Consider the following 57,671-nt stretch of genomic DNA (forward strand, 5'->3'; position numbering starts at 1 on the left):
GTTATCCCCGCAGCCTGTCAATAGCAGGGCAAGGGTCAAGGCCGCGGCGGCCGGAATCCAGGGTGTCTTGGCCATCATCTTCTCCCATCCATATGAGACCCGCAAAAGGGCTTATTCCAGCAGAGCCCGACGGACGCTGCAAGCCGCCGAATCCTGCGTCTCATGAAATGTTGGACAGCAGCGAGCGGAAACGCTCCTCATTCGTCTCGCTCCATGACGGTCAGCGGCAGCGGACACCCAAGCGACCAAGCCACGGCCCGCAGCAGTTCGGCTTCCTGAGGATGGACCCGACCGTCGTGTAAAACGCAACTCGCCATGGCGTCGAGCAACCTGACACGTTCGCCTTCGGTCAGCAGCAGGCAACGTTCAAGGGCCCTGTCGAGCTCCCCCGGCGTCGCCGGCCGGGAGACGAAATTCAGAGGCAGCTCCAGTGCATCGGCCGCCTGGGCGAAGGCTACCTCTGACAGCGCCGGCTCACGGTTTCCCGCCAGTGCCAGGCTCGACAGCAGGCAGACCACCGCCCCTTCGACCTGCGCCAGGTGCAGTCGCTGCCCGCGCTGCGGCGGGGATTCCCCCTCGCTGCCTGCCACGACCAGGCGATGCAGGGCCCACTGCAGCGCACCCGGACGGTGCTCGGCCGCCATCAGACGCTCGAGGCATTCGCGAAAACGGGCGTATTGGGCCACCGAGAGTTGGCGCAATACGGGCCAACAGAGCTCGATGAGTGCCAGCCGCTGACCCGCCTTCACCGCGTCAAGCGCATGAGCGAGCCGGTCGAGCTCCGTCAGCACTTCCGGTAAGGCGGCTTCGACCAAGACCTCGCGCTGGCGTCGGCGGCTGGCCGGCTCGGCCCCCATGAGGATGCCGTAGACCACGGCACGCGCGGCAAAGGGCTCGTGTGCGGCCTCGACCAGCAGGGGGTCGACGCCGGCCAGGGCTCGGCGAGCCTGCCGCAGGTCCTCGCCACGCGGCTCGCCGATCCGCTGTGACAACGCTCCGCTGACGGCGCGGGAGCCCTGACCGGCAAGCCTGGCAACCTGAGCCGGTGCCCTCATCTCATCGGCTTCGACGGCTCGGTCGCGCTCGGCGTCCGGTTCAGGCAGGCGGCCGTCCCAGTCGGGCTCGAGCCGGTGAATACGCGTCGTCAAGGGCGGATGGGTGGCGGTAAGCCCTCGCAGTCCGGACAGGCCGCGACTGAAGTAGAGGTGGCTGAACTCCTCGGCACGGGTTGCACGGAGTTCGGAGCCATGGGCATGCGCTGCTACGCGCTTGAGAGCCCCCGCCAATCCAGCCGGGTTGCGGGTGTACTGCACCGCACTGGCGTCGGCCAGGAACTCTCGCTGCCGGCTTACTGCCGCCTTGATCAGGTTGCCGCATAACGTGCCGACGAAGCCCACCACGATCAGTGCAAGGCCGGCGCCGAGCAGTACCGCGTGGCCGTTGCCCCGGCGTGAGCCACGCACCACGCGCCGTGTCGCCATCCCTCTCAGCAGCATGCGACCGACGAGACCGATCACCAGGATGCCGTACAGCAATGCGACGAGGCGCATATTGAGGCGCATGTCGCCGTGCAGGACATGGCTGAATTCATGGGCAATCACCCCCTGCAACTCGTCGCGCGTAAGCGTGCGTATGGCGCCACGGGTGACACCGATGGCCGCATCCCGGGGCGTATGACCCGCAGCGAAGGCGTTGATGCCGGGCTCATCGAGCAGGTAGACCGCCGGCACCGGCAGCCCCGAGGCAATGGCCATCTCCTCGACGATGTTGAGCAGCCGGCGTTCGTCGGCATCGCGCGTCGCGGCATTCAACGGCCTGCCGCCCAGCGCTTCGGCCACCGCCGCGCCGCCGGCCCGCAGCTGCAGGTGGCGAGACAGGCTACCTGCCCCGACCACCAACACCACCCCGAGGGCCACGCTGCCGAGCAGCAACGGATCGAGCGCCCGGGCCAACGGATCACCACCTGGCTGACCGCCATCGAGCAGCGCCATGGCAATCACCACCACCGCAACGGCCGCCGCGATCATGCCAATCACGGCCACGAGCAACAGCACGACCAGCCAAGCGGTCAGACGCCGCGCACGCGCCTGGGCACCGAAGAAATCCATGGCCCCGCGCCGTCAGAAGCGGACGTCGGGAGCCGCCTGGATCTCGGCGCTGTCGTCGAACTCCAGCAGCGCCGCGTCCTCGCGGTGGCCCAGCGGACCGGCCAGCAGCACCGGCGGAAAGCTCTGCCGGTAGGTGTTGTATTGCATGACCGCGTCGTTGTAGGCCTGGCGGGCGAAGGCGACGCGGTTCTCGGTACTGGTCAGTGTCTCGGAGAGCTGGCGCATGTTGTCGGAAGCCTTGAGGTCCGGGTAGGCCTCCATCACCACGTTGAGCCGCCCCAGGGCAGCGCCCAGCGCGCCCTCGGCCCCAGCCAGCTCGGCCATTGCACCGGGGTCGCCCGGTCGGGCGGCGGCCGACTCCAGTCCGCTCAGTGCCGCATTGCGTGCCTCGGTCACGGCGGTCAGGGTTTCGCGCTCATGAGCCATGTAGGCCCGGGCGGTTTCCACCAGGTTGGGAATCAGGTCGTAGCGGCGCTTGAGCTGCACCTCGATCTGGGCGAAAGCGTTCTGGTAGCGATTCTTCAGCGCCACCAGGCGGTTGTAAATGCTGACGGCGTAGATCACCAGCAACGCCACCACGATTAGCACGACGATCAATGTCACGTTCATTCGCTTTCTCCCGCCCCGTCCGAACCGAGCTTGATTTACATCAATGGCATGACTGCATTAGCGCCTGCTCAACGTCATGGGCCGATGTTATAGTGAGGCCGTCGCCCAAGCCAGCCAACGCCTGTGCTTACTGCGGCAGATCTTGCCCAACCGATCAATGCCAGGGAGTCGGTCTTGGTAGAGCAGTTCAAGGATTTTCTGCACGCATTGTCCCATGCCCTGCGTAACCTGCTACCGATCATCGTGGTCGTGGTCGCATTCCAGGCACTGCTGCTGCGCGAGTGGCCGGACGGAGGGCTGGGCATGGCCGGGGGCTTGTTGATCGTTGCCATCGGCGTGGCACTTTTTCTGCAAGGACTCGAGCTGAGCATCTTTCCTGTCGGCAAGCGGCTCGCCAACCAGTTCACTCGGCGCGGCTCCATGCCGCTGTTGATGTTGTTCGGCTTTGCCATCGGTTTCTCGGCAGTCGTGGCGGAACCGGCCCTGATCGCGGTAGCCGAACAGGCCGCCACCATCAGTGACGGCCGCATCGATGGCCTGACGTTGCGTCTGATCGTGGCAAGTTCGGTGGGCCTGGTCATGTCACTGGGCGTGTTTCGCGTCGTCTTGGGACATCCGCTGCACTGGTACATGATCGTCGGCTACGTACTGGTGGTGATGGTGACTTTCTTCGCCCCCGAAGAGATCGTCGGACTGGCCTATGATTCCGGCGGCGTGACCACCAATATCGTCACCGTGCCGCTGATCGCCGCGCTGGGCATCGGTCTGGCCTCGTCTATCCGCGGCCGCAATCCGCTGACCGACGGCTTCGGCCTGGTGGCGCTGGCTGTCATGGTGCCGATGATCAGTGTGCAGCTCTATGGCATTCTGGTCTATGCCGAACCCGAGACACTCCAGGCAGGCGCTGACCTGCTGATCGATGGTAGCGATGCCTCCCCGCCGCCGGGGCCCTTGGCCATGCTCCTTGATCTTTTCAGCATGTTGCGCGATGTGCTGCCCATCATTTTGGTGATCCTCTTTTTTCAATACGCCGTGCTACGTCGCCCTCTGGCCAGCCCGATGAGGGTTAGCGTGGGCTTCGCCCTGGTGATCGTGGGCCTCTACGCTTTCGTGGTCGGACTCAAGCTCGGTCTGTTTCCCATCGGGCGGAGCATGGCCGAACAACTGATCGAATATGACCGCTGGATATGGGTCTATCTGTTCGCTTTCTGCATCGGCTTCGCCACGACCATGGCCGAACCGGCATTGATCGCCATCGGCAACCAGGCCGAGGAAGCCGCCGCCGGCAAGCTTCAGGGCAACGTCATACGCCTGCTCGTAGCACTGGGTGTGGCCATCGGCATAACCATTGGGGTACACCGCATCATCAGCGGCGATTCCATCCACTATTACATTACCGGTGGTTATGCGCTGGTGATCGTCCTCACCGCCATGGCGCCCCGCTATATCGTGGCGCTGGCCTTCGACCTGGGTGGCGTGACCACCTCCGAGGTGACGGTGCCACTGGTCACCGCGCTGGGCATCGGGCTGGCCAGCCAGATCGAAGGACGTAACGTGTTGATCGACGGTTTCGGGCTAATCGCCTTCGCCTCGATCTTTCCTATCGTCACCGTAATGAGCTATGCCATTTTGGTAGAAAAACTGGCACAGCGGGGAGGCAAGACGAGATGAAGTTTTCGCTTTTGGTCGCCATCATCCCGGAGGATCTTGAGCAGGAGTGCATCGATGCCGCCACCGAAGCCGGAGCGGTCGGGATGACGCTGATGAGCGGACGCGGCATCGGCGGCGAGCGCAAGAAGACTTTCTTCGGGCTGACCTACGAGGGCAGCCAGAGCATCATGCTGATGACCTTGGAGAAGAGCCTCTCGCTCAAAGTACTCAAGGCGATACGCCAGGTGCTCAATCCCACTGGCGAGGAGTCGAGAGGGCTGGTCATGACGCTGCCGGTAGAACACCTCGGCGGTATCGACTTGGCACAGGTCAAACGCTTCGAAGAGCGCCTCAGGCAAGATGTCTGAACGAACGTGTTGCTGGAGATAAAAAAATGCTGGTCAAGGACATCATGAACCGTGACGTGGTGACGGTATCCCCCTTTGCTACGCTTCGCGATGCGCTCAGCCTGATGAAGCGCCATAACCTGAAAAGCCTGGTGGTGGAGCAGCAGGATCCCCATGACGCCTGGGGGCTGATCACCTACACCAATATTCTCAAGACCATCGTCGCCGAGAACGGAGACATCGACCTGATCAACGTCTATGACGTCTGTGCCAAACCCGCCATCGGTGTGGGGGAGTCCCTGGATGTACGCCATGTCGCCAGCCTGATGACCGACAGCGTGGTCAAGCGGGTACTGGTGCTGGATGACAATAAGTTGGTTGGCTTGGTCACCATGGATGATATCGTAGGCACCGTTCTCGACATGATCGAGTAAGCCGACCGGACAAGCCCATGCAAGACTTCTTCACCTGGCTGGGTCGTACCCTGGGCGAGATCATTCGCTTCGTGGTCGACCTGCTGCTCGTCTTCTTTCACAATCTGGGTGCCTCCGCCCGGGGCTTCTTCGACGGCCTGGCGAACGCACTGGGCATCCCGGCCACGATCGTCAGCCTGGTGGTACTGTTGCTCGGGCTGTGGCTGCTTTATCTCGCTCTGCGGGCACTGCTGCGCCGACGCCTGTTCGCCACGCTGATCTGGGCCATCCTGGGCGTCACCGTCCTGAGCTGGCTGATCTATTAAGCCCAGGCGTCCCGAACGAAAGCGCCGCCCGATGGGCGGCGCTTGTTTATCGACTTCAGTGCGACCCTTGGCTAGGCAAGAGCCTTTTCGACCACCTCGTAGACATTGGGCGAGAGCTTTTCGGCCCGGATGCGCTCGAGTTCGCCTTTCATCAACTGCTGGCGCGTTTCGTCGAAACGCTGCCAGCGGGTCAGCGGCGTGACCAGACGCGCGGCAATCTCGGGATTGAGCCGGTTGAGTTCGATCACCACATCGGCCAGCAGCCGGTAACCCTCGCCATCGGCACGATGGAAGTTGATGCGGTTCTGGTTGGCAAAGGTGCCGATCAGCGCACGCACCTTGTTGGGGTTCTTCAGCGAGAAGGCGGGATGTGCCATCAAATGCTTGACCCGCTCGAGGGCATCGGTCTGCGGCCGGGTGACCTGGATGGCGAACCACTGGTCCATTACCAAAGTGTCGTGGGCCCACTTCTCGCCGAAGGTGCGCAGGGCCGGAGTTGCCAGGTCGTCGCGGCTACTGTGAGTCAGCAGTGTCAGCGCATGGCGCACGTCCGTCATGTTGTGCTCGGCGGCAAACTGCTGGCGAGCGAGTTCGATGGCCTGCTCATCTTCGATGACCATCAGGTAGGAGAGCGCCACGTTCTTCAGGCTGCGCTGTGCAATCTGATCGGGCGCTGGCGCGTAGGGCGCATCGCTGCGGTTCTCCTCGTAGACGCGCAGAAAGTCGTCGCGCAGGGCCACGGCAAGCGATTGCTTGACGAAGTTGCGTGAGGCGTGGATCGCTTCGACGTCCACCAGCGGTTGCTGCTCGGCGATATAGGCTTCACTGGGCAGGGCCAGCATCTCGGCCAGCACGGCCTTGTCGTCGCTGCCACGCTCCAGCAGGGCCCGAAAGGCCTCGACCACGCGGGGGTCCATGACCTTCTCGACCCCATTGCGGTGAGCGGCGATCAGGTCGTCCAGCGCCAGCATGGCCAGTCGCTGCCCGGCGTCCCAGCGGTTGAAACCGTCGGAGTCATTGGCCAGCAGGAAGGCCAGGTCTTCGCGGCCGTAGGGGAAGCGCAGTTGCACTGGCGCCGAGAAACCGCGCAGCAGGGAGGGTACCGGGGCCTCAGGCACGTCGGTGAAGACGAAGGTCTGCTCTTCCTCTTGCAGATGTATCACACCATCGCTGCCGAGCGATTCCCCCTCCAGCGTGAGGGCGAGGTCACGTCCCGTCTTGGTGCCCACCAGGCCCATGCGAACAGGTATGTGAAGGGGCTGCTTCTCGTGCTGTCCGGGCGTGGCGGGAGTGCGCTGGCGCAGGGTCAGGTGGTACTCGGCGTTGGCGTAATCGTACTCGCCATAAGCGTCGATTTCGGGAGTGCCGGCCTGGGAGTACCACAACATGAACTGGGAGAGATCCTGTCCTGAAGCTTCGGCCATGCAGCCGACGAAATCCTCGATGGTCACCGCCTGGCCGTCGAAGCGCTCGAAATAGAGATCGCTGCCGCGGCGGAAGGCTTCCCAGCCCACCAGGTTGCGCAGCATACGGACCACTTCGGCACCCTTCTCGTAGATGGTCAGGGTGTAGAAGTTGCCGATTTCGATGTAATGATCGGGGCGCACCGGATGCGCGGTGGGCCCGGCGTCCTCGGCGAACTGCGTGGTGCGGAAGAAGGCCACGTCCTCGATGCGCTTGACCGGCGCGGAATTGACGTCCGCGGAGAAGCACTGGTCGCGAAAGACGGTAAAGCCCTCCTTCAGCGAGAGCTGGAACCAGTCGCGGCAGGTGACGCGGTTTCCCGACCAGTTGTGGAAGTATTCGTGGGCGACGATGCTCTCGACCCGCTGAAAGGCGGCATCGGTCGCGGTATGCGGATGGGTCAGTACCGCCGCGGAGTTGAAGATGTTGAGCCCCTTGTTCTCCATGGCGCCCATGTTGAAGTCGTTGACCGCCACGATCATGAACAGGTCGAGGTCGTACTCGCGTCCGTAGGTTTCCTCGTCCCAGCGCATGGCGCGCTTGAGTGACGCCATGGCGTGGTCGGTCTTGCCCAGGTTCTCTTCCTCGACCCAGATCTGCAGCGTGACCTCGCGTCCGCTCGCGGTAGTGAAGCGATCCTCGACCTTCTGCAGGTCACCCGCCACCAGGGCAAACAGGTAGCTGGGCTTGGGAAAGGGATCGTTCCAGGTGACGAAGTGCTTGCCACCGGGCAACTCGCCCTGTTCCACCGGGTTGCCATTGGAGAGGAGCACCGGCAGGCTCGCCTTGTCGCCGATCACGGTAGTGGAAAAGGTCGCCATGACGTCCGGACGGTCGGGATAGAAAGTGATGCGACGAAAGCCCTCGGCTTCGCACTGGGTGCAGTACATCCCATTGGAGAGATAAAGTCCTTCCAACGCCGTGTTCTCCTTGGGCGCTATCTCCACTTCCGTCTCCAGGCGAAACTGCATGGGGGGGCGATACACGGTCAGCCCGTTGTCGCCAACGGTGTACTCATCTTCGGCCAGGGGCTGGCCATCGATGGCGATGGACTTGAGAATCAGCTGCTCGCCGTCGAGCTCCAGCGGCGCTTCGGCCTCGCTCTCGGGGTGTCGCTTCATCTGCAGGCACGCCCGGACGCGGGTGGCCGTGGGGTCCAGCTCGAAGCTCAGCTCGGTATGCGTGGCACGATAGGCGGGGGGCCGATAATCGTGTCGATAGGTCGGCTTGGGTTCAGACATCGGGAACGCTCCTGTCCATGATCGATGGCCATTGTACGGTTGCCCGCTGCCGAACCTCAAAGGCGCAAGGACTCAGCGGCGCACGAGGCGCGCCGAGCCGCTGCCGACACGGCCGGGCTCGGGACGCGTCGCAATCCACACACCCAGCAACGCCAGGCCGGTCGTCAGCATCAGCTTGAGCCATACCAGGCTGAGCGCCATCAACAGCACCACGATTGAGAACGCCAGCATGATTCCCGCGATCCACTTGGCGTGTCGCGGTATGGCACGCTCCCCCTCCCAGGCCAGCACGGTGGGACCGAATCGTGGGTGTTCGCGTATCCAAAGGGCGAAACGCGGCGAGCCGCGTGAGGCGGCCCAGACAGCCAGGAGCATGAAGCAGGTCGTCGGCATCAGCGGTACGAAGACGCCGACCACGCCCAGCGAGAAACTGATCCAGGCCAGGCCGATATAGAAGGCGCGACGTAGCGAATGCATGCAGGAAACTCCCGTTCGGCGTCTTGTCCGCTGTCTTCTATTGAAGCCTATCTACCCTGGCACGGCCAATCGGCTAAGGCTATGGACCTGTTCGGAAAAAGAAAAAGCCCGCCCGAAGGCGAGCCCGAAGGAACCCCACGCATTTACTGAATGGGAATTTCACGACGATTCTGCGTTACTTCGCCGCTGCGGGGCACCCGTATCTTGAGGATGCCGTGGCTGAAGGAAGCCTTGATCTCCTCGGGCCGAGCATCCACGGGCAAGTCCAGTACGCGGCGAAAGCTGCCGTAAGAGCGCTCGATGCGCTGATATCGGTCTTCCCTGGCGCTGCTCTCCTGTCGCTTCTCGCCCTCGATGACGAGACGATCGTCGTCCAGCGAGAGCTTGATGTCCTTCTCCTCCACTCCGGGTACCTCGACGCTGATCACATACTCCTCATCCCGCTCGGCGATATCGAGCTGCGGTCTCAGTAGACTCGGCATATCACCGAGACGGCTCTGCAGGGAGGGCATGCCGAACTGACGCATGACGTTATCCATCCAGCGATCGAGTTCCTGGTGCATGCCCACCAGCGGCGAAAGCTCGCCTTGCCGAGGTTCCACGGGCGCCGGCGCATCGGCGTCGGTGCGTTCGCTCTTGAACCAGTTCCAGGGAGAGAACTTCTGCAGATTCATACGCCACCTCCTGTTTAAGACAAACACAATGTGACGCATCGGGCAGGCCTTATCGGCTCTGCTCCTGCATGAGGAAAACTGGTGGCGCCTCGTCGGTTTTCAAGGGTTCAAGGTGCCACTGCACTTGCCTAGCCCCACCCGACCCCTACCGGGTCGGCGGAGGAGTCAATCGCGGAAGTTATCGAATTGGAGAGCCAGGTCAGGACCGTCCTCGCCACGCAGCATGGCGATGACATCCTGAAGATCGTCACGCTTCTTTCCGGTGACGCGCACCTTGTCACCCTGGATCTGGGCCTGCACCTTGAGCTTGCTGTCCTTGATGCGCTTGACGATATCCTTGGCCTCCTTCTGCTCCAAGCCCTGCTTGAGCTTGACGTCCTGGCGGGCCCGCACGCCGGAGAGCTCGGGCTCCTGCACGTCCATGCACCGGGCATCGATGCCACGCGCGATGAGGCGATTGCGCAGGACGTCGAGCATCTGCTTGAGCTGGAAGTCGACTTCGGCCTCGAGCAGCACGGTGTCGTCGTTCAATTCGAAGCTGGCCTTGACCCCCTTGAAGTCGAAGCGGCTCTGGATCTCGCGGTTGGCCTGGTCCACGGCATTGCTGGCTTCGTGCTTGTCGTATTCGGAAACGATGTCGAAAGAAGGCATGGTTTGTCCCTGGTTGCCCTGTCGTGCAGGAAAGTCTATCAGCCTCCTGTGACCTATGCGCACCTCGACATCTATACCGAAGGCGCTTCCGCCGAGAGGGTGAGCGGTTTGCTCATCTGCCAACCGGCACAGCCATCTTCGTAATAGTCGTCCAGCCAGCGCTCCAGACGAAACCCCATGCGTCGATAGAGGCCCAGCGCAATGCGATTGTCCGCCCGGACTTCGAGGCTCATTGACTCGCACTCGCGAGAGGCGGCCAGGCGCTCCAGCGCCTCGAGCAGCTTTCGTCCCAGCCCGCTTCCCCGCGCCTCGGGATGCACGCAGAAAGAGTAAAGCCTCACGCGACGGCTACCACGACGAAACAACAAGGTACCGTATCCCAGCAGCCGATCCCCCTCGGCTTCGGCGAGCAGGCTCTCGGCATGAGCGCGATTCAGCAAGTGCCAGAGCTGCCGGCGGCTGAAACGATCGCCACTGAAAGCCACCTGTTCCAGGCGATATAGCGCGTCCAGGTCCTGGGAGCGGGCCTGGCGCAATGTGACGGTCATGAGAGTCTCCGGGGCGGCGGCAACGCCGTAGTACAATCGGCAATGGAAATCGATGGCCCGATGATGCGCTTGGGCCGATGGGATCATGAAATCATTTCACCAGTCGATGCGCTTGTCGACAGGAAGTTGCAACGGCATGCTGGCCGCAACTGATGGCATCATGCCACTCACCTCAACCGAACGGATCTCGCCCATGTGTCCTCTGCGAATCGTCGTCGACCGACAGGAAGACTGGCAGCCCTACTACCCTTCCGAAGATCTGATCAGTGCCGATGACTTTCTCGCTCTGGATCGACGCCATCGCGCCGCCGCCGATCAGGATCGTAGCACCCACGTCATCAACCTGTGCGGCGAACTCGACTATCTTGGCACCGGCTATTACGTTTCGCTGCTCGCCCAGGCCCGCGGCCAGCGCGTGCTGCCAAGCGTCGAAACCCTCAACGAGCTGTCGCGCAAGGCTCTGATCGACCTGCAACTCGACACGCTCGCACCGCTGCTCGACGAGCTGGCGCGCCAGGGACGCCTCGCCGGGGACAGCATGACCCTGCGAGTCCTGTTCGGTGAATGCCGCGAGCCCGCATTGGCCCGCCTCGCGCGCAAGCTATTCGAGCGTCTGCCCTGCCCGCTGCTCGAAGCGCGCCTGGTTCGGCGTCACGATCTCTGGCGCCTGGCCCGGCTCAAGCCGATTGCCCTACGCGACCTGAACAGCGATGAGCAGGATCTCTTCGCTTCCGCCCTCAACCGCCATTCGCGCAAGGTCTGGCGCACCCCCAAGGCGCGCCGTCGGTATCGCTTCGACCTGGCCATCCTCGTCGACCCCAAGGAGGCCATGCCACCCAGCAACACCAGTGCGCTGAAAGCCTTCATTCGCGCCGGCCGCAAGCTGGGCATCGACGTCTCGCTGATCACCCGGCGCGACGCCGGCAGGTTGGCCGAATTCGACGGCTTGTTCATTCGCGAGACGACAGCCCTGGATCACCATACCTACCGTATGGCCCGGCTTGCCGAGCACGAGGGGCTAGTCGTGATCGATGCACCGAAGGATATCTTGCGCTGCACCAACAAGGTCTATCTGCATGCGCTGCTGCGGGCACGGGGCGTGCCGGCACCGGAAGGCATCCTGCTCAAGCGTCGTGACCGACGGCCGCTTGCCGAAAGGGTCGCCGAGCTGAGCTTTCCCATGGTGCTGAAGATCCCCGACGGCTCCTTCTCTCGCGGGGTGGTCAAGATCGAGTCGCTGGAGCAGCTCGAACGCGAGGCCAAGCGGTTGTTCGACGATTCCGCCCTGCTACTGCTGCAGGAGTGGCTGCCGACCGAATACGACTGGCGCATAGGCGTGCTGGACGGACAAGTGCTGTTCGCCAGCCGTTACTACATGGCCCGCGGCCATTGGCAGATCTATGACCACTCGGGCACACGGGTAAAGAGCGGCGGGTTCACGACCCACGACCCGGCCGAAGTTCCGCCCGCCGTGGTCAAGGCGGCGCTGCAGGCCACGCGCCTCATCGGCAACGGTCTGTATGGCGTGGATATCAAGCAGGCTGGGGATCGCGTGGTGGTCATCGAGGTCAATGACAACCCCAACGTGGATGCGGGAATCGAGGACGCCGTGCTGGGTCGCATGCTCTATGAGCGGATCATGCGAGTGTTCATGTCCCGCATGGAGGCTCGTGTCTCGACCGGCGCCGCCGACAACTGGCGGCGTCGCTGATCTGCCACACGCGCCATTCACGCTTAAAAACATTTTTGATCAATATTTTACCGTTTCATCACCTATCCTTGTCGCTGTTAGGAGACAGCACAAAGCCTTGATCTGCAAGGCTCAGCCCGCTATTGGACTGAGATGTCTCCTATCGGCGACACAATAAAGCCAAGATGCCTCCTCAGTAGATCACCGTTACACGCCAACGTGTTGATTTTTCATCAAAATCATTTGTTGGCGCGGATGTTGCGTACCGAATGGCGCGCTAACTAAATAAACCGGCCCTAATCGCCATCAACGTCGGTCTCAACCGGCGGGATGGCGTTGCTTGGATGAACAGGGCCCCGAAAGCAAGGAGCGATGACGATCATGAAGATTACTATCTTCGGTTCTGGTTATGTGGGACTCGTCACGGGTGCCTGTCTGGCTGATGTCGGCCACCACGTCATGTGCGTGGATGTGGACGAAGACAAGGTGGCGCGCCTCAACGCGGGGGAAGTGCCGATCTACGAGCCCGGCCTGGAGGATTTGATCAGCAAGAACAAGGCAGCAGGACGCATTCAGTTCACGACTGATGCTGCCAAGGCGGTCGAGTTCGGTCTGCTCCAGTTCATCGCCGTTGGCACCCCTTCCGACGAGGATGGCAGCGCCGACCTCCAGTACGTGCTCAAGGTTGCCGAAACCATCGGTCAGCACATGCAGGACTACAAGATCGTCGTCGACAAGTCGACCGTGCCCGTCGGTACCGCCAGCAAGGTGGAGCGCACCGTGGCTGCCGAACTCGAGAAGCGCGGCGTTAACCTCGAATTCGATGTTTGCTCCAACCCGGAATTTCTCAAGGAAGGCGCCGCGATCGAAGACTTTTCCCGTGGTTCGCGAATCATCGTCGGTACCGATTCCGAGCGCGTCAAGAAGGCCATGCTGGAATGCTATGGTCCCTACAACCGTCAGCGCGACAAGATGATGTTCATGGGCGTGCGCAGCGCCGAGCTGACCAAGTACGCGGCCAATGCCATGCTGGCGACCAAGATCAGCTTCATCAACGAAGTCGCCAACCTCGCCGAACGTCTCGGCGCCGATGTCGAGGAAGTGCGCCACGGCATCGGTTCCGACCCCCGCATCGGCTACAGCTTCATCTATCCGGGCTGCGGCTATGGCGGCTCTTGCTTTCCCAAGGACGTCAAGGCCCTGGCCCACACCGCCGAAGAGATCGGTCATCCGGCCGAAATGATCAAGGCGGTGGAGCGCGTCAATGCCCGGCAGAAGAACAAACTGTTCGAGAAGCTTTGCCAGGCCTTCGATGGCCAGCTGGCCGGCAAGACCATCGCCCTGTGGGGACTGGCCTTCAAGCCCAACACCGACGACATGCGAGAGGCACCCAGCCGCGCGCTCATGGAAGCTCTGTGGGAAGCGGGCGCGCGAGTGCAGGCCTACGACCCGGAGGCGACCGACGAGTGCCGTCGCATCTACGGCGAGCGCGACGATCTGGTGCTCACCGAGAAGCGTGACGATGCCCTGGAAGGCGCTCACGCCCTGGTCATCTGCACCGAATGGAAGGCCTTCCGCACCGTCGATTTCGAAGAATTGCATGAAAAACTCGAGGAGCCGGTGCTGGTCGACGGCCGCAACCTCTTCCAACCCGATTCCGTCAAGGCTGCTGGGCTCGCCTATTACGGCATCGGCCGCGGCGACTCCGTGCGGCCCGTATTGGCCTGAGGAGTTCCGATGTCCGCTACTCCCCGCGACCCAACCACGGCCAGCCGGCTGACGGAGCTCATCACGTTCCTGTTCGGCCTGGCGCTGCTGATCGTCATCATCAGCGAGTTGCCGCCGGATGTCTTCTCGCCCGAGTCAAAGAGCTTCTTCTTCGTCATCGGCGGGATTGCCATCTGGCGCTACTCCTGGTGGGCCATCCAGGCAGTGCGCTCGCTGTGGTACAACCGCGTCGTCTTCCCGCGCATGCGCGACGAGGCCGATGCGGTCGGCGATATCGAGAAGGCGCCGGAGCTGTTCGTGCTGTGCACCTCCTTTCGCATCGAGGCCCAGGTCAACTTCCAGGTCTATGATGCGCTGATCCGGGAGGCGCGCGACTACGGCGTACCCACGACCATCTTCGCCTCCGTCTCGGATCGCACCGACGTGGATGTCATCACTCACGTCATGGACGATCACGGCTGGCCGCAGAACGTCGAAGTGCGCTACATGTTCCAGAAAGGGGACGGCAAGCGCTCGGCCATGGCCGAGGTGCTGCGGGCGATCTCCCGACGCCTGCCGGCGCCGGGTTCGCTGCTGATCTCGATGGATGGAGATATCCGTCTGGAGCCGGGCACGTTGTCCCGCTCGCTCTCCTTCTTTCTTTCCCAGGAGGATCTGGGGGCGCTGACGACCAACAACCGCGCGGAAGTGACCGGCAACGATGCCACTCGCGAGTGGTACGACCTGCGCTATGCACAGCGTCACTTGATGATGAGCTCGATGTCGCTTTCGCGCCGCCTGCTGGTGCTCACCGGCCGCTACAGCGTCTTTCGAGCCGACCTGGCCACCCAGCCCGACTTCATCGAGCTGATCGAGAGCGACCACGTCGACCATTGGCGCTTCGGCAACTTCAAGTTCCTGTCGGGCGACGACAAGTCTTCCTGGTACTGGCTACTAAAGAACGGCTGGCGCATGCTCTATATTCCCGATGTCTTCGTGACCGGGTTCGAGGAGCTTCCCGACCGACGCCGCTTCTTCGCCTCGACCACCGACCTGATGCGGCGCTGGTACGGCAACATGCTGCGCACCAGCAATCGCGCCATCGGCCTGGGGCCCCGCCCCATGGGGGTGTTCACCTGGTGGAGCCTGATCGATCAGCGCATCTCCATGTGGACGACGCTGGTAGGCCCCACGGTGGTGATCCTGGTGTCGCTGTTCATACGGCCCTCGTTCTTTTTCGCCTATGTGCTGTGGATTCTCTTCACGCGTAGTATTGCCACCTCGATCCTGGCATGGCAGCGCGGACGCTTCAGCCTGCTGTGGATTCCGCTGATCTACTACAACCAGGTCTGGGGAGCGATGCTGAAGACCTACGTCAGCTTTCGCTTCAATCGCCAGAAGTGGTCGCGACAGGGAATCTCAGCAGGCGAGCCGGACGATCCGGTCGCGGCGCGCAGGCAGCGACGCATGGGCCATGTGCTGCATGGCTTCGCCTACGGCGTTCTGCTCTTCGCCCTGATTCTCTCGACTGGCGTCATGACGCCCCCCGACCGGGCCACGCTGCATATCGCCCAGGACCGTTTATGGGAGCGCGGCCAGAATCCGGAGCGTCTCGATCGCTGGCTCGGCGCCAACCTCACCGACAAGACACGCGATTCGGTGCAGTTACCGCCAGGCCATTTTCGATTGAACGGCGATCTGCTCGAGACCCTGCAGCAGGACACCGTCGCGCTGGACAAGCGAATCCACGGTTCGGCCGGCGATACCCTGCTGGCCATTTCGCCGGACTTGGCAGAACGGCTGCAAGGGCCCGATGGCGAACCCGTTCGGAGTGCCGTGGAGTGCACCTTGGACGCCCACTGCCAGTTGGCCCTCGACGAAAAAAAACTGACCCTCGTCAATGTAAGACTCAGGGTCGAGCCCTCTGCCTCGAACGAGGTGGCAACGACTCATCCCTGACGCAAGGAGCGACCTAAGGATGGCAGACCAATTCTCAAACGATGACCCCAAACGGCATGAACCCACTCTGGGAGGAGACCGGTCAAGGACGCAAACCGGCGCTTCCCCAGACTCGGGAAATGCCGATCACGATAGCGTGCGCCTGACCCAAGGCGACCGGCTGCAGCACGAGCGTCGTGACGAACGGGGCTATATACGCGTTTCGCTGCCGTTTCGCGTCGATCTCGCCGATAGCGAAACCGAATTGAGCGGCAACGATGTCTCGCTGGGTGGCTTCTCCGCCCAGAGCAAGCGTGGCTTCGAACCTGGCGAGCGCATCTCCGCCTCCCTGTTGATGATGGCGGGGGCCACCGAACTGATCGTTCCGCTCCAGGCAGAATGCTTGCGTGCCACGCCCTCAGCCAGCGGTGAAGGGTATGACGTCAGCTTCGAAATCACCGAAATCGAGCCGCAGCATCGCGAGCTGCTGCGTCAGATCATTCGCAGCGCGCTGAGCGGCCGCTCGCCCAATGTCGAGGGGCTGCTGGGAGGGGAAGATCCCCAGACGCCGCGCAAACGGCAGGCAACCAAGCCCGTCCCGCCCGCACGGCCGCGAAAGCCCATGGGACGCTACATCCTGTTGTTCGTCGCCATCGGCCTGCTGGTGCTGGTAGGCGCCGCCACAGCCTATCGCAACTTCATGCTGATCGAGCCCAACTTCGCCGCCGTGACGGCACCGCGTATCGATGTCCGCGCCCCAAGCCCCGGCATCCTGGGTGAGCACGATCTCACGGCCGGGGACGAAGTCGAGCGCGACCAGCTGTTGACCAATGTCATCAACAGCGAACTGGAATCGGACCTGATCCTGGCCGAGGCGGCACTGGACTATAACAACCGCCTGCTAGAGAACCTGCGCGAGAGTATCGACGGTGGCATGCAGGAGGTCAGCCTGGCCAACTCGGCACAGCCGGCCAGCGGCGACACCATGACCTTCGAATCGGTCTCGCCGGAGATCGCCCAGGCCCGCATCGATCAGTTCGAGACGGTGCGCGACTACGAGAGCTCGCGTATCGCCGCGCTCGAGGCGCGCATGGCGAGTAATGACATCTACAGTCCCTGCGACTGCCTGGTGGCCTGGGCGCTAAGCAGCGCTGACGGGGTCTACATCAACGAGAGCGAGCGGATCATGACCCTGATCCGCACCGATGAAGACGACGTTCTGGTCGAGGCGCTGGTGCACATGAACGACATCAGCCGAATCGAACCCAACCAGCAAGCATACGTCACCCTGGCCAACGCCAACCAGCCGATCCGCGCCCGAGTACGCAACGTCGCCCTCGATGTCGAGCGTCAACCCCGTGCGGGCTTCCCCAGCTGGGTCCGGCAGCAGCAGAACGTGGCCAGCGTGCTGCTGGTCCCGGAGGAACCCCTGCCCGCAGACAGCGTGGGCCAGCCGGTAGATGTTCGCTTTACCGAAGCCCCGCTGCTGGGTGCCGCCTCGGAGCGAATCTGGCAAGGCGTGCGCTCCGTCATTCAGTTCGGCGACGACATCTATCGCGCCGCCGTGGAGGACAGCAACGCCGACATGGAGGACACCGATGAAACAACCGATGAAGGGTAAACATTGCCAGTCATGCCCCGGCCTGGGGCATGCAGGGCCGCTGCTGGGCGCGCTGCTGCTGCCGTTTCTGCCGTTTCTGCCGTTTGCCGCCGTTCATGCCGACGAGGCCGAGGATGCTCTCGTCAGTATTCCCCAGGAGGCATCCTGCTCCCAGCGTTACCCGCAGGCCGAATCGCCCCGTCCGAATACCACCGCCGGGGACAAGGAAGGCATACGCCAGGGTTTCCATACCAAGCGAGACTGGGGGACGGAGGAGAACGTCGATCTGCTCGGCAGTGAGGAGACCGGCGTTGGCGAACCCGGCCTGCGCGTACACTACCCGGCGGGTACGTCCTCACCCGGCGAGGAGCCCAAGGGGGGGGCCGGCTTCTACAGCGACCCCCCATCGCTACGTGGCGCCGAGCAAGCTTGCCTGAGCTATATGGTCCGTTTTCCCTCCGACTTCGATTTCGTGAAAGGAGGCAAGCTGCCGGGGCTCTATGGTGGCGAAGCTCCCTCCGGAGGCGAGGACGTCGACGGCGAGAGCGGCTTCTCGATGCGCCTGATGTGGCGCGAAGAGGGGGAAGGCGAGCTATACCCTTATGTGGTCGGCTTCGAAGGCGATTCGGTCGGCCGTGGCTTCTGGCGCTTCCCGCTCGGCCAATGGGTGACTATCGAGCAGGAGATCGTGCTCAACGACCCCGGTCAGGAAAATGGTATCGCTCGGCTCTGGGTCGACGGCAGGCCGGTGCTGGAACAGCAGAACATCGTCTATCGCACCACACCGGAGCTCACCATCGACGGCTTGATGTTCTCCACCTTCTTTGGCGGTACCGGCGAAGGCTGGCGCACGCCACGCGATCAGTACGTGGACTTCGCCGCCTTCCGATTCTACACCCCGCGAAATTGACCGCTTGCTTATAAGCACCCATGGAGCAACGCCGAACATGCCCCTCAGCTTAGTAAATGGATTTACCACAAGATTGCTGTGCGCGCTTCCCGTCGCCCTGATGGCGACGGGAAGCGCCAACGTATCGGGCAATTCCCATCTAAGCGACACGCTTACGAGAGAAGAGCGCTTGGCCCTCGATCTCTCGGAGTACCAAGTCAACGATACGAATGCCAGCTACTTCGATGTGGAAGCGCGCATGGCACTGTTGGAGGAAACGGACAACCCGATCCTGCTGCAGCTCAAGGATGAACTCACCCTTGGCCCTAGCTGTCAGCAACTTCTCAATCAAGAGCCGCTCACCACGCGCGGCGCCATTCCTGGCTACTATCCCAGCCCAGAAGCTTGGGAACTGGCGTCAGAACCCTTGTTCGCTTTCGAGGATAGTGTCTCGAATCTTGCCGGCGCTTTCGTCGCCAGTGGCGACGCTTTCTATGCCGACTGTCTGGTGCGGTATCTCCATCACTGGGCCGATGCCAAAGCAATCACCACCTTTATCTTCGACTCCAACGAGCCGCAGGCCTGGTTCGCCTCGGAGTCGATGCTGTTCGCCGCCGCCATGGCCTACTCCATCGTGCGCCCTTATGTCGATGGCTTGGAGGAGGAGCGCCAAGTGGTAGAGGAGTGGCTGCATGGGCTTGCCCTTCAGCACTCGGCCTTCCCCGGCGAACCGGAAGAGAGCTGCTGTAATAACCACTTCTATCGCCGCGCGCTCTACGCCAGCATGATCGGCGTCCTGGTCGAGGATGACGACCTGTTTCGCTTCGGGGTCAGTGCGGTTTATTCGGCCCTGCACGATTTGACTTCGGAAGGCGCCCTGCCCCTCGAGGTCAGCCGCGGTCGACGCGCCACGCACTATCAGAACTATGGCTTGAACTACCTCATCACCAATATGCAAATCATTCATCGTCAGGGTTATGACATTTTTGATCTGCATTACAACGGTAGCAACATCCATATGGCCGTCGATTTCCTTTTCCGGATTCTCGAAGATCCGGCGGCTCTGGGAGATTACGCCCCGCGCGAGCAATACACCGGGTTTCTACGCGACCCTCAGTACTTCACCTGGATGGATATCTACCTCAACCATTTCGACCATGAAGCGATGGATGACTTCGTGGCCCGAGTACGTCCCACCTACAACCGCAGTGCGGGCGGCTACATCACGCTCTACTTCATGGATCCCGAGGATCAGCAGCACGTCTACATGAACGAGCGGAGGCGCCAGACCGAAGCCTTCCGGGGCTTGGACGACTGAGAGGCCCAGAACCACAAACGACGGAGGGGAACACATGGAAAGGAAACACGATAGGACTCGACTCATCCCCTCGCCGCGGCTGGCCGCGGCGTTGACCTTGTCGGCTTGGCTTGCCGGTTGCGCGGTCACTTCGGAGCCGCCCGGCGGCGACCACGCGCGACCCATCCCCGAGCAGCACGAGGCCTGGTTTGCCGGCGGCCTGGAGGCAGACATCGACTCCGGGGACTGGAGCCGGATCAACCGAGCCCAGGACTTCATCGACGAGGGGCGCTACGACGACGCCATCGACTACCTGGAACCCCTGGTGGCTCGGGACGTGCCGCCCGCCTACTACGAAATGGCCAAGCTCTACGACCAGGGGCTCGGGGTCGAGGAGAACCCCAATGAGGCAGCACGTCTGTACGGGCGGGCCATCGAACGGCCCTCCTCCATACGCGGCCATGCCTCGCTCAACCTCGCCCGGCTCTATCTCGAAGGTCGCGGCGTCGAGCGCAACGACGTCCTTGCCTACTACCTGCTGTGGCAAGCCAAGGACGCCGACCTCGACCGCAATGCCGAAGTCCTGCTTGCCGAGCTCCTCGCCGAAGGCGGCGAAGGCGTCGAGGCGGACCCGGAACTGGCACGCGAACTCTACGAGCAGGCGGCAGCCCAGGGGCAGGAACAGGCATTCGAGGCGCTGGCGAAAGCGCACGCTTCCGGCGGCTGGCTTGAGGAGGACCCGGCAGAAGCGATGGATTATGCCCAGCGCTACGCGGAGGTACTTCAGGAGGAGGCTGCCGATGGCGACGTCGACGCCATGCTCCAGCTGGCTTCGCTGTACTCCGCCGAGGGATTGCTGGGCGACCAACCGGAGCAGCGCATCCAATGGCTGCAACGGGCTGCCGAAGCCGGCGACCTCGACGCCCTGGCCCGAGCGGGTCGCGACATGACACAAGCCGGTGAATATCGGCAAGGCATCGAATTGCTGGAAGACGCCGCTCGCCAGGGCCATGTGGAGGCCATGACCTACCTCGGCCAGGCGCTGCTCGAGCCAGAATCCGGCCAACCGGAGCCAGTACGCGCCGAACGCTGGCTGCGCGAGGCCGCCGAGGCCGGTTCGGTCGATGCTCAGGTGATCCTGGGTCGCGCGCTGGTCGAGGGCCAGGGCGGCCTCAACGACCTGCCGCGAGGCATGAGCCTGCTCGAGCAGGCGGCCGAGCGCAACCACCCGCTGGCACTCGCGCAACTGGGCTCGCTCTACATGGACGACGAAAGGGTCGCCGGGCAGCCCTACGTCGCCGTCGACTATCTCGAACGCGGCCACGAACTCGGCCACCCCTGGGCCACTCAGCAGCTCGGGGCCGCCTACCTGGACGGGCGTGGCATAGAGCAGAACCCCGAGCGCGCCCAGGAACTTCTGCGCAGCGCTGCCGAACGTGGCCAGAGCGGCGCCATGCGCATCCTGGGTGAAGCCTATCTGGAAGGCGAGGCCCTGCCCTTCCACCCCAGCCGCGGCGAAGCGTTGCTGACTCAGGCAGCCCAGGCCGGAGATACCACCGCCATGACCCAGCTTGGCGAGGCCTATCTCGACGGCCCCTTGGATGGCAATCCCTCGGAGGGGGTTCGGCTGTTGACCCAGGCCGCCCAGCAGGGCGACGCCTATGCCATGGTGGTATTGGGCCGCGCTTATCGCAACGGCGACGGAGTCGAGCGTGACCTCAGCGAAGCCAACCGCTGGTTGACTCGGGCGAGAGAAGCCGGACATGAATCCGCCGACGATGCGCTCACCTACGTGCAGCGCGACCTGGGCGCTGAAGGCAATATCGAGGCACTCGTCGCTGCGGCGGAAGACGGGCACCCAGGCGCCATGGCGGACCTTGGGCGCGCCTTTCTCGACGGCGATGGGCTCGAACGCGATCCGCAGAGAGCCGAGCGCTGGCTCGAACGAGCCCACCAGGAAGGACATGCCGGCGCCGCGGCAAGCCTCGGCCGCCTGTATCTCGACAGAGGCGATAGCGAGCGCGCCGTCGACTATCTGGAGGCCGCCGTGTCCAGAGGGCATGCCGCTGCGCGTGCCGACCTCGGCGAAGCTTACCTGACTGGCAATCATGTCGAGCGGGATGTGGATCGTGGCCTGGAACTGCTTACCGAGGCCGCCGAATCCGGCGCGCATCATGCTGCCTTCCTGCTGGGAGAAGCCTACCAGAACGGCGACGGCGTGGACGCGGACGCCGAGCAGGCCGAGCGCTGGTATCAGCAGGCCAGCGATGCCGGCGCCGTTTATGCCCGTGCCGCTCTTGGCCTCGCCTTGATGCGTGGCGAGGGTGCCATCGCCCAGGATGTCGAGCGAGGCCACGAGCTTCTCCTCGACGCCGCCGAGCAGGGCCATCCCGGCGCCCAGGCCTCCCTGGGCCGTGAGTATCTGCGCGGCGAGAACGTCGAGCTGGATCCCGAACGCGGCGCCAACTATCTCTACGAGGCGGCCAGTCAGGGACACCGTAGCGCCCGCCTGGCGCTGGCCGAGGCCTACCTCTCGGCCCGCGGTCTGGAACAGGCCAATCAGGAGCAGGCTCTGCTCTGGCTCGACGATGTCTTCGAAAGCGAGGGACAGCTCGCCGTCGAGACACTGCGTCAACTCCTTACCGACGAAGAGGCGCTTGCCGCCGCCAGCGATGTGGAGGTGGAAGGAGAGGAGTGATGCGCCTGCTGCCCGTCGGGGAGCTTCCCCGGCGGGGCTTCCATTTCTCAACAGAAGAGGCAAGCATGACGGAAGCGACGCAATGGACAGCACGAGCCACGTCATGGCTATTGGGACTGGCGAGCCTCGGATTCGGGCTCGCTCCCGCCCATGCCGACGATGGTGAGCCCCCTTCTACCCCGCGGCTTTCCCCCTGCTCGGAGCGCTATCCCGTCGAGACCGCCCTACGGCCCTCGGGTTGGCTGGAAGGGGGCAAGGATAGCGTGCGCGAGGATTACGATTCGTCCCGAGATTGGGGCACGGAGGAAAACGCGCTCATTGTAAACCCCCTGGCCAGCGGGTTACTGGAGCCTGCCCTGCGCGTTCTCTATCCCAAGGACAGCTCTTCGCCGAGCGATGCGGATGAGGACGGGATACCGCGTGGTGGCCTGGGCTTCTACACAGAAGAGAAACACTTGCAGGGAGCCGACCGGGTATGTCTACACTATCGGTTACGGTTCGAAGCGAATTTTGACTTCGTAAAGGGAGGTAAACTGCCTGGCCTGTATGGCGGCGAGGCGCCCAGCGGAGGGGAAGAAGTCACCGGCGAGAACGGCTACTCCATGCGCCTGATGTGGCGCGAGGATGGCCAGGGCGAACTCTACGCTTACCTGGTCGACCGCGAAGGCGAATCGATAGGACGCGGGAGCTGGTCTTTCCCGACCGGTCGCTGGGTGACCGTCGAGCAGGAGCTGATCCTCAACGATCCTGATGAAAGGGACGGAATCTTTCGTGTCTGGATCGACGGCTGGCCTGTCCTTGAGCAGCGCAATCTCGTCTATCGCACCACTGAGGAATTGGGTATCGACGGGCTGATGTTCTCGACCTTCTTTGGCGGTACGGGGGAGGAGTGGCGTACGCCACGTGACCAGCATGTCGACTTCGCTGCCTTTCGACTGTTCGCTTTCGAGCCATAGGAACGGCTGACAACCAGCCGAAGCGTTATCAATGCAGGAGGCAGATACGCTATGGCGCGATCAATAGGAAACCTAGGACCGCAAACCTTGCTTCGCCTGGGTGGCATGGCCACATGCCTGGCTTTGGCATGGGGGAGCATCGACCAGGCTGGGGCCCTGTCGCTCGAAGAGCGAGAGGAGCTGGACCTGTCCGATTACAGCGTCACTGACCCCGACGCTTCTTATTTTGAAGTCAGCGAGCGCATGGAGCTGCTCCACGAGACGGAAAACAGCCTGTTGATGCAGCACCGGGAGGAGCTGGCCAAATACGCACCCAGCTGTCGACAGCGGCTGGAGATCCCGACCATCACCAAGAAGATGCGCATCCCGGGCTTCTACCCCACGCCCGATGACTGGAAGCTTGCCACCGAACCGCTGTTCAAGTTCGAGGATACCGTCTCGGAGCTTGCCGGCGCCTACGTTGCCAGCGGCAGTGACTATTACGCCGAATGCCTGGTCCAGTTCCTCGACAAGTGGGCCCAGGACGACGCCCTGCTGGACTTCCATTACCACTGGGAGCAACCCCAGGCCTGGTTCTCGCTGGAATCGATGATCTTCGCGGCCGGCATGGCCTACTCCGTGGTCCGCCCTCATGTGGAAGGCATGGACGAGGAGAAACGCCGGGTCGAGGAGTGGCTCAACGAGTGGGCCAGCGTGCACATGGAGATCGAAGGAGCCGACAGCAGCTGCTGCAATAACCACTTCTATCGTCGCGCTCTATACGCCTCTATGGTGGGAGTACTGACCGAAGATGACGACATGTTCCGCTTCGGCGTCAGCGCCATCTACTCCGCGCTGCATGACTTGACCGAAGAGGGGGCCTTTCCCCTCGAGATGGAGCGCGGCCGGCGTGCCACCCACTACCAGAACTACGCCCTGCTCTACCTCATCCCCATCATGGAGATCACCGCGCGCCAGGGTTACGAAGTCTACGACATGGAGATCGAAGACAATTCGATACACGATGCAGTGGACTTCGCCATGGACATTCTCGAGGATCCTTCCAAACTGGGCGACCTGGCGCCGCGTGAGCAGTACACGGGCTTCCTCAAGGACAACCAGTACTTCGCTTGGATGGAAATGTATCGCGCGCGCTTCGGTGAATCCCGCTTCGATGATTTCCTGGCCTCGATGCGCCCCATCTACAATCGCGGCGCCGGCGGCTACGCCACACTCTACTTCATGGAGCCCGAGGCACAGCAGCAGATACGCCACGACGAGGAAGAACGCCAGACGCGAGCTTTCGAAGGGCTATCGAGCCACTGAAGCAAGATGATACGAACAGGGCCGGCACCAAGTGCCGGCCCTTTTGCAAGACATGCTTGGCGAGTCTTCAGCCCTCGAACGGATTGCGCAGCACGATGGTCTCGTTGCGGTCAGGGCCGGTCGAGACGATGTCGATCGAGGTGCCCACTTTCTCCTCGAGAAAGCTGATATACGAGCGTGCGTTGGCCGGCAGATCCTCGATCCGCTTGGCACCCAGGGTCGACTCACTCCAGCCCGGCAGGTCTTCATAGACCGGCTCGACCGCCTCGTAGCCCTCGGAGTCGACCGGATTGTCGAGCACGTCGCCATCCTTGCTGCGATACCCCACGCAGACCCGGATGTTCTCGAGTCCGTCGAGGACGTCGAGCTTGGTCAGGCAGATCCCCGAGACCGAGTTGATCTGCACGGCATGGCGCAGGGCCACGGCATCGAACCAGCCACAGCGGCGCGGGCGCCCCGTGGTGGCTCCGAATTCGTGCCCCCGCTCGGCCAGATGACGGCCATGCTCGTCGAACAGCTCGGTGGGGAACGGGCCAGAGCCGACACGGGTGGTATAAGCCTTGGTGATACCGAGCACGTAATCGAGATAAAGCGGACCGACGCCCGAGCCCGTGGCGGTCCCCCCCGCCGTGGTGTTGGAGCTGGTGACGAACGGATAGGTACCGTGATCAATGTCGAGCAAGGAGCCCTGGGCACCTTCGAAAAGGATATTTTCGCCGGCACGGCGCAGTTCATGCACCAGGCTGACGGTATCGCAAACCATGGGCCGCAGCTCTTCGGCCATGGCCATGGCGCTGTCCAGCACCTCCTGGAAGTCGACCGCCTTCTCGCCGTGGTAATTGACCAGCACGAAGTTATGGTAGTCGAGCACCTCGCCCAGCTTGGAGGCGAAACGTTCGCGATGCAGCATGTCGCCCAGGCGCAGGCCGCGACGTGCCACCTTGTCCTCGTAGGCCGGGCCGATGCCACGGCCGGTGGTACCGATCTTGGCCACGCCGCGGGCTTTCTCCCGCGCCAGGTCGAGACGCACATGGTAGGGCAGGATGAGCGGGCAAGCCGGCGAGAGACGCAGGCGCTGGCGCACGGGAACGCCCTTGTTCTCGAGCTCGCGAATCTCCTTGATGAGCGCCTCGGGTGACAGCACCACGCCGTTGCCTATCACGCAGGTCTTGTCTTGGCGCAGGATTCCGGAGGGAATCAGGTGCAGGACGGTCTTCTCGCCGTCGATGACCAGGGTATGGCCGGCGTTGTGCCCCCCCTGGAAACGCACCACCGCAGAAGCGGATTCGGTCAGGAGGTCGACCACCTTGCCCTTGCCTTCATCTCCCCACTGAGTACCCAGTACGACTACGTTCTTGCCCATTGTGTCTCGTCTCTCGTGTCAGCGCCGCGTAAGTGCGCGTCGATGATCCGGCCCAGCGGGCCGCGCTCGTCATCCGGCCCGCATGCCGGGATCGTTCCAATCAGGCGTTGCGTTCGGGCATCGGCCAATGCCAACGCCTAGAGTGCCTCCGTCTGCCAGCGGCCGTCGACCATGACCAGCCGTCGGCGGCAGCGGTGTGCTTCGGGAGGCGTCGCCTGTCCCGGCAAGGCCTGCACCACCCGATGCCCGCCGTCGCGCAGCGCGGCGATGGCCTCCGCCACGCCCTCTCCTGCCGCCGGCGCCCAGATTCCATCGCAGGCCGGTTCGCTCTGGACCAGCGTGGCGAGCAACTTGAGATCCATCGAGAAGCCGGTGGCGGGTCGCGCACGTCCGAAGGCACGCCCGGTATCGTCGTATCGACCTCCCTTGGCCAAGGCCTGACCGTAGCCCGGTACGAAAGCCGCAAACATCATCCCGGTGTGGTACTGGTAGCCACGCAGTTCGGCCAGGTCGAAATAGAACGCGACCTCAGGGTGCTCCGCCACTACACCCTGGTAGAGGGCCCTGAGCTGCGCCAATGCCTCGGCCACGGCAGCCGGCGCACCGGCAAAGGCTTCTCCCGCGACATCCAGCACTTCCGGCCCGCCGTGCAAGGTGCCCAACGCACGGAACATGTCCGCCAAGGCGGGATCGTGCACGCTGGCTGCGACCTGCTCGGCCAGCGCGCCGGGGGACTTGAGCTCCAGCGCCTCGAACAAGGCGCGTTCCCGTTCACGGTCCAGCTCAGCGGCCTGCACCAGGCTACGATAGATGCCGATATGGCCCAACGCCAAGTGCAGCTCAGCGGCGCCGGCCGCCTTGAGGCTCAACAGGGCCAGGCGCAAGATCTCGAGATCGGCTTCCAGGCCGGCATGACCGAACAGCTCGACGCCGACCTGTACCGGGCTACGCCCACCCTGGTGCTGGTCGGCCTTGGCCCGCAGCACGTTGGTGCAGTAGCACAGGCGAGCCGGCCCCTGGTGCCGCATGGAGTGGGCATCCATGCGCGCCACCTGAGGCGTCACATCGGCGCTCACCCCCATCAGGCGGCCGGTCAACTGGTCGGTCAACTTGAACGTCTGAAGATCCAGGTCGGTACCGGTGCCGGTCAGCAGGGAGTCGAGAAACTCCACGGGTGGCGGCATTACCTGGTCGTATCCCCAACGGTAGTAGAGGTCGAGCAGCGTTCGACGCAACTCCTCCATGCGGCTGGCCTGGGGCGGCAGCACTTCATCCATGCCGTCGGGCAGCAGCCAGCGGTCAGCAATGGTCATGTCGTCCATCCTGCAAGGCGATTGGGCGGGGCGAACAAAAAAGAGACGTCAGCGTGAAAAAAGCCCACAAAAAAACCGGGCCACGCCCGGTTGACGGATTCTATCACGTTTGACGGCCGGTTGAACCCACCGAATTCAGCTCGAAGGGAGCGACCGGCGCACTGCCGGCCGCTCCCGCCAGGCTCACTCCTCGTCCTGAACTTCAGGGCTACGCAGATAGCGGAAGAAATCGCTGGTCGGATCCAGCACCAGCATGTCCCGCTCGCCGTCGAAGCTGTCGCGATAGGCGTTGAGGCTGCGCCAGAAGCTGAAGAACTCCTGATTCTGGCCATAGGCCTCGGAGAAGATCGCTGCCGCCTCGGCATCGCCTTCACCGCGCAGGGTCTCGGCCCGCTCGGTGGCCTGAGCCAGCAGTACCTGACGCCGGCGGTCGGCGTTGGCACGGATGCGTTCGGCTTCCTCCTGGCCCTGGGCACGCCATTCGCGAGCCTCTCGCTCACGCTCGGAGCGCATGCGCTCGTAAACCGCAGCCGAGACGTCATCGGGCAGATCGATACGTTTGACACGCACGTCGAGGATCGCCACGCCCAACTCATCGCGAAGCAACTCGTCCAACTCCTGGGTCGGCCCCGTCATCAGATCGTCGCGACGTTCGGCGATGATTTGCTGGAGGTCAAGGCGGCCGAACTCGTTACGCAAGCTCTCGTCGACCCGCGGCTGAATCAGGCGTATCGCCATCATCTCGTCGCCTGCCGTTGCCTCGTAGTAGCGTGTGGGATTGACCACCTGCCACTTGACGTAGGAATCCACGATGACCGCTTTCTGCTCGAGCGTCAGGTAGCGGCTGGCATCGGTATCCAGCGTCAGGACCCGGGTGTCGAACTTCCGCACGGTCTGGGTGATCGGCACCTTGAAGTGCAGCCCAGGCTGGATGTTCTCCTCGATGACCTCGCCGAAACGCAGCTTCACTGCGCGCTCGGTCTCGTCGACCACGTATAGCGTGTTGCTGGCAAGCCAGGCCACGGCGGCAAGGCCGCCCACGATGATCAAGGAACGATTGTTGACCATTTAGCGACCCTCCCGGCGGATGCCACCGCTATTGCTGCTCTGCTGCGTCGAGGAAGAGCTGCGCAGGCGCTCGAGTACGCGTGGGTCGAGCTCGCCCTCTTCGCCGCGATCCGTCTCGCCACTGTCCTCGCCACCCGTTCCACCGGGCCGCTGGTCCAATGGGAGATACATCAGCGGCGCATCGTCGCGCACGTCGATCAGGACCTTCGGCGTCCTCCCGAACACGTCGGCCATGGTGTCGATGTAGAGGCGTTCGCGCATGATGTCCGGTGCGTTGCGGTACTGAGTCAGCAGCGCATTGAAGCGGTTGACCTGACCCTGGGCCTCGGCCACCACCGACTCGCGATACCCCTGCCCCTGCTCGACCAGGCGCTGAGCCTGACCTTGGGCGGCCGGGATGATGGCATTGGCGTAGGCCATGCCCTCGTTGATGGTCCGCTGACGATCCTCGCGGGCCCGGATCACGTCGTCGAAGGCATCGATGACCGGTGCAGGCGCCGACGTCGACTCGATGTTGATGGTCTGCAGGCGAATGCCGGTGCCGTAGCTGTCCAGATAGGTTTGCAGGCGGCTCGCCACGGAGCTACCGAGAATCTCGCGCCCGGAGGTCAGGATCTCGATCATGTCCGTGCCACCGACCACGTGACGCAGGGCGCTGTCCAGGGCGTTCTCGATGGAAAGCTGGGGGTTGCGTACGTTGAGCACGAAGTCGCGTGGGCTCGCCACCTGATACTGGGCCGAGATCTCGACCTCGACGATGTTCTCGTCGCGGGTCAGCATCGACTGGGTCTGGGTCAACGAACGCACGCGGGTCACGTTGACCATGCGCACATCATCGATCAGGGGCGGATTCCAATGCAGGCCGGGGCCCACCACGGTCTGGAACTCGCCGAAGCGTAGCACTACGCCACGCTCGGCCTGATCGACCAGGTAGAAGCCCATCGCGCCCCAGATGCCCAGGGCAATGACCAGCAACAGCCCCGGCAGCGCAAAGGTATTGCGCGGACGGCCACCGCCGCCCTTGCCACCGCGACCGCCGCCGCCCTTGCCACCTCGTCCACCGAGCATGTTGTTGAGCTTGTCCTGAAATTTCTTCAGGGCCTCGTCAAGGTCGGGTGGCCCCTGGTTGCCCCCACGATTACCGCCGCCATTGCCACCTCCGCGTCGGCCCCCTCCACTCCAGGGATCATGCTGATTGCCGCCACCCGGCTCATTCCAAGCCATACGTCGTCTCCACTCTGCGTTACCTCCCTGTCGGCATCACGATCCGCCGCCCGGGAAGGTCGGTTGCTATCCTGTAAGGACGCCCAGGGCGCCTGATGCCGTTATTTCTTTAGGGGAAACCCATCCAGTCGGCCAGGACAACCGGGGGTCACTCATCCCACACCGGCCGATCATGCAACTCGGACGGAAGATACTCCTCCGCCCGCTCTCCCGACCTGGCCATCAACTGCAGGAAATCGCGCCGAGGCAGGCGTACGTCGAGGCGTACCGTCCCGCCCTCTTCGTAATGTTCTTCTCTTACGGCGCCAAGCTCATGCAAGCCGGCTCTCAGGCGACCCTGCTGCGGTGAAAGTTGCATGCTGAAATCGAGCACGTCTTCCGCCAGACAATCTGACAAGGCCTGCCCCAGCAGCTCGAGCCCGCGCCCATCGCGTGCCGAGAGCCAGACCACTTCGGGCCTGCCCTGCCCATCCCGCTCGATACGCGGCGCACTGTCGAGCAGGTCGATCTTGTTCATCACCTTGAGCATCGGCACGTCGAGCGCGCCGATCTCATCGAGCACGCCTTCCACCTGGGCGACATTGAGGTCGCGGTCGGGGTCGGCGGCATCGATCACATGCACCAGCAGCGACGCCTCGGCCGCCTCCTGGAGGGTGGCCTGAAAGGCCTCCACCAGCTTGTGCGGAAGATGGCGAATGAAACCGACGGTATCCGCCAGCACCACCGGGCCGACGTCGCTGACCTCCAGACGCCGCAAGGTCGGGTCGAGCGTAGCGAACAGCTGGTCGGCCGCATAGACCTCCGACGAGGTCAGCGCGTTGAACAGGGTCGACTTGCCGGCGTTGGTATAGCCCACCAGCGACACGCTGGGAATCTCGGCCCGGGCACGCGCGCGGCGGTTCTGGCTGCGCTGGCTGCGCACCTTGTCGAGGCGCTTGTGTATGGCCTTGATGCGAGCCCGAAGCAGGCGTCGGTCGGTTTCCAGCTGGGTCTCGCCGGGCCCGCGCAGGCCGATACCGCCCTTCTGACGCTCCAGGTGGGTCCAGCCCCGTACCAGGCGAGTGGACATGTACTCCAGCTGCGCCAGCTCGACCTGCAGCTTGCCCTCATGGGTACGGGCGCGCTGGGCGAAGATATCGAGAATCAGCCCCGTGCGGTCGAGCACGCGGCATTTGAGCTGTCGCTCCAGGTTGCGTTCCTGGGAAGGGCTCAAACCATGGTTGAAGATCACCAGCTCGGCACCGTGGACTCGCAGTGCTTCGCCGAGCTCCTCTACCTTGCCGCTACCGATGAAGGTACGCGGATCGGGCCGATGCCGGCTGCCGGTAAGCAGCATGGCCGGCTCGGCGCCGGCGGAACGGACCAGCTCCATGAACTCGCCCGGATCCTCGCGTTCGCGTTCGTCCTGGAAGTCGACATGCACCAGTACTGCCGTTTCGCCGGCATCGGGTCGTTCAAAAAACAATCAATACCTCACACGTTGCTGTCCGGCTGGGCCGAAGGATCCTGCGGCGGCAACCGCACGTTGCGCGAAGGCACCACGGTGGAGATGGCATGCTTGTAGACCATCTGACTGACGGTGTTGCGCAGCAGAATCACGAACTGATCGAACGACTCGATCTGTCCCTGCAGCTTGATGCCGTTGACCAGGAAAATCGAAACCGGAATGCGCTCCTTGCGCAGAATGTTCAGGTACGGGTCTTGAAGGGACTGCCCTTTGGACATGTTACCTCTCCCTAAATCGTTCTAATGAGGGGTGGAAGTTGTGTTCTTTCTCGGCTGGTCACCCGGCCACTCGAAGCCAACATCTTACGCTAAGAGCCCGATTCACGCACGAAATTCAGGACATTGCCCAGTGCATCCGGGCTCTGGCTATCGACCCAGTGCAGCTCCGGCCAGCTGCGCAGCCAGGTCAACTGGCGCTTGGCCAACTGTCGCGTCGCCACGATGGTACGGTGGCGCAAGTGCTCGAGGTCACCCTGACCGTCGAGGTATTCCCAAACCTGACGGTAGCCCACGCTCTTCATCGAAGGCAGCCCCACATGCAGGTCGCCACGCGCTCTGAGCGACTCGACTTCTGCGATGAGGCCGGCCTCCAGCATGACGTCGAAGCGTGACGCGATCCGTTCATGCAGGACCCCACGATCGAAAGGCGTGAAACCTATCGACAGCACTTCCCACGGGAAGGTTTCAGGCCGCTGGCGTCGCCATAGCTCGGTGAGCGTCGTGCCGCTGGCGCGATAGACCTCCAACGCCCGCATCAGGCGCTGAGGATCGTTGGGATGGATGCGCCTGGCGGCCTCCGGGTCGACCCTGGCCAGCTCGGCGTGCAAGCCAGCCAGACCATGCCGCTCGGCCTCGCCTGCCAGCTCGGCGCGAAGCGCCGGGTCTGCCGGCGGCAGGTTGGCCACCCCCTCTAGGAGCCGCTTGGCATACATCATGGTCCCGCCGACCAGTAGCGGGATATGGCCGGCTGCGGTGATACGCCGCATCTCTCGGCGGGCATCCTCGCGGAAATCCGCCGCCGAGTAGGGATCGGCAGGATCGCGAATGTCGATCAGGCGATGCGGCGCCAGTGCCAGCTCCTCGGGCGAAGGCTTGGCACTGCCGATGTCCATGCCGCGATACACCATCGCCGAATCCATGCTGATCAGCTCGCAGTCGAGTCGCTCGTGCAGAGCAATCGCCAGATCGGTCTTGCCAGCGGCGGTGGGGCCCATCAACAGGATGGCAAGGGGACGACGCTGCGACATCGACAAACGCTTCCTTACTGCCCACGCAGGAACAGGCGATCGAGCTGCTTGAGCGACATCTCGGTCCAGGTGGGGCGGCCGTGATTGCACTGCCCGCTTCGCTCGGTGCGCTCCATGTCGCGTAGCAGGGCGTTCATCTCGGCCGTGGTCAGGCGTCGGTTGGCTCGTACACTGCCGTGGCAGGCCATGGTGGCCAGCAGTTCGTTGATGCGAGCCTCGAGGCGATCGGAGCGACCGTAGCGTTCGAGATCGCCCAGCATGTCGCGAATCAGCGGCTCGACGTCGGCATCGGCCAGCAGCGTCGGTACCTGACGCACCAGCAGCGTCTCCGGCCCGGCCACGTCGAGTTCGACACCCAAACGGCTGAACGCCGCCCGCTCGGCTTCGGCAGTGGCCACTTCGGCGTGGCTCGCCGCCATCGACACCGGCACCAGCAACGGCTGCGCCTCCAGCGCCCCACCGTGGACCTGAGTCTTCATGCGCTCGTAAACGATACGCTCGTGAGCGGCGTGCATATCGACGATGATCATGCCCTGCGCCGTCTGCGACAGGATGTAGACGCCGTGCAGCTGGGCAATGGCGAAACCCAGCGGTGGAATGCCACTGCCATCTTCATGGTCCGGCAAGCCCTGTTCACGCTCGGCTCCCCCCTGACCGGATAGGGTTAGGGGCCTGGCAGTTGCCGACGCCCCCTCCGGTTCGCCTGTCGCCGTTGCAGTCGTTGCTGGCAAGGTGGCGTCATCACCATCGGTGGGCTGCGGCGTGAGCAGGTGCGCCTCGTGTTGGGGGTGAAGCGCGCGATAACCGCTCATGAAGGCGCGCACACGATCGGCCGTCACCTGCTTCGCGCCGTCGGGCGTCTCGTGCAGCCGCATGGGCTGCTGTTGCCAGCGCGCCGCGGGCTCGCGGATTGCATTGTCAGCCGCACCGGGTTCGGGCGCATCGTCTTGGTACGATTCACGCTCGGCCGGGCGCGCTTCGGCCAGTGCGCGATGCAGGCTGGAAAACAGGAAGTCGTGTACCAGACGGCCATCGCGGAAGCGGACTTCGTGCTTTGTCGGGTGCACGTTGACGTCAACTACCGTGGGGTCGACCTCCAGATAGAGGACGAAGACCGGATGGCGGCCATGGAACAGCACGTCGCGGTAGGCCTGGCGGATGGCATGCGCCACCAGCCGGTCGCGCACGACCCGGCCATTGACGAAGAAGTACTGCTGGTCGGCCTGGGCGCGTGAATGGGTGGGCAAGCCGACCCAGCCCCACAGGCGCAAGCTGCCGGCCGCCAGGTCGAGATGCAAGGCATTGTCGAGGAAGCCCTTGCCCAGTAGCGCGGCAATGCGTCGCTCGCGCCGTGCGGCATCGTCGCCCGACGGCAGCTGGTGGATAGTCTTCTGGTTGTGCCGCAGGACCCAGGTGATGTCGAAGCGCGACAGCGCCAGGCGGCGGAAGGCCTCTTCCACGTGACCGTATTCGGTCTTCTCGGTACGCAGGAACTTGCGGCGTGCCGGGGTGTTGAAGAACAGGTCGCGTACCGTCACCGAGGTACCGCGGGGATGAGGTGCCGGCGTGACGCGAGGCTCCATCTGACGCCCTTCCGCCACCACCCGCCAGCCGCTGCGCGGGTCGTCTTCGGCATTGGCGACGAGCTCGAGGCGCGAAACCGAGCTGATCGAAGCCAGCGCCTCGCCACGAAAGCCGAGACTCGCCACCCCTTCGAGATCCTCCAACGAAGCGATCTTGCTGGTGGCATGGCGCGACAGGGCCAGCGGCAGGTCGGCCTCTCCGATACCGCAGCCGTCGTCGCGTACGCGGATCATTCGCGCGCCGCCAGCCTCGAGCTCTACCTCGATGCGAGTGCTACCGGCATCGATGGCGTTCTCGACGAGTTCCTTGACGACCGAGGCCGGCCGCTCCACCACCTCGCCGGCGGCAATCTGGTTGGCGAGCCTGGGGTCGAGGACCCGGATGCGGTGGGTTTCGTCGACTACCGTCATGAGCGGGGAATCCGTAGGACCTGTCCGACGCGGATCACGTCGCCGTTGAGTTCGTTGGCCTGCTTGAGCTGTGCCACCGGCACGCCATGGCGCGCCGCAATCTGCGACAGGGTATCGCCCGGCTGGATACGGTATTCGTTGCCTGAGGGCGTGCGCTGATTGTCTCGCTGCCAGGCCAACAGGCTGGCCGGCGGCGGGTTGCTGTTGAAGTGCGCCCGCAACCCGGCAAAGATGGATTCGGCCATGCGCTGCTGATGCCCCGAGTCGCGCAGGCGACGCTCCTCGTCCGGGTTGGAGATGAAACCGGTTTCGATCAGCAGCGAAGGAATGTCGGGCGACTTCAGCACCATGAATCCGGCCTGTTCGACACGCGGCTTGTGCAGGCGATTGACGCGCCCCAACTGATCGAGAACCTGACCGCCGATGGCCAGGGAGTCGTTCAGCGTGGCGGTCATGGTCAGGTCGAGCAGCACGCCGCGCAGCACCTCATCCTTGTCATTGAGCGAAAGATTGCCGTCCACGCCGCCGATCAGGTCGGCTTCGTTCTCGCTGGCCGCCAGCCACTGGGCGGTTTCCGACGTGGCACCGCGCTGTGACAGCGCATAGACGGAGCTGCCGCTGGGGCGTGGGCTGTTGAAGGCATCGGCATGGATGGAGACGAAGAAGTCGGCCTTCTGCTCCCGCGCGATCCGGGTTCGCTGCCGCAGCCCGACGTAGTAGTCACCATCGCGGATCATCACGGCGCGAAACCCTTCGGTATCGTCGACCAGGCGCTGCAGGCGTCGACTGATGTCCATCACGACGTCCTTCTCCCGCGTGCCGCTGGGGCCGATGGCGCCCGGATCCTCGCCGCCATGGCCGGCGTCGATGGCAATAATGATGTCGCGACGAGGGTGCGGTGCTGCCGGCTGCTGGGCCACCACCTCGGGGTCGACGCGAGGGGCTTCGCCATCCGCCTCGCCGCGATGCCGATTGGCTGCGATCTCCTGTTCGCGAATCATCGCCTCGATGGGATCGATGGGATTCTGCACCGCGCTCTCGCCGGGATACTCCATGTCGACCACCAGGCGGTGACCATACTGCTCGTTGGGAGGCAACGTGAAGTGGCGCGGCTCCACCTCGCGCGAAAGCTCCAGCACGACCCGCAGCCCTCCGCCGTCGCGCACCCCGCTACGCACCGCCGTGATGGCGCTACCCTCCAGCTCCAGGCTCGCCAGGTCGGTATCGAGTCCGCTCTGGTCGAGATCGATCACCAGGCGCTGCGGGTCGTCCAGCGTGAAGACCTTGGCCTCGGCATGGTCGGAGAGGTCGAATACCAGGCGCGCATGGTCCGGCGCCGCCCACAGGCGGATGTTGTCAACCTGGGCCGCCCGAACGGGCGCGACCAGCGTCGTCATCAACATCAGGGCCAACAGGAGGCGGCAACAGGCGGCTCGCACCTCGTCATGGTTACTGGGCAGGTATCGAGCACACTTCACGGCGTCTTACGCTCTCCGTCGCTGATCATATCGGCAAGGGTGGCGTCCAGCGCCAACGCTTCGAGTACCGAGCGGCCGTGCTCGCTGCGAGCCTCGAGCCGTGCCGTTCGGCCACTTTCACATAGTGTCAGGGCGATCGCCAGGTCCGGCGTCGGCAGCCAGCCTTCGCCAAGACTCGGCCATTCAACGATACACAGGGCGTCGTCGGCGAAGAGGTCGCGCCCACCGATGAACTCGAGCTCCTCGGGGTCGCCAAGACGGTATAAGTCGAAGTGGTAGATCCTGCCGCTTTCCAGCTCGTAGGGTTCGACCAGCGTATAGGTGGGACTCTTCACCGCCCCGGCGTGCCCATAGGCGCGCAGAAGGCCTCGGGTCAGGGTGGTCTTGCCCGCGCCAAGCTCGCCGTCAAGGTAGACATGACCACGTCCCTTCAGGGCCTTGCCCAGGCACTGCCCGAAGTCCACCTGGCGCTGCTCGTCAGCGAGTCTTACGCGCATCATGCCCCTCCCACCAACGATTGGAACCCCGGCTCGAACCCAGGGTTGACGATGACTCGCGCATAGCATGCCAGATCGGCAGCCAGCAGACCACGCTCGCCCGCGTCGCTGACGGCCATGTCGGCGGCCATGGCGTGTACCATGACGCCGAGCCTGGCTGCCGTTTCGAGTGGCAGGCCCTGGGCCAGCAGCGCACCGAGTATGCCGGAGAGCACGTCGCCCATGCCCCCCGAGGCCATGCCCGGATTGCCGTAGGGACACACCGCCATGCCGGCCGGCCCCATGACCAGGCTACCGGCGCCCTTGAGCACCACTACACCGCCCCGACGCCGCTGCAGCTCACGTGCCGCTGCGGGCCTGTCGGCCTCCACCTCTGCCGCACTGCAGCCCAGCAGGCGACCCGCCTCGCCCGGATGCGGCGTGAGAATCCAATCGTCCCGGCGCTGATCGGTGAAACGAGAGGCCAGGAGATTGAGGCCATCGGCATCAACGACGAGCGGCTTGGAGACGGCCAATGCCGCCTGCAGCATACCCTGCCCCCAGGCGCCCTGGCCCAGCCCGGGCCCGACCACCAGGACATCGGCCTTGCGGGGCAAGTCGCCCAGCTCAGCGGCGCCACGCAGGCCATGCACCATCACCTCGGGCCGATAGGTCAGGCAGGCCGTGACGTGTTCCGGCGCCGTGGCCAGGCTGATCTTGCCGGCCCCCAAGCGAGCCGTCGCCTCGCTGGCAAGCAGTGCCGCGCCGCCGAAGCCCGGCGCCCCTCCCAGCACCAGCACGTGGCCCATATCGCCCTTGTGGGCATTGCGCGCGCGCGGCGGCAGCCACGCCGCCAGCAGGGTCTTGTCGAGCAGTGCTGCAGCCGGCGCCAGATCCGCGTGGCTTCTTGCGTCGACGCCCAGGGCACGGAAATGTACCTCGCCGGCCAGCGCCGGGGCACGTCCGGTGTGCAGGCCGATCTTGTCGCCTATGAAGGTGACGGTACGCGTGGCACGCACCGCCACGCCGAGTTCAGCGCCGGTATCAGCGGCAAGCCCGGAAGGGATGTCGATGGCCAGCACCGGCAGGCCGCTCGCATTGATCGCCTCGATGGCGTCGCGGAAGTCGCCGCGCACCTCACCACCGAGGCCGGTGCCGAGCAGGGCATCGACGATCACCTCGCCATGGAAAACGGTTTCCGCGTGCCAGGGCTCCAGGCCGACGCCCGCCGCCGTAGCCATCTCGGCGGCACGGGCGGCATCGCCTTCGAGCGCCTCCGGCATTTTCAGAGCAATGCGCTGGACTTCAATGCCTGCTACAGCCGCCAACGCCGACAGCACATGACCATCTCCCCCGTTGTTACCGCCCCCGCACAGTACGCTGATCCGCTTGATCCCGGGCCATCGCCCCTTGAGGCTCTGCCAGGCTGCCGTGGCGGCCCGCTGCATCAGGGCGAAGCCTTCGATCCCGCCGGCGATGGTCCGTCGGTCGAGCTCACGGACCTGGTTGGCCCGATAGAGTGGGCGCAGCACGACTTGTGGTAGTTCACAACGATTGCCGGACATCCCGTGTCTCCCTGCCAGCATTGCTTTATCATGGCGAGTGTAAGCGCCGCGACGCTCAAGCCAATCCCCCCGCTGTGTTTTTGCCCGGTTTTTTCTCGATCATGACCCTCTCTGCCTCCCTGGACGATAATGCGCTGGACGAACTGGCCACCACCATCAAGACCTGGGGGCGTGAGCTCGGCTTCCAGCAGGTAGGCGTCGCGGACGTCGACCTCGAGGAGGACGAGCGCCATTTACAGCGCTGGCTGGAAGCGGGCCACCACGGCGAGATGGGCTTCATGGCCAAGCACGGCAGCAAGCGCACGCGCCCCGAGGAACTCCTCCCCGGTACCTTGCGCGTGATCAGCGTACGTCTGGATTACCTTCCCGCCGAAGTGGAGAGTGCCAAGGTCCTGGGCCAGCCCGATACCGCCTACGTCTCACGTTATGCGGTGGGCCGCGACTACCACAAGTTGATGCGCAAGCGCCTGGCGACCCTGGCCAAATGGATCGAGGAGCGCGTCGGTCCCTTCGGCTATCGCGCCTTTGTCGATTCGGCCCCGGTCATGGAGCGCGCGCTAGCGCGCAAGGCCGGACTCGGCTGGGTGGGCAAGAACGCCATGCTGCTCAACCCCCGCGCCGGCTCGCTGTTCTTCCTCGGCGAACTCTACGTCGATCTGCCGCTGCCCGTCGACCCGCCCTTCGAGAGCGAACACTGCGGCAGCTGCAGTGCGTGTCGCACCGCCTGTCCTACCGGCGCCATCGTCGAGGACAAGGTGGTGGATGCCCGCGCCTGCATCTCCTATCTCACCATCGAGCTGTTCGGCAGCGTTCCCGAGCGCTACCGCGAGGCCATGGGCAACCGCGTGTTCGGCTGCGATGACTGCCAGCTGGTCTGTCCCTTCACCCGCTTCGCCCGCGCCACGGAAGAGGATGATTTCGCGCCGCGCCACGATCTCGACCGCGCCAGCCTGGTGTCGCTGTTCGGCTGGGGCGAGGAGGAGTTCCTCGACAAGACCGCCGGCAGTCCGATCCGACGCATCGGCTATGAGCGCTGGCTGCGAAACCTGGCGATAGGGCTGGGCAACGCGCCCTGGAGCGAGGTCGTCGAAGCGGCCCTGCGCGCCCGCCTCGCCTACCCCTCCGACCTGGTCCGCGAGCACGTGCGCTGGGCGCTCGAGCGGCAGCGGGAGAAGCGTGGCAGGCTGATTGCCTCTCAGGGCTAGGGTACGTCGGAGCTGTAGGCTCGCTTGCGCCGTGACGAAACCCCGACGCTTCGCGAGCCGAGCGACGCGCCGGGCTAGAACAAGGTCCCTCTTGCTAGCCCTAAATCGACATCCCTGTCGATTTGCGCGACTCGGCTCGCTCGCATCGGCGTCCCGGCTAAATCGCTCGCATGACAGCTCCGACTCAGCGCGTCAGTTGGCCGCCGGTCTTGCTACCTACTCCTCTTCGTCGCGCTCGCTGCCCGCCAGCCGCAGGAAGGTATTGCGGTAGTGCGCCAATTCCGCCAGCGACTCGCGAATGTCGTCCAGCGCCTGGTGGGTATTGCGCTTGCTGAAACCGGCCAGCGCTCCCGGGTTCCAACGCTTGGCCAGTTCCTTGAGGGTGGAAACATCCAGATTGCGGTAGTGGAAGAAAGCCAGCAGCTCGGGCATTTCGCGCTCGAGGAAACGCCGGTCCTGATGCACACTGTTGCCGCACATGGGCGATACGCCAGGGGCCACGTATCGCTTCAGGAATTCGAGGGTCTGTCGCTCGGCTTCGGCGGTTTCGATGCGGCTCTGCTTGACCCTCTCGACCAGCCCCGACTCGCCATGGGTCTTCTGGTTCCAGTCGTCCATGGCGGCGAGCAGGCTATCGGGTTGGTGCACGGCGATTACCGGCCCCTCGGCGATGAGGTTGAGATCGTTGTCGGTGATCAGGGTGGCTACCTCGATGATGCGCTCACGCTCGGGCTCGAGCCCGGTCATCTCGAGGTCGATCCACACCAGCAGGTCCTGGCGCGGCTCGGGTGTCTTGGTCATGGTGGAACTCCTCTCGGGCAGGCACGGCGGGACAGGCCGGGCCACGCTGGGTACAATGCCGCTATTGTAACGATCTTCGGACGCCCATGAGCAAACGCAAGCTGAGCCGCCAGCAACGCTGGCGGATCGAGAAGATACAGGCCGAGCGCGCACGGCGGGCCGAGCAGCGCGACGCCCAGGATTCGCAAAAGCTTGCTGCCGGCGAGTACGGCCCCGAGCGGCACGGCCGGGTGATCGCTCATTTCGGCCGAACCCTGGATGTGCTGGGCGATGGCGGCATGGAGACGGTTCGCTGTCACCTGCGTGCCAATCTGGAAGCCCTGGTGACGGGCGACCGGGTCATCTGGCGCGCCACCTACGACGCCATGGGCAACGCCGTGGAAGGCGTCGTAGTGGCCCGCAGCGAGCGCGAGAACGTGCTGGAGCGCCCCGACCCCCGCGGTCAGCTCAAGCCGGTGGCGGCCAACATCGACCAGATCCTGATCGTGTTCGCCGTCGAGCCGGCCCCTCACCCCAACCTCATCGATCGCTACCTGGTGGCCGCCGAAGCCACCGGCATCGCCCCGGTGCTGGTGCTCAACAAGATCGACCTGCTGCCGGCGGATGGGGGCGACCTTGGCGTCCTCCTGTCACGCTACGAGGCACTGGGCTATCCGGTAGTCACCACCACAACCGCCCGCGAAGCGGGGCTCGATGCACTGCTCGAACGACTGACCGGGCGCACCTCGGTATTCGTCGGCCAGAGCGGAGTCGGCAAGTCGTCGCTGATCGACCGCCTGCTGCCGGACGAGGAACTGCGTATCGGCGCGCTGTCGAAGGATTCGCGAAAGGGCACCCACACCACCACCACGGCACGCCTCTACCGGCTGCCGATGGCCGACGATGCCGAGCTGATCGATTCGCCCGGCATCCGCGAGTTTGGTCTCACCCACCTCGACGAGCTGCAAGTCGCGGAGGGTTTCATCGAGTTTCGTGACCTCCTCGGCCGCTGTCGCTTCCGTGACTGTCGTCATCGGCACGAACCCGGATGTGCCCTTCTCGAGGCCGTGGAACACGGTAATATTCATCCCCAGCGTTTTGCCAGCTACCGTCATATCGTCGATAGTCTCAACGAGACCTGATCAGGCCAGCATTGCGATAGAGGATAAGGAGAGCGACATGAGTTCCGAAGAGAACCTGCTTCCGCTGATCGTCGAACCCGAGCAGCTCGCCGAACACCTGGACGATCCTCAACTGTTGATCGTCGACGTGCCGCTCAAGGCCGATAGCTATAACGAGGGACATGTGCCCGGCGCGGTCTTTCTCGACTTTCGCCGCCTGATGCGCGGTGAGGGCGAAGTCCCCAACGAAGTGCCGGGCCTGGCGGCACTGTCCCAGCTATTTTCCTCCCTCGGGCTGACCCGGGACACGCACGTGGTGGCCTACGATGACGAGGGCGGCGGTTGGGCCGGGCGGTTATTGTGGACTCTGGAGCTTATCGGTCATACCCGCTACTCCTATCTCAACGGCGGCATACACGCCTGGCGCCAGGCCGGCCAACCGGTTTCGCAGGAACCAGCCGAGCCCAGGCCAAGCGACTACGAGGCCGAGATCCTCCGCCCCGAGGTTGCCATCGACCGGGCCGAGCTGCAGGAACGCCTGGCCGAGAAGGGCTTTGCCGTGTGGGACGCCCGCTCGCCGGCGGAGTACCGCGGCGAAAAAGGCGAGAACCAGCGGCTCGGGCACATCCCCGGCGCGGTCAACATGGAGTGGACCGAGGCCATGGACCGGGAACGCGCCCTGCGCATTCGCGACTACGCCGAGCTCGTCACCGAACTCGAGGCGCTGGGGCTCACGCCGGACATGGAAGTGGTCACTCACTGCCAGAGCCACCACCGCAGCGGCTTCACCTGGCTGGTGGGCAAGGCGCTGGGCTTCGAGAACATTCGCGGCTACGCCGGCTCCTGGAAGGAGTGGGGCAACCGCGACGATACGCCGATCGAGAAATAACCCAATCAACCAAGACGCTACGGAACCCTTATCTTGTCTCTCGCCAAGTTCTTTGCCCTGATCCAGTACCCGATTCCCCACCACCTGCTGTCGCGGCTGGTGGGGTTTCTGGCCGAATGTCGCGCCACCTGGCTAAAGAACGCGCTGATCCGCGCCTTCATCAAGGTCTTTGAGGTCGACATGCGCGAGGCCACCGAGCCCGACCCCGCGGCCTACGCCACTTTCAACGACTTCTTCACCCGCTCACTGAAGCCGGATGCGCGCCCCCTGGGCAAGGGCCTGCTCTCTCCCGCCGATGGCAACATCTCCCAGTTCGGCCCCATCGAGGCGGACCGCCTGCTGCAGGCCAAGGGGCATCGTTTCTCGGTGGTCGACCTGCTGGGCGGCGATGTGGAAGCGGCCAGGCGCTACACCGGCGGCAGCTACGCCAACGTCTATCTTTCGCCCAAGGACTACCATCGCGTGCACATGCCGCTGTCCGGTACCCTGACCGAAATGGTCTACGTACCGGGGCGACTGTTCTCGGTCAACGCCGCCACCACCGACCATGTGCCCAACCTGTTCGCCCGCAACGAACGCCTGGTATGTCACTTCGATACCGAGTACGGGCCCATGGTCGTGGTGCTGGTGGGGGCGATGATCGTGGCGGCCATCGAGACGGTATGGGCCGGCCAGATCACACCGCTCTCGGGCCAGGTGCAGCGGGTTCGCTTCGACCGCCCGATCCATCTCGAGCGCGGCGAGGAAATGGGCCGCTTCAAGCTCGGTTCCACGGTGGTGATGGCCTTTGCCGGCAGGGTTGATTTCGATAGCCGACTGGTCCCCAAGGGCAAGGTTTCCATGGGGCAATCGCTGGGTGGGGTGCCCGACCCCGGCCCCGAGTTCGTCTAGGCGGCGCCCGGAAACCGCTCATCAACAGAGAACGAATCGTGCCGCACTTGTTAACAGTGGGGCGCGGCAAAGGCCATCACCTCTGCCACACTTTGCTTGCCGAGAGCGAGCTGAATCAGCCGGTCGATGCCCAGCGCCACACCGCTGCCCGCTGGCAAGCCGTGCTCGAGTGCCGCCAGCAGGCGTCGGTCGACGTTCACCTCGGGCAGCCCCAACCGACCCCGGGCGGCATTGTCCTCGGCGAAGCGATCCCGCTGCTCGGCAGCATCGGTGAGCTCGTCGTAGCCGTTGGCAAGCTCCAACCCCTCGAGGTAGACCTCGAAGCGCGACGCCACCCATTCCCCATCCTCGGGGTCGCGGTGACGCCGCGCCAGGGCCGCCTGGCTTGCCGGGTAGTCCGTCACTACCTCGAGCCCTTGGCGACCGAGTGTCGGTTCGATGACCAGACTCATCAGCAGGTCGAGGCAGTCGTCGCGCGGTGCTTCCTGCATCTCGAGCCCGCCGCGCTCGCCGGCTATCCGGCGCAGCGTGCCAAGCTCGACGGCAAAAGGGTCGAGCCCCAACGTTTCGCGAAACAGTTCGCGGTAGCGCCACCGGCGCACCGGCACCGGATCGCGACCCAGCACCGCACTGACCAGCGCATGCGTCTCCTCGATCAGCTCGTCAAGAGAAAAGCCCGGGCGATACCACTCCAGCATGGTGAATTCGAGGTTGTGGCGGCGGCCCACTTCGCCGTCGCGGAAGCTGCGTGCCAGCTGGAAGATCGGCCCGCTGCCGGCCGCCAGCAGGCGCTTCATATGGAATTCGGGCGAGGTCTGCAACCAGAGCCGCTCGCGCCCCGCCGGTGTAGACGCCTCGAGCGACAGCGAGGCCAGGTGTACATCCGTACTGCCACCGTGGCCCAGCACCGGGGTTTCCACCTCCAGCACACCGCGCTCGGCAAAGAATGCCCGCACCGCGGCCAGCAGCCGCGCCCGCTCGCGCAGCGTCTCGATACTTGCCGTGGGGCGCCAGTCAATTGTCATGACATATCCCTCCAGAGCGACGAAAGCCACGCCGAATCAGCGTGGCCCTCAATGGTGATTCATCGGCAGAAGCCAACACCGCGGCTTTGCCGGCGACAGGTCTACGAGAGGGCGCTGTGAATACATCCCTGTACGCTACTTTTGCCATCCCTGGCAAAAGACCCTCTCTACGACCTGCCCCCTATGCCGCTAACCGCAAAGCCGCCCTAGCGCCCTCTCCGAGCGATGCTCAGACTAGGCGAATCCCGAGTAAGGCAGCGGAGTTTAGCAGCGCTAAATGAGCAAGCCGTCTCGGGATTCAACGCCGTATGAGCGAGCGCAGGAAGGGCCGCACCTCAAGCGCGGGAGACGTACTCACCGGACCTAGTATCGACTTTCAGTACTTCGCCCTGGTTGATGAACAGCGGCACCCGCACCACGGCACCGGAGGAGAGCGTGGCCGGCTTGGAGCCGCCCTGTGCGGTGTCGCCCTTCAGGCCCGGATCGGTCTCGACCACTTCCAGCTCGATGAAGTTGGGCGGCGTCACGCTGATGGCGTTGTCGTTCCACAGCGTCACGGTGTAGGCCACCTGCTCCTTGAGCCACTTGGCGGTGTCGCCCAGGGCCTTCTTTTCCACCGCATACTGCTCGAAGGAGCCGTCGGTCTTCATGAAGTACCACATGTCGCCGTCGTTGTAGAGATACTCCATCTCGAGGTCCACCACATCGGCGCCTTCGAGAGATTCGCCCGACTTGAAGGTACGTTCCCACACGCGGCCGGTGATCAGGTTGCGCAGCTTCACGCGGTTGAACGCCTGGCCCTTGCCCGGCTTGACGAATTCGTTCTCGACGATCGCACAGGGGTCGCCGTCCAGCATGACTTTCAGACCGCCCTTGAATTCGTTGGTAGAATAGCTAGCCATGTTGCCTCTCGAATGATCGGGCGCGCCGCGGCAGGCTCCGAGCGCGCAGGAAAACCGTATCGACGAGGAGTCGAGCCCTCGCCCCCTTGTGACTGGTGTGCCGCATGATAACCCGAAGCTCCGCCCTTTTGCAGAGACCGGAAACGCCAAGCGCCGACGCAGCCCCCGTGACACTGCAGAGCGCCTGGCAGACCCAGCTGTCGCGGGCGATTCGCGATCCGCGCGAGCTGTGCCGCCGGCTGGGGCTGGATGACGCCTGGCTGCCGGGCGCCGAGCACGGACACAGGCTGTTCGACGTGCGCGTTCCCGAGGCGTTCTTGTCCCGCATGCGTTACGGCGACCCGGGCGACCCCCTGTTGCGCCAGGTGCTGCCGCTCGCTGACGAGGGCGAGGCGGTGCCGGGCTATACCAACGATCCCTTGGCCGAAGCCGAGCATACGCCGGGGCCGGGGCTGATCCACAAGTACGCCGGCCGTGTGCTCCTGATCGCGAGCCCCGCCTGCGCGGTGAACTGCCGCTACTGCTTTCGCCGTCATTTTCCCTACGGCGACAACAGCCCCTCCCGCGCCCAGTGGGAACAATCGCTCGAGACGCTGCGAAGCGATTCGAGCATCCACGAGGCGATCCTTTCCGGCGGCGACCCCCTGGCCGCCAGCGACCGGCAACTCGCCTGGCTGGTCGAGCGCCTCGAGGCGATCCCCCACCTCAAGCGGCTGCGCCTCCACACCCGCCTGCCGGTGGTGATCCCAGATCGCGTCGACGAGTCCCTGCTCGGCTGGCTCGGCGCCACTCGACTGCAAAAGGTCGTGGTACTGCACATCAACCATGCCCAGGAGATCGACGACGCCGTGATCGCGGCCTGCACACGGCTCAAGCGAGCCGGCGTGACGCTGCTCAACCAGAGCGTGCTGCTGCGTGGCGTGAACGATTCGGTCACGGCGCTGGCCGAGCTATCCGAGCGGCTGTTGGAGGCCGATGTGCTGCCTTACTATCTGCATGTGCTCGACCCGGTGGCAGGTGCGGCCCACTTCGACGTGCCAGACGACGAGGCCCGCGAACTGGTCGCGGGCCTGCGGGAGGTACTACCGGGCTTTCTGATGCCCCGCCTGGTCAGGGAGATACCCGGTGAGGCGAGCAAGACGCCGCTATAGATTCCCAAGACCCTCGGCGACAGGCAAGACAAGCCAGTCTGGCGGACTGAGGCAAGCCGATTACGCCAGCGTCGCCGCCGTCACATTGGCCGCCGCCGGCTCGGTGGAAACGTGGCGGTTGATGGCACTGACCACTGCCTTCATCGAGGCACTGGTAATGCTCTCGTCGGTACCCACGCCGAACACCGCCTTGCCATCGATGCGCACCTCCACGTAGGCGATCGCCTCGGCCTCGGAGCCCTGGCCGCGGGAGTGCTCGTGGTAGTCGATGATCTCCACGTCATGGCCCGCCGCCGCCAGGGCCTTGATGAACGCGGCCAGCGGGCCGTTGCCCTCGCCTTGAATGACGCGTCGTTCGCCTCGCTCCGTCACCGCTGCCTCCAGGCTGACCTTGGGGCTGTCGGGCTCCGAGGAGAGGCGATGGTTGACCAGCGCATAGGGCGAGGTCCGCTCAAGGTACTCGTCGGCAAAGGCCTGGTAGATCATCTGCGAGGTGATCTCCTTGCCCGTGCGGTCGGCGACCTCCTGCACCACTTGGCTGAACTCGATGGAGAGCCGGCGCGGCAATTCGATGCCGTGCTCCTGCTCGAGCAGATAGGACACGCCACCCTTGCCCGACTGGCTGTTGACGCGAATCACCGCCTCGTAACTGCGGCCCACATCCAGCGGATCGATGGGCAGGTAGGGCACCTCCCACATGTCGTCCGGGTTGGCACGGCGCTCGGTCATGCCCTTCTTGATCGCATCCTGATGGGAGCCCGAGAAGGCGGTGAATACCAGATCGCCCACATAGGGATGGCGCGGATGGACCGGCAGCTGGTTGCAATACTCCACCTCGCGCATGATCGGTGTGATGTTGGAAAAATCGAGGCCGGGATGCACGCCCTGGGTATAGAGGTTCATCGCCAGGGTGACGAGATCGACGTTGCCGGTGCGCTCGCCGTTGCCGAACAGGGTACCCTCGACGCGGTCGGCCCCCGCCATCACGGTCAACTCGGCCGCCGCCACCCCGGTGCCGCGGTCATTGTGGGGATGCACGCTGACGATTAGGCGATCGCGATTGTTGACGTTGCGACAGAACCACTCAACCTGGTCGGCGTAATTGTTGGGCGTGGCCGCCTCCACCGTGGCCGGCAGGTTGACGATCATCTTCTTCTCGGCCGTGGCCCCGTAGACCTCCATCACCGCCTCGACAACGTCCTTGGCGAAGTCCATCTCGGTGGTGGTGAACAGCTCCGGTGAGTACTGGAAAGTCCAGTTGGTTTCCGGCGCCTCGTCCATGCGACGACGGATCTGGGTGGTGGCATCCACGGCAATCTGGATGCACTCGGGCTTGCTGACGTTGAACACGACACGGCGAAACACCGGGTCGGTGGCATTGTAGACGTGCACGATGGCGTTCCTGGCTCCCTTCAGCGCCTCGAAGGTGCGATCGATGAGATGCGGGCGCGCCTGGGTCAGCACCTGGATCGTGACGTCGTCAGGCACCTTGTTCTGCTCGATCAGTGCGCGCACGAAGTCGAAATCGGTCTGCGAGGCCGAGGGGAAGCCGACCTCGATCTCCTTGAAGCCGATCTTCACCAGCAGGTCGAAGAAGCGCTGCTTGCGCTCCTGGTCCATGGGATCGATCAACGCCTGGTTGCCGTCGCGCAGATCGACGCTGCACCAGGCGGGCGGCGACTCGATACGTCGATTCGGCCACTGTCGATCGGGCAGGTCGACGGCGACGAAGGGGCGATACTTGGCGGCGGGGTTGTCGAGCATCATGGCGGTGTTCTCCCTGGCTGGCGGCGGCTGTCTCGAAGACGAAGGCATCAGAAACGACAACGCCCCGGCTGCACGGGGCATACCGGGGCGTCGAAGCGATAAACGAACCGCTGACCGCAATGGGTCGCGATTACGGCGAAATGGGGTGCGTGGCTTGGAACGATTCGGGTGGCTGACATTTCGATACCTCGACTGACCTGGACAAGACGCGATGCACGACGCATCGCCCGGCGCTCAAAGGCCGGCTAGTAGTCGTAGGTTCAGGCTGAGGCAGCTAGATGTCATGTTCATGCCCTCTAGAAAATCAGCATGCGCGACGCTTGTCAAGGCACGCCCCCATTTTCCCCTTCCGGCTCGGCCCGGCGCCAGCACTCCAGCAGCCAGCGTGGTGCCGCTTCTTCGGCGATCTCCTGCGTCCAGACCGGCGTACCGGACGCATCTTCCACACTCAAGTGGAACCGGCGTCGGTCAGCACCGAAGGCTCTCGAATCCCCGCCCAGGCTCTCCACATGCGACATCAGGCGCCAGAGCTCGTCACGCTGTGCTTCGCTGTAGCGGTCGCAATGAATACAGCGCGGCCGCGCCAGGCCCGGAAAATGCGCCAGCCCCCCTTCCCGGCGCAGCCGGATCACGCTTTCCTCCGTCAGGCGAGGCGGCTGTCTCATGGCAGCACTCCGACGCCACGCCAAGCCTCGCGCACCGCTTCCACCTCGGCACCGGCGGTACCAAAGCGCCGCCCGGCATTATCGAGCGTCAGGCTGGCGAAGGCAGGAAAATCGCTGTCTCGTCCAAGGCGGCCATCGATGAGCGTGTCGTACCATATCCGCCCAGCACGCTCCCAGGCATGGCCACCCAGCGTCATGGCCACGAGATGAAATGCGCGGTTGGGGATCCCCGAATTGATGTGCACGCCTCCGTTGTCCGCCTCGGTCACGACAAAGGCATTCATATGGTCAGGCTGCGGATCGCGCCCCAGCAGAGGATCATCGTAGGCGGTACCCGGTCGGGCCATGGAGCGAAGCGCCCGCCCGGCGACCCGCTCGGTGAAAAGCCCCTTGCCGATCAGCCAGTCCGCCCGGTCCACGCTCTGCCCCAATTGGTACTGCCTGACCATACTGCCGAACACGTCGCACAGCGATTCGTTGAGCGCCCCCGAATGGCCGACATAGTCCAGCGCCGCTTCGTGCTGAATGACACCGTGGGTCAATTCGTGGGCGACGATATCCAACGACACGGTAAACCGGTTGAAGAGTTCTCCGTCTCCATCGCCGAACACCATCTGCTGGCCATCCCAGAAAGCATTTTCGTAATCCTGGCCGTAATGCACCGTGGCCAGGAGCGCCATGCCCTCATCGTCGATGGAGTGCCGCTCGTAGACATCCCAGAACAACCGGTAGGTCGCGCCCAGTCCGAGGTAGGCCTCGTCGACGGCCGGGTCGCCACTGTCACCCTCCCCCTCGCGCCTCACCAGCCTACCGGGCAGGATCTGCCGCTGCTCGGCGGAATGGACGTAGCGAGACGGCTCGCCGCGCCGGGTACTGCCATCAGGTAGCGGGACGGCTCCCGCACGGGCACGAAAATGACGATCCGCCAGCAAGGTATGGCGGGCACATTCGTGCAGACGGGAAGAGCCGCCGCTGGCGATGCGCTCGAGCAGGTAAGGCGGCAGGAAAGTCCGCCTCTCGGTAAGTGACGGGTTGGGCATCCATTTCTCCTTCTCGCCATCAGACTCGCCGATCGAGCCCAGTCTCCCTGAGCATAGCGGAAGGTGGCCGCAGTTTTGGCTGGCGAACCGGGTCTTACCGTTCGCGTCGCTCCAGCATGGCCTCCATCCGGGCCAACTGGTCACGCAGCGCTCGCACGTCGCTGCGCAGGCCGTGCAGCTCGGCGGCCTCTCCTTCCCCACTCTCCAACTGGAGCTGGACGCTCTCCTTCTGCATCACGTCGAGCACAATGCCGATCATCATGTTGAGGAAGATGAAGGCGTTGAGAAAAATGAAGGTGAGGAAGAATATCCAGGCGTAGGGATAGTGTTCCATGGTCGGGTAGAGCACCGCGGTGGCCCAGCTCTCGAAGGTGGCGACCTGGAACAGTGTCAGCATGGCCAGCGAGATGTTGCCCCACAGCCGTTCGTCGACGTCGCTGAACAGGAAGCTGCCGATCGCCGCGTAGATATAGAAGATGATGAACATCAGCAGCGCCACGTAGCCCATACGTGGAATCGACTTGAACAGGGCCGCGATCAGCATGCGCAGCTCGGGGATCATCGAGACCAGGCGCAGCACACGGAAAATGCGCAGCAGGCGCGCCAGCAGCACCATCTCCGAGTCGTCCATGGGGATCAGGCTAGCGGTGACGATCAGAAAATCGAAGACGTTCCAGCCCTTCTTGAAGAAGTCGCGAAGGCGCCTCTCGGCTGCCATGCGGATCAGGATCTCCACCAGGAAGAAGACCGTTACCGCCACGTCGAGCAGCAGCAGCCACTCCTGGAAGGGGCTAACTTCTTCCTCGTAGGTCTTGGCGCCGATCAACAGCGCCGACAGCACGATGATGGCAATCACCGTGAGCTCGAAGAACTTGTTCGCGCGCAGCCGCTCGAAGCGATCGCGCCAGGTATCGAAGGAAGCGCTCATGGGAGTCTCGAAAGCACACTTTGACAGGAAAACGAACCCGGCAACGGCGGGCGGCGTGATGGTATCACGAGCGGAATTCGAAAAGCGTACCCGCCACGGCGATCACCCACTTGGCGTTACGATGACGAAAACTTTATTCACGCTATCTGGCTTGTCCAGAAGGCCACCTGGTGCCTACTTTCAAGACATCCCGTGCGCAAGGAAAAGGAGTCCGGCACATGAGCGACGAGAAGCAGCCCCCCCAGGAACAATCCCACCAGCCCGGCGCCGAATACAAGATGGACCCGCAGCCGGAATTCATCCGTGAAAGCTATCGAGGAGTCGGCAAGCTCAAGGACAAGGTGGCGATCATTACCGGCGGCGATAGCGGCATCGGCCGTGCGGTGGCGGTTCACTACGCGCGTGAGGGCGCCGACTGCACCATCGTCCATCTGGAGGAAGATACCGACGCCAGCGAGACCCAGAAGCTGGTCGAGGCCGAGGGACGACGCTGCCTGGTACTCAAGGGCGACGTGGGCGAGCCGTCGTTCTGCGATGAAATCGTCGAGCGCACCCTGAACGAATTCGGCAAGCTCAATATCGTGGTGCACAATTCAGCCGAACAGCATGCCTGGGACGACATCACCGAAATCCCGCCCGATCAGTTGCAGCGCACTTTCCAGACCAACGTCTTCAGCCACTTCTACCTGACCAAGGCAGCCCTGCCCCACATGCACGAAGGCGATACCTTCATCTGCACCTCGTCGATCAATGCCTTCAAGGGCAACCCATCGCTGATCGACTACACCGCGACCAAGGGGGCGATCCAGGGCCTGGTTCGCTCGCTGGCCGTCCCCCTGGCCCAGAAGGGTATCCGCATCAACGCGGTGGCCCCGGGGCCGGTATGGACACCGCTGATTCCGGCCAGCTTCCCCGCCGAAAAGGTCGAGTCCTTCGGCGGCCAGGTGCCGATGGATCGTGCCGGTCAGCCCTCCGAAATGGGGCCGGCCTATGTCTACCTGGCCTGCGAGGAGTCCTCCTACATGAGCGGCCAGACGCTACACCTGAACGGCGGCGTGGTGCTCAATACTTGAGCCGGTGGCCACAAGCAGATTGCGCCCGCTTCGACCTCGAGGCGGGCGCAATGACGGTAATGCGAAGCATAAGGCTCAGGTGGTGAGTTCGGCCGGAGCCAACAGCCCTGCCAGCTCTTGGGCGTGAAGCGCCGCTTCGTGCCCGCGCGGCGTCAAGTAGCCGCCGTCGGCCTGGGTCACCAGACCCTTGGCATGCAGCCGTGATGCAGCGGATACGGCCCCGGGTGCGGCGCTGCCGGCATGCACCTTGAGACCCTCCTGGGTAGTATCGAGATTGAACAGGCAGAGCAGGTTCAGCTCGTCCAGCAGTTCTGCGGAGAAATGCGCTTGGGCCATGGCGACCTCCGATGTGATAAGTCCTGCGAGCCAATGACTTCGAGAGACGTCCTTCGAAGGTACGCCACTTGTTCCCGCTTCACCAGCAATGCCATTCAACCCGCGTGGCTTTCGTCCTCGAGATCCCCTTCGCGATAGCCCATCAGGTAGAGCACCGCATCGATGCCTAGCGTCGAGATGGACTGACGCGCCTGGCTGCGCACCAGCGGCTTGGCACGAAAGGCGATGCCGAGCCCGGCGGCGGCAAGCATCTTCAGGTCGTTGGCGCCATCGCCCACGGCAATGGTCTGTTCCATAGCAAGCCCCTCGCGTGCGGCGATCTCGCGCAGCAGCGCGGCCTTGCGGCTGGCGTCGAGGATCGGCTCGCGCACTTCGCCGGTGACCTTGCCGTCCTCGATGACCAGTTCGTTGGCATGGATCTCGTCGAAGCCGAGCTTCTCCTGCAGATGGCGGGCGAAGTAGGTGAAGCCGCCGGAGAGGATGGCGGTGCGGTAACCCAGGCGTTTCAGGTGCTTCATCAGCCGCTCGACGCCATCCATGAGCGGAAGCTCCTCGGCGATATCGGCCAGCACCGCTTCGTCGAGTCCCTTGAGCTTGGCCATGCGCTCGCGAAAGCTCTGCTGGAAATCGAGCTCACCGCGCATGGCGCGCTCGGTGACCGCCGCGACGTCTTCATAGACCCCATGGCGGCGGGCCAGTTCGTCGATGACCTCGGCCTGGATCAGGGTCGAATCCATGTCGAAGCAGACCAGGCGACGGTGGCGACGCCAGATGGAATCCTCCTGGATGGCAATGTCGACCCCGTGCATGGCCCCCAACGCCAGGGCCTTCTCGCGCAGGCTGTCGAGATCGACCTCCTCGCCGCGTAGCCAGCACTCGACGCAAGAGCCGAAGGGGGGCGCCCCGCCGTCCAGCGGCTCGCGCCCGGAGAGACGATGGATCAGTTCCACGGTAAGGCCATGCTCGGCGGTGAGCGCACCCACCTCGGCCAGAATGCCTGCCGGCAGGTGCGGAGCCAGCAGGGTCAGGATCAGCCGCGGCTGGCTGGCCTGCGCGCTCCAGCGCTGGTAGTCCTCGGCGCTGACCTGAATGGCCTGAACGTCGAGCCCCAGGGTGGCGCCAGCGTCGGTAAGCGCGCCTTCCAGGTCGCTGTCGCGCTCCAGCCCGACCAGCGCCTCCAGCGAGACCACGCCAAAAGTCACGCTTTGGTTGATGTCGAGCAGCCGTGCGCCGCTGCGCGCCAGGGCCTGGCCAAGGCCGGCCAGCTGGCCGGGTCGTGCCGCGCCGGTGGCGCGAATCAGCAGTCGTCGTGTCATGCGTGCCTCAGGATACGCTGATAGGACGGCATTCGGCGACAGCTTCGAGGAGGCGCTGTGAACCCATCCCTGGGCGCTACATTTGCCATCCCTGGCAAATGACCTCCTCTTCGACCTGCCCCCTGGCCGTCAGGTGATGGCTTCAGTCTGCCGCGCTTTCCAGCCTATCGACTTTCTGCAGGCCGCGGGGCAGCTTGCTGCCGCGGCGACCGCGTTCGCCGCGATAATAGTCCAGGTCGGCATCCTTGAGCGTGACGTGGCGCTTGCCGGCATGCACCACCAATGCCGCCCCGGCGGGCAGCACGACGAAGTCGCGCATCAGCTCCTCGCGCCGGGCCGCTCGGGCTCCGGGAATGTCGATCATCTTGTTGCCCTTGCCCTTGGCCATTTCCGGCAACTGTTCCAGCGGGAAGACCAGTAGTCGCCCTTCGTTGGAAACGGCCGCCACCCACAGGTCTTCGCCCTCCGGCACTCGCACCGGCGCCATGACACGGCAGCCCTTGGGTACCGAAAGGACCGCCTTGCCCGACTTGTTCTTGCCAATCAGCTCCTCGAGCCTGGCCACGAAGCCGTAACCGCCATCGCTGGCCAGCAGATAGCGGGCATCCGTGGGCGCCAGCATGAGCCCGGCCATGTGCGCACCGGCCACCACGTTAACCCGCCCGGTGACCGGTTCGCCCTGGCTGCGGGCGCTGGGCAGGTTGTGGGCAGCCAGCGTATAGGCGCGCCCGGTGTCGTCGAGCAGCACCAGCGGCTGGTTGGTCTTGCCGCGGGCGGCCAGGGCAAAGCGGTCGCCCGACTTGTAGGAGAGCCCTTCCGGGTCGATATCGTGGCCCTTGGCGGCACGAATCCAGCCCTTTTCCGAGAGCACCACCGTGACGGGGTCGGCGCCCATCAGCTCGACCTCGGAGAGCGCCTTGGCTTCCTCGCGCGCGACGATCGGCGAACGGCGCTCGTCGCCGTGCTCGCGAGCCGCCTCGCGCAGCTCCTCCTCGATCAGATCGGTGAGCTTGGCCTCGCTGCCGAGCAGCTCCTTCAGGCGCTTGCGTTCGGCTTCGAGCGCATCCTGCTCGCCGCGGATCTTCATCTCCTCGAGCTTGGCCAGGTGCCGCAGGCGCAGCTCGAGGATGGCTTCGGCCTGGCGATCGGAGAGACCGAAGGCCGCCATCAGCGCGCTCTTGGGCTCGTCCTCCTCACGGATAATGCGGATCACCTCGTCGATATTGAGGTAAGCGACGAGCAGGCCTTCCAGAATATGCAGGCGATCCTCGACCTTGCCCAGGCGATGCTCCAGACGCCGGCGCACGGTCTTGCGGCGGAAGGTGAGCCATTCGGCGAGCAACTCGGGCAACGGCATCACCCGTGGACGGCCGTCGAGGCCGATCACGTTGAGGTTGACGCGAATATTCTTCTCGAGATCGGTGGTGGCGAACAGGTGCGCCATCATCGCCTCGATGTCGACACGGTTGGAGCGCGGCTCGATCACCAGCCGCGTCGGCTCCTCGTGGGTCGACTCGTCGCGCAGATCGGCCACCATGGGCAACTTCTTGGCCTGCATCTGGGCGGCGATCTGCTCGAGCACCTTGGCGCCGCTGACCTGGTAGGGCACGGCGGTGACCACCACCTTGCCCTCTTCCATGGTGTAGCGGGCACGCAGCTTCACCGAGCCACGTCCACTTTCGTAGAGCTTACGCAGGTCGTCGCGTGAGGTGATGATCTCCGCCGCGGTGGGGAAGTCCGGTGCCGGCAGGTACTCGACCAGGTCGGCCGTCGTCGCCTCGGGGTGCCGCAGCAGGTGGCAGGTGGCCTCGACCACTTCGTGCACATTATGCGGGGGAATGTCGGTTGCCATGCCGACGGCGATACCGGTCCCCCCATTGAGCAGCACGTGGGGCAGCCTCGCCGGCAGCACCACCGGCTCGTTCATGGTGCCGTCGAAGTTGGGCGTCCAGTCGACGGTGCCCTGCCCCAGTTCGGCGAGCAAGACTTCGGCGAACTTGGAGAGCCGCGCCTCGGTGTAGCGCATCGCCGCGAACGACTTGGGATCGTCGGGGCTACCCCAGTTGCCCTGGCCGTCCACCAGCGGGTAGCGATAGCTGAACGGCTGGGCCATCAGCACCATCGCCTCGTAGCAGGCGCTGTCGCCGTGAGGGTGGAACTTGCCCAGCACGTCACCGACGGTGCGCGCCGACTTCTTGTACTTGGCGCTGGCGTTCAGTGCCAGTTCGCGCATGGCGTAGACGATGCGCCGCTGCACCGGCTTCATGCCGTCGCCGATGTGCGGCAACGCCCGGTCGAGGATGACGTACATCGAATAGTCGAGGTACGCCTTCTCGGTGTATTCGCGCAGCGAGAGGCGTTCGACGTCGCCCTCCGCTACCTGGATATCCATGGTCATACGATAGGCCCTTGGTCAGGGTTCAATGTCATTCGGCACCACCGCGGCTATCCCGGCGACAGGCCATGGCGGAGGCGCTGTGAACCCCTCCCTGGGCGCTACATTTGCCATCCATGGCAAATGACCTCCGCTTCGGCCTGCCCCCGGCGCCGCTCGCCTTGGCGCTATACCTCAATGTCTGCAAGGTTGCCGTAATCCTCGAGCCAGCTCTTGCGGTCGGCGGCGCGCTTCTTGGCCAGCAGCATGTCCATCATCTCCATGGTGCCGTCACCGATCTCGCGGGTGAGCTGCACCAGTCGACGCGTCTCCACCGCCATGGTGGTCTCGCGCAGCTGCAGTGGGCTCATCTCGCCGAGGCCCTTGAAGCGCTGCACGTTGGGGGTGCCGCGCTTGCCCTCGAGCCGACGCAGGATGGCCGCCTTCTCGCTCTCGTCCAGGGCGTAGTGCACCTCCTTGCCCAGGTCGATGCGGTAGAGCGGCGGCATGGCGACATAGACGTGGCCCGCGTCCACCAGCGCGGGAAAGTGACGCACGAACAGCGCACACAGCAGCGTGGCAATGTGCAGGCCGTCGGAGTCGGCGTCGGCAAGGATACAGATCTTGTGGTAGCGCAGCTGGGTGAGGTCGTCGCTGCCCGGATCCATGCCCACCGCCACGGCGATGTCATGGACCTCCTGAGAGCCGTAGATGTCGTGGCTGTCGACCTCCCAGGTATTGAGGATCTTGCCGCGCAGCGGCAGGATCGCCTGGGTCTCGCGATTGCGCGCCTGCTTGGCGCTGCCGCCTGCCGAGTCGCCCTCGACCAGGAACAACTCGCTCTGGGCGGGGTCCTGGCCTGAGCAGTCTGCCAACTTGCCGGGCAGCGCGGGGCCGGCGGTGACCTTCTTGCGCGCCACCTTCTTGGCGCTCTTCTGACGCCGCTGGGCGGCACTGATGACCAGCTCCGCCAATGCCTCGGCCTGGTCGACGTGATGGTTGAGCCACAATGAGAAGGCATCCTTGACCACGCCGGAGACGAAGGCCGCCACGGTACGCGAAGAGAGCCGCTCCTTGGTCTGCCCGGCGAACTGCGGGTCGAGCATTTTCACCGAGAGCACGTAGGCGACACGCTCCCATAGATCCTCGGGGGTAAGCTTGACGCCGCGCGGCAGCAGGTTGCGGTATTCGCAGAACTCACGCAGCGCCTCGAGCAGGCCCGAGCGCAGCCCGTTGACGTGGGTGCCGCCCTGGGGTGTTGGAATCAGGTTGACGTAGCTTTCCATCACCGTCTCGCCACCCTCGGGCAGCCACTGTACCGCCCAGTCCACGGCCTGCTCGTCGTCGGCAAAATGGCCAATCAGCGGCGAAGCGGGCAGCACCTCGAAGCCGTCGGTGGCCTGGGCCAGGTAGTCGCGCAGACCGTCCTCATACTGCCATACGCTTTCGGCGCCATCGGCCTCCACCAGGGTGACCTTGAGCCCCGGGCACAGCACCGCCTTGGCCCGTAGCAGGTGCTTGAGCCGGCCCATGGCCAACCGGGGGCTGTCGAAGTAGGACTCATCGGGCCAGAAACGCACCAGCGTGCCGGTGGCACGCTTGGCCACGCTGCCGATTTCCGCCAGCTCGGAGACCTTGTCGCCATGCTCGAAGGCCATGGCATGGCGGGCACCGTCGCGCATCACCTCGACCTCCAGGCGACGCGACAGCGCGTTGACCACCGAGACCCCGACACCATGCAGACCACCGGAAAAACGGTAGCTGGACTGTGAGAACTTGCCGCCGGCATGCAGCCGGGTGAGGATCAGCTCGATACCTGAAACGCCATGCTCAGGGTGGATGTCGATGGGCATGCCGCGGCCGTCGTCGGCCACCTCGATGCCACCATCCTCCTGCAGGCGCACGGTGACCTCACGGGCATGGCCGGCCAGCGCCTCGTCGACGCTGTTGTCGATGACCTCCTGGACGAGGTGATTGGGGCGCGTGGTGTCGGTATACATGCCGGGGCGCTTGCGCACCGGATCGAGACCGGAGAGAACTTCGATTGAGCTGGCACTGTATTGTGTCATGCGTGTCCCAAAGCCATTACGAATTCGATTGCGCTCCCAGCGTGACGTATTCTCCCTCCCTGGCACCGGCCCGTGTCCGTCGGCTCAGCCCGCGCCTTCAGCCAACCAACGCCCCGCCGTCAGGCTGTGGCCGCCATGAGCCAGTACTGCCGGCAGATACGCCTCCAGCGTGCTGAAGACATGGTCCCCCCCCGGATGCAGCACCGTTCTGGCACCACGGTAGAATACGAAGGCCTCCGCCGGGTCCAGCGTCTCGTCGGCGGTGCCCAGCAGCAGCAGGTAGCGCTCGGGAGAGATACGTTGCGGCGTCAGCTCGG

General features: G+C 64.1%; 49 protein-coding genes and 1 pseudogene (2 of these 50 only partly in view). 19 read left to right on the forward strand and 31 right to left on the reverse strand.

Annotated features, from left to right (window positions below):
• The 3 genes from ACOJCM_RS13285 to ACOJCM_RS13295 form a co-directional block, all read right to left on the reverse strand.
• Positions 1-75 carry the start of a hypothetical protein gene (locus ACOJCM_RS13285; RefSeq protein WP_445212538.1) on the reverse strand. The gene continues 648 nt to the left of window position 1, outside the view, so the window shows 75 of its 723 coding nt (coding positions 1-75); its start codon is at positions 73-75; its stop codon lies beyond the left edge, outside the window.
• 122 nt (positions 76-197) lie between these two features.
• On the reverse strand, positions 198-2,108 hold the full coding sequence (locus ACOJCM_RS13290) for a M48 family metallopeptidase (protein WP_445212539.1): 1,911 nt from the start codon (positions 2,106-2,108) through the stop codon (positions 198-200).
• Positions 2,109-2,120: 12 nt separating this feature from the next.
• Complete coding sequence (locus ACOJCM_RS13295) at positions 2,121-2,717, reverse strand: LemA family protein (protein WP_445212540.1); 597 nt, start codon at positions 2,715-2,717, stop codon at positions 2,121-2,123.
• Between the two features lie 174 nt (positions 2,718-2,891).
• Between ACOJCM_RS13295 and ACOJCM_RS13300 the strand changes: the two genes are divergently transcribed.
• From ACOJCM_RS13300 to ACOJCM_RS13315, 4 genes are read left to right on the forward strand one after another with little or no spacing between them, the layout of a single operon-like run.
• Positions 2,892-4,388, forward strand: coding sequence for a DUF1538 domain-containing protein (locus ACOJCM_RS13300; protein ID WP_445212541.1), 1,497 nt, complete (start codon positions 2,892-2,894; stop codon positions 4,386-4,388).
• Positions 4,385-4,735 carry a P-II family nitrogen regulator gene (locus tag ACOJCM_RS13305; RefSeq protein WP_445212542.1) on the forward strand — a complete coding sequence of 117 codons (351 nt, stop codon included), beginning with the start codon at positions 4,385-4,387 and terminating at the stop codon, positions 4,733-4,735. The genes ACOJCM_RS13300 and ACOJCM_RS13305 overlap by 4 nt, the downstream gene beginning before the upstream one ends.
• A gap of 26 nt (positions 4,736-4,761) precedes the next feature.
• Positions 4,762-5,148: a CBS domain-containing protein gene (locus tag ACOJCM_RS13310; RefSeq protein WP_445212543.1), complete on the forward strand. Its 387-nt coding sequence runs from the start codon at positions 4,762-4,764 to the stop codon at positions 5,146-5,148.
• Positions 5,149-5,165: 17 nt separating this feature from the next.
• The gene (locus tag ACOJCM_RS13315; protein ID WP_445212544.1) at positions 5,166-5,453 is read left to right on the forward strand and encodes a hypothetical protein; all 288 of its coding nucleotides are present in this window, start codon (positions 5,166-5,168) and stop codon (positions 5,451-5,453) included.
• A gap of 71 nt (positions 5,454-5,524) precedes the next feature.
• On the opposite strand, the gene pepN is transcribed toward ACOJCM_RS13315, so the two are convergent.
• From pepN to ACOJCM_RS13340, 5 genes are all read right to left on the reverse strand, one after another.
• Positions 5,525-8,158 carry an aminopeptidase N gene (gene pepN, locus ACOJCM_RS13320; protein ID WP_445212545.1) on the reverse strand — a complete coding sequence of 878 codons (2,634 nt, stop codon included), beginning with the start codon at positions 8,156-8,158 and terminating at the stop codon, positions 5,525-5,527.
• 72 nt (positions 8,159-8,230) lie between these two features.
• A complete protein-coding gene (locus ACOJCM_RS13325) occupies positions 8,231-8,635 on the reverse strand; it encodes a YbaN family protein (RefSeq protein WP_445212546.1) in 405 nt (134 codons plus the stop codon).
• A gap of 143 nt (positions 8,636-8,778) precedes the next feature.
• A complete protein-coding gene (locus tag ACOJCM_RS13330) occupies positions 8,779-9,309 on the reverse strand; it encodes an Hsp20/alpha crystallin family protein (RefSeq protein WP_445212547.1) in 531 nt (176 codons plus the stop codon).
• Positions 9,310-9,474: 165 nt separating this feature from the next.
• Entirely contained in the window at positions 9,475-9,960 is a 486-nt protein-coding gene (locus ACOJCM_RS13335) for a YajQ family cyclic di-GMP-binding protein (RefSeq protein ID WP_445212548.1), read from the reverse strand.
• A 71-nt stretch (positions 9,961-10,031) separates the two neighbouring features.
• The gene (locus tag ACOJCM_RS13340; RefSeq protein ID WP_445212549.1) at positions 10,032-10,508 is read right to left on the reverse strand and encodes a GNAT family N-acetyltransferase; all 477 of its coding nucleotides are present in this window, start codon (positions 10,506-10,508) and stop codon (positions 10,032-10,034) included.
• A gap of 193 nt (positions 10,509-10,701) precedes the next feature.
• On the opposite strand from ACOJCM_RS13340, the gene ACOJCM_RS13345 reads away from it, so the two are divergent.
• The 9 genes from ACOJCM_RS13345 to ACOJCM_RS13385 all read left to right on the forward strand — a co-directional run bounded on the left by ACOJCM_RS13345 (position 10,702) and on the right by ACOJCM_RS13385 (position 24,588).
• Positions 10,702-12,219: a RimK family protein gene (locus ACOJCM_RS13345; RefSeq protein WP_445212550.1), complete on the forward strand. Its 1,518-nt coding sequence runs from the start codon at positions 10,702-10,704 to the stop codon at positions 12,217-12,219.
• Positions 12,220-12,579: 360 nt separating this feature from the next.
• Entirely contained in the window at positions 12,580-13,926 is a 1,347-nt protein-coding gene (locus tag ACOJCM_RS13350) for a UDP-glucose dehydrogenase family protein (RefSeq protein ID WP_445212551.1), read from the forward strand.
• 9 nt (positions 13,927-13,935) lie between these two features.
• The gene (locus ACOJCM_RS13355; RefSeq protein ID WP_445212552.1) at positions 13,936-15,864 is read left to right on the forward strand and encodes a glycosyltransferase; all 1,929 of its coding nucleotides are present in this window, start codon (positions 13,936-13,938) and stop codon (positions 15,862-15,864) included.
• A gap of 136 nt (positions 15,865-16,000) precedes the next feature.
• On the forward strand, positions 16,001-17,464 hold the full coding sequence (locus tag ACOJCM_RS13360) for an HlyD family efflux transporter periplasmic adaptor subunit (RefSeq protein ID WP_445212553.1): 1,464 nt from the start codon (positions 16,001-16,003) through the stop codon (positions 17,462-17,464).
• On the forward strand, positions 17,442-18,353 hold the full coding sequence (locus tag ACOJCM_RS13365) for a polysaccharide lyase (RefSeq protein ID WP_445212554.1): 912 nt from the start codon (positions 17,442-17,444) through the stop codon (positions 18,351-18,353). Before ACOJCM_RS13360 ends, ACOJCM_RS13365 begins: the two co-directional genes overlap by 23 nt.
• A 169-nt stretch (positions 18,354-18,522) precedes the next feature.
• Positions 18,523-19,650 carry an alginate lyase family protein gene (locus ACOJCM_RS13370; RefSeq protein WP_445212555.1) on the forward strand — a complete coding sequence of 376 codons (1,128 nt, stop codon included), beginning with the start codon at positions 18,523-18,525 and terminating at the stop codon, positions 19,648-19,650.
• Between the two features lie 34 nt (positions 19,651-19,684).
• The gene (locus tag ACOJCM_RS13375; RefSeq protein WP_445212556.1) at positions 19,685-22,327 is read left to right on the forward strand and encodes a tetratricopeptide repeat protein; all 2,643 of its coding nucleotides are present in this window, start codon (positions 19,685-19,687) and stop codon (positions 22,325-22,327) included.
• 65 nt (positions 22,328-22,392) lie between these two features.
• Positions 22,393-23,283 (forward strand): polysaccharide lyase, encoded by an 891-nt coding sequence (locus ACOJCM_RS13380; RefSeq protein WP_445212557.1) that lies wholly within the window; start codon positions 22,393-22,395, stop codon positions 23,281-23,283.
• A gap of 87 nt (positions 23,284-23,370) precedes the next feature.
• Complete coding sequence (locus ACOJCM_RS13385) at positions 23,371-24,588, forward strand: alginate lyase family protein (RefSeq protein WP_445212558.1); 1,218 nt, start codon at positions 23,371-23,373, stop codon at positions 24,586-24,588.
• Between the two features lie 67 nt (positions 24,589-24,655).
• Here the strand turns inward: ACOJCM_RS13385 and ACOJCM_RS13390 are convergent, their stop codons facing one another.
• From ACOJCM_RS13390 to ACOJCM_RS13440, 11 genes are all read right to left on the reverse strand, one after another.
• Entirely contained in the window at positions 24,656-25,951 is a 1,296-nt protein-coding gene (locus tag ACOJCM_RS13390) for an adenylosuccinate synthase (RefSeq protein ID WP_445212559.1), read from the reverse strand.
• A gap of 137 nt (positions 25,952-26,088) precedes the next feature.
• Positions 26,089-27,264 (reverse strand): ATP phosphoribosyltransferase regulatory subunit, encoded by a 1,176-nt coding sequence (locus tag ACOJCM_RS13395; protein ID WP_445212560.1) that lies wholly within the window; start codon positions 27,262-27,264, stop codon positions 26,089-26,091.
• A 183-nt stretch (positions 27,265-27,447) separates the two neighbouring features.
• Positions 27,448-28,332, reverse strand: a complete 885-nt coding sequence (hflC, locus tag ACOJCM_RS13400) for a protease modulator HflC (RefSeq protein ID WP_445212561.1) — start codon at positions 28,330-28,332, stop codon at positions 27,448-27,450.
• Positions 28,333-29,556, reverse strand: a complete 1,224-nt coding sequence (hflK, locus tag ACOJCM_RS13405; protein ID WP_445212562.1) for an FtsH protease activity modulator HflK — start codon at positions 29,554-29,556, stop codon at positions 28,333-28,335.
• Positions 29,557-29,704: 148 nt separating this feature from the next.
• Positions 29,705-31,021 (reverse strand): ribosome rescue GTPase HflX, encoded by a 1,317-nt coding sequence (hflX, locus tag ACOJCM_RS13410; RefSeq protein ID WP_445212563.1) that lies wholly within the window; start codon positions 31,019-31,021, stop codon positions 29,705-29,707.
• Between the two features lie 8 nt (positions 31,022-31,029).
• Positions 31,030-31,281, reverse strand: coding sequence for an RNA chaperone Hfq (gene hfq / locus ACOJCM_RS13415; protein ID WP_445212564.1), 252 nt, complete (start codon positions 31,279-31,281; stop codon positions 31,030-31,032).
• An 89-nt stretch (positions 31,282-31,370) separates the two neighbouring features.
• Entirely contained in the window at positions 31,371-32,309 is a 939-nt protein-coding gene (gene miaA, locus ACOJCM_RS13420) for a tRNA (adenosine(37)-N6)-dimethylallyltransferase MiaA (RefSeq protein ID WP_445212565.1), read from the reverse strand.
• A 14-nt stretch (positions 32,310-32,323) separates the two neighbouring features.
• A complete protein-coding gene (mutL, locus tag ACOJCM_RS13425; RefSeq protein ID WP_445212566.1) occupies positions 32,324-34,303 on the reverse strand; it encodes a DNA mismatch repair endonuclease MutL in 1,980 nt (659 codons plus the stop codon).
• Positions 34,300-35,706, reverse strand: coding sequence for an N-acetylmuramoyl-L-alanine amidase (locus ACOJCM_RS13430; protein WP_445212791.1), 1,407 nt, complete (start codon positions 35,704-35,706; stop codon positions 34,300-34,302). The genes mutL and ACOJCM_RS13430 overlap by 4 nt, the downstream gene beginning before the upstream one ends.
• Before the next feature lie 71 nt (positions 35,707-35,777).
• Positions 35,778-36,278 (reverse strand): tRNA (adenosine(37)-N6)-threonylcarbamoyltransferase complex ATPase subunit type 1 TsaE, encoded by a 501-nt coding sequence (tsaE, locus tag ACOJCM_RS13435; protein WP_445212567.1) that lies wholly within the window; start codon positions 36,276-36,278, stop codon positions 35,778-35,780.
• On the reverse strand, positions 36,278-37,822 hold the full coding sequence (locus tag ACOJCM_RS13440) for an NAD(P)H-hydrate dehydratase (RefSeq protein WP_445212568.1): 1,545 nt from the start codon (positions 37,820-37,822) through the stop codon (positions 36,278-36,280). The genes tsaE and ACOJCM_RS13440 overlap by 1 nt, the downstream gene beginning before the upstream one ends.
• Before the next feature lie 101 nt (positions 37,823-37,923).
• Here ACOJCM_RS13440 and queG point away from each other — a divergent pair, with 101 nt between their 5' ends.
• Complete coding sequence (queG, locus tag ACOJCM_RS13445; RefSeq protein ID WP_445212569.1) at positions 37,924-39,027, forward strand: tRNA epoxyqueuosine(34) reductase QueG; 1,104 nt, start codon at positions 37,924-37,926, stop codon at positions 39,025-39,027.
• 216 nt (positions 39,028-39,243) lie between these two features.
• On the opposite strand, the gene orn is transcribed toward queG, so the two are convergent.
• On the reverse strand, positions 39,244-39,828 hold the full coding sequence (orn, locus tag ACOJCM_RS13450; RefSeq protein ID WP_445212570.1) for an oligoribonuclease: 585 nt from the start codon (positions 39,826-39,828) through the stop codon (positions 39,244-39,246).
• 86 nt (positions 39,829-39,914) lie between these two features.
• Between orn and rsgA the strand changes: the two genes are divergently transcribed.
• From rsgA to asd, 3 genes are read left to right on the forward strand one after another with little or no spacing between them, the layout of a single operon-like run.
• Positions 39,915-40,949 carry a small ribosomal subunit biogenesis GTPase RsgA gene (gene rsgA / locus ACOJCM_RS13455; RefSeq protein ID WP_445212571.1) on the forward strand — a complete coding sequence of 345 codons (1,035 nt, stop codon included), beginning with the start codon at positions 39,915-39,917 and terminating at the stop codon, positions 40,947-40,949.
• A 37-nt stretch (positions 40,950-40,986) separates the two neighbouring features.
• On the forward strand, positions 40,987-41,817 hold the full coding sequence (locus ACOJCM_RS13460; RefSeq protein WP_445212572.1) for a sulfurtransferase: 831 nt from the start codon (positions 40,987-40,989) through the stop codon (positions 41,815-41,817).
• A 33-nt stretch (positions 41,818-41,850) separates the two neighbouring features.
• Positions 41,851-42,708, forward strand: coding sequence for an archaetidylserine decarboxylase (asd, locus tag ACOJCM_RS13465; RefSeq protein WP_445212573.1), 858 nt, complete (start codon positions 41,851-41,853; stop codon positions 42,706-42,708).
• A 50-nt stretch (positions 42,709-42,758) separates the two neighbouring features.
• Here asd and epmA read toward each other — a convergent pair whose 3' ends face one another.
• Entirely contained in the window at positions 42,759-43,733 is a 975-nt protein-coding gene (gene epmA, locus ACOJCM_RS13470; RefSeq protein ID WP_445212574.1) for an EF-P lysine aminoacylase EpmA, read from the reverse strand.
• A gap of 335 nt (positions 43,734-44,068) precedes the next feature.
• The gene (gene efp / locus ACOJCM_RS13475) at positions 44,069-44,635 is read right to left on the reverse strand and encodes an elongation factor P (protein WP_111413823.1); all 567 of its coding nucleotides are present in this window, start codon (positions 44,633-44,635) and stop codon (positions 44,069-44,071) included.
• Between the two features lie 104 nt (positions 44,636-44,739).
• Here efp and epmB point away from each other — a divergent pair, with 104 nt between their 5' ends.
• Positions 44,740-45,786, forward strand: coding sequence for an EF-P beta-lysylation protein EpmB (gene epmB, locus ACOJCM_RS13480; protein WP_445212575.1), 1,047 nt, complete (start codon positions 44,740-44,742; stop codon positions 45,784-45,786).
• 60 nt (positions 45,787-45,846) lie between these two features.
• Here the strand turns inward: epmB and leuA are convergent, their stop codons facing one another.
• The 4 genes from leuA to ACOJCM_RS13500 form a co-directional block, all read right to left on the reverse strand.
• Positions 45,847-47,553, reverse strand: coding sequence for a 2-isopropylmalate synthase (gene leuA / locus ACOJCM_RS13485; protein ID WP_445212576.1), 1,707 nt, complete (start codon positions 47,551-47,553; stop codon positions 45,847-45,849).
• A gap of 323 nt (positions 47,554-47,876) precedes the next feature.
• Positions 47,877-48,218 (reverse strand): protealysin inhibitor emfourin, encoded by a 342-nt coding sequence (locus ACOJCM_RS13490; protein WP_445212577.1) that lies wholly within the window; start codon positions 48,216-48,218, stop codon positions 47,877-47,879.
• A complete protein-coding gene (locus ACOJCM_RS13495) occupies positions 48,215-49,258 on the reverse strand; it encodes a M4 family metallopeptidase (RefSeq protein ID WP_445212578.1) in 1,044 nt (347 codons plus the stop codon). The genes ACOJCM_RS13490 and ACOJCM_RS13495 overlap by 4 nt, the downstream gene beginning before the upstream one ends.
• 94 nt (positions 49,259-49,352) lie before the next feature.
• A complete protein-coding gene (locus ACOJCM_RS13500; protein ID WP_445212579.1) occupies positions 49,353-50,186 on the reverse strand; it encodes an ion transporter in 834 nt (277 codons plus the stop codon).
• Positions 50,187-50,404: 218 nt separating this feature from the next.
• Between ACOJCM_RS13500 and ACOJCM_RS13505 the strand changes: the two genes are divergently transcribed.
• Positions 50,405-51,259: an SDR family oxidoreductase gene (locus ACOJCM_RS13505; RefSeq protein WP_445212580.1), complete on the forward strand. Its 855-nt coding sequence runs from the start codon at positions 50,405-50,407 to the stop codon at positions 51,257-51,259.
• A gap of 75 nt (positions 51,260-51,334) precedes the next feature.
• On the opposite strand, the gene ACOJCM_RS13510 is transcribed toward ACOJCM_RS13505, so the two are convergent.
• From ACOJCM_RS13510 to ACOJCM_RS13530, 5 genes and pseudogenes are all read right to left on the reverse strand, one after another.
• Positions 51,335-51,595, reverse strand: coding sequence for a TIGR02647 family protein (locus ACOJCM_RS13510; protein WP_445212581.1), 261 nt, complete (start codon positions 51,593-51,595; stop codon positions 51,335-51,337).
• 95 nt (positions 51,596-51,690) lie between these two features.
• On the reverse strand, positions 51,691-52,911 hold the full coding sequence (serB, locus tag ACOJCM_RS13515) for a phosphoserine phosphatase SerB (RefSeq protein WP_445212582.1): 1,221 nt from the start codon (positions 52,909-52,911) through the stop codon (positions 51,691-51,693).
• A 142-nt stretch (positions 52,912-53,053) separates the two neighbouring features.
• Positions 53,054-55,309, reverse strand: a complete 2,256-nt coding sequence (parC, locus tag ACOJCM_RS13520; RefSeq protein ID WP_445212583.1) for a DNA topoisomerase IV subunit A — start codon at positions 55,307-55,309, stop codon at positions 53,054-53,056.
• 164 nt (positions 55,310-55,473) lie between these two features.
• A complete protein-coding gene (gene parE / locus ACOJCM_RS13525) occupies positions 55,474-57,354 on the reverse strand; it encodes a DNA topoisomerase IV subunit B (protein WP_445212584.1) in 1,881 nt (626 codons plus the stop codon).
• A gap of 84 nt (positions 57,355-57,438) precedes the next feature.
• Positions 57,439-57,671, reverse strand: a pseudogene (locus tag ACOJCM_RS13530) (YqiA/YcfP family alpha/beta fold hydrolase) (its annotated part continues 418 nt past the right edge of the window); the annotation flags it as partial.

Source organism: Billgrantia hypersalina, assembly GCF_052584175.1.

Coding starts and splice junctions, on each gene's coding strand:
- ACOJCM_RS13490 (WP_445212577.1), bottom strand. CDS start 48,218: ATGAGACAGCCGCCTCGCCTGACGGAGGAAAGCGTGATCCGGCTGCGC.
- hfq (WP_445212564.1), bottom strand. CDS start 31,281: ATGTCCAAAGGGCAGTCCCTTCAAGACCCGTACCTGAACATTCTGCGC.
- queG (WP_445212569.1), top strand. CDS start 37,924: ATGACCCTCTCTGCCTCCCTGGACGATAATGCGCTGGACGAACTGGCC.
- leuA (WP_445212576.1), bottom strand. CDS start 47,553: ATGATGCTCGACAACCCCGCCGCCAAGTATCGCCCCTTCGTCGCCGTC.
- ACOJCM_RS13500 (WP_445212579.1), bottom strand. CDS start 50,186: ATGAGCGCTTCCTTCGATACCTGGCGCGATCGCTTCGAGCGGCTGCGC.
- ACOJCM_RS13440 (WP_445212568.1), bottom strand. CDS start 37,822: ATGTCCGGCAATCGTTGTGAACTACCACAAGTCGTGCTGCGCCCACTC.
- hflK (WP_445212562.1), bottom strand. CDS start 29,556: ATGGCTTGGAATGAGCCGGGTGGCGGCAATCAGCATGATCCCTGGAGT.
- parC (WP_445212583.1), bottom strand. CDS start 55,309: ATGACCATGGATATCCAGGTAGCGGAGGGCGACGTCGAACGCCTCTCG.
- epmB (WP_445212575.1), top strand. CDS start 44,740: ATGATAACCCGAAGCTCCGCCCTTTTGCAGAGACCGGAAACGCCAAGC.
- ACOJCM_RS13505 (WP_445212580.1), top strand. CDS start 50,405: ATGAGCGACGAGAAGCAGCCCCCCCAGGAACAATCCCACCAGCCCGGC.
- ACOJCM_RS13375 (WP_445212556.1), top strand. CDS start 19,685: ATGGAAAGGAAACACGATAGGACTCGACTCATCCCCTCGCCGCGGCTG.
- ACOJCM_RS13355 (WP_445212552.1), top strand. CDS start 13,936: ATGTCCGCTACTCCCCGCGACCCAACCACGGCCAGCCGGCTGACGGAG.
- ACOJCM_RS13430 (WP_445212791.1), bottom strand. CDS start 35,706: ATGTTGATGACGACGCTGGTCGCGCCCGTTCGGGCGGCCCAGGTTGAC.
- hflC (WP_445212561.1), bottom strand. CDS start 28,332: ATGGTCAACAATCGTTCCTTGATCATCGTGGGCGGCCTTGCCGCCGTG.
- ACOJCM_RS13310 (WP_445212543.1), top strand. CDS start 4,762: ATGCTGGTCAAGGACATCATGAACCGTGACGTGGTGACGGTATCCCCC.
- pepN (WP_445212545.1), bottom strand. CDS start 8,158: ATGTCTGAACCCAAGCCGACCTATCGACACGATTATCGGCCCCCCGCC.
- ACOJCM_RS13330 (WP_445212547.1), bottom strand. CDS start 9,309: ATGAATCTGCAGAAGTTCTCTCCCTGGAACTGGTTCAAGAGCGAACGC.
- ACOJCM_RS13345 (WP_445212550.1), top strand. CDS start 10,702: ATGTGTCCTCTGCGAATCGTCGTCGACCGACAGGAAGACTGGCAGCCC.
- ACOJCM_RS13335 (WP_445212548.1), bottom strand. CDS start 9,960: ATGCCTTCTTTCGACATCGTTTCCGAATACGACAAGCACGAAGCCAGC.
- ACOJCM_RS13365 (WP_445212554.1), top strand. CDS start 17,442: ATGAAACAACCGATGAAGGGTAAACATTGCCAGTCATGCCCCGGCCTG.
- efp (WP_111413823.1), bottom strand. CDS start 44,635: ATGGCTAGCTATTCTACCAACGAATTCAAGGGCGGTCTGAAAGTCATG.
- ACOJCM_RS13305 (WP_445212542.1), top strand. CDS start 4,385: ATGAAGTTTTCGCTTTTGGTCGCCATCATCCCGGAGGATCTTGAGCAG.
- ACOJCM_RS13395 (WP_445212560.1), bottom strand. CDS start 27,264: ATGACCATTGCTGACCGCTGGCTGCTGCCCGACGGCATGGATGAAGTG.
- parE (WP_445212584.1), bottom strand. CDS start 57,354: ATGACACAATACAGTGCCAGCTCAATCGAAGTTCTCTCCGGTCTCGAT.
- ACOJCM_RS13325 (WP_445212546.1), bottom strand. CDS start 8,635: ATGCATTCGCTACGTCGCGCCTTCTATATCGGCCTGGCCTGGATCAGT.
- ACOJCM_RS13340 (WP_445212549.1), bottom strand. CDS start 10,508: ATGACCGTCACATTGCGCCAGGCCCGCTCCCAGGACCTGGACGCGCTA.
- epmA (WP_445212574.1), bottom strand. CDS start 43,733: ATGACAATTGACTGGCGCCCCACGGCAAGTATCGAGACGCTGCGCGAG.
- ACOJCM_RS13380 (WP_445212557.1), top strand. CDS start 22,393: ATGACGGAAGCGACGCAATGGACAGCACGAGCCACGTCATGGCTATTG.
- miaA (WP_445212565.1), bottom strand. CDS start 32,309: ATGTCGCAGCGTCGTCCCCTTGCCATCCTGTTGATGGGCCCCACCGCC.
- ACOJCM_RS13315 (WP_445212544.1), top strand. CDS start 5,166: ATGCAAGACTTCTTCACCTGGCTGGGTCGTACCCTGGGCGAGATCATT.
- tsaE (WP_445212567.1), bottom strand. CDS start 36,278: ATGCGCGTAAGACTCGCTGACGAGCAGCGCCAGGTGGACTTCGGGCAG.
- rsgA (WP_445212571.1), top strand. CDS start 39,915: ATGAGCAAACGCAAGCTGAGCCGCCAGCAACGCTGGCGGATCGAGAAG.
- ACOJCM_RS13460 (WP_445212572.1), top strand. CDS start 40,987: ATGAGTTCCGAAGAGAACCTGCTTCCGCTGATCGTCGAACCCGAGCAG.
- mutL (WP_445212566.1), bottom strand. CDS start 34,303: ATGACGGTAGTCGACGAAACCCACCGCATCCGGGTCCTCGACCCCAGG.
- serB (WP_445212582.1), bottom strand. CDS start 52,911: ATGACACGACGACTGCTGATTCGCGCCACCGGCGCGGCACGACCCGGC.
- orn (WP_445212570.1), bottom strand. CDS start 39,828: ATGACCAAGACACCCGAGCCGCGCCAGGACCTGCTGGTGTGGATCGAC.
- ACOJCM_RS13495 (WP_445212578.1), bottom strand. CDS start 49,258: ATGCCCAACCCGTCACTTACCGAGAGGCGGACTTTCCTGCCGCCTTAC.
- ACOJCM_RS13510 (WP_445212581.1), bottom strand. CDS start 51,595: ATGGCCCAAGCGCATTTCTCCGCAGAACTGCTGGACGAGCTGAACCTG.
- ACOJCM_RS13295 (WP_445212540.1), bottom strand. CDS start 2,717: ATGAACGTGACATTGATCGTCGTGCTAATCGTGGTGGCGTTGCTGGTG.
- ACOJCM_RS13390 (WP_445212559.1), bottom strand. CDS start 25,951: ATGGGCAAGAACGTAGTCGTACTGGGTACTCAGTGGGGAGATGAAGGC.
- ACOJCM_RS13350 (WP_445212551.1), top strand. CDS start 12,580: ATGAAGATTACTATCTTCGGTTCTGGTTATGTGGGACTCGTCACGGGT.
- ACOJCM_RS13290 (WP_445212539.1), bottom strand. CDS start 2,108: ATGGATTTCTTCGGTGCCCAGGCGCGTGCGCGGCGTCTGACCGCTTGG.